Origin of the sequence: Arthrobacter sp. zg-Y238 (assembly GCF_024385525.1) — a bacterium.
GTDB classification, from domain to species: Bacteria; Actinomycetota; Actinomycetes; order Actinomycetales; family Micrococcaceae; genus Arthrobacter_B; species Arthrobacter_B jinronghuae.
In genome coordinates, this window is record NZ_JANFLU010000012.1 from 1 (window position 1) to 56374 (window position 56374).

Annotated in this window: 52 protein-coding genes, 1 tRNA gene and 2 rRNA genes (1 of these 55 cut by a window edge); 24 read left to right on the forward strand and 31 right to left on the reverse strand. The window is 64.1% G+C overall.

What is annotated here, in order from left to right; all coding sequences use genetic code 11:
* Positions 1-266: 266 nt before the first annotated feature.
* From rrf (NNX38_RS14520) to NNX38_RS14535, 4 genes are all read left to right on the forward strand, one after another.
* Positions 267-383, forward strand: a 5S ribosomal RNA gene (gene rrf / locus NNX38_RS14520).
* 278 nt (positions 384-661) lie between these two features.
* Positions 662-778, forward strand: a 5S ribosomal RNA gene (gene rrf / locus NNX38_RS14525).
* Positions 779-892: 114 nt separating this feature from the next.
* Positions 893-1540, forward strand: coding sequence for a TMEM175 family protein (locus NNX38_RS14530; RefSeq protein ID WP_255798669.1), 648 nt, complete (start codon positions 893-895; stop codon positions 1538-1540).
* A gap of 80 nt (positions 1541-1620) precedes the next feature.
* Positions 1621-1708, forward strand: a tRNA-Ser gene (locus tag NNX38_RS14535).
* 54 nt (positions 1709-1762) lie between these two features.
* On the opposite strand, the gene NNX38_RS14540 is transcribed toward NNX38_RS14535, so the two are convergent.
* Together NNX38_RS14540 and NNX38_RS14545 are read right to left on the reverse strand one after the other, a co-directional pair.
* Positions 1763-4237: an FtsX-like permease family protein gene (locus NNX38_RS14540; RefSeq protein ID WP_255798670.1), complete on the reverse strand. Its 2475-nt coding sequence runs from the start codon at positions 4235-4237 to the stop codon at positions 1763-1765.
* A gap of 1 nt (position 4238) precedes the next feature.
* A complete protein-coding gene (locus NNX38_RS14545; protein ID WP_255798671.1) occupies positions 4239-4994 on the reverse strand; it encodes an ABC transporter ATP-binding protein in 756 nt (251 codons plus the stop codon).
* 156 nt (positions 4995-5150) lie between these two features.
* On the opposite strand from NNX38_RS14545, the gene NNX38_RS14550 reads away from it, so the two are divergent.
* The 5 genes from NNX38_RS14550 (at position 5151) to fabF (ending at position 10939) form a co-directional block, all read left to right on the forward strand.
* On the forward strand, positions 5151-6440 hold the full coding sequence (locus tag NNX38_RS14550) for a histidine kinase (protein ID WP_255798672.1): 1290 nt from the start codon (positions 5151-5153) through the stop codon (positions 6438-6440).
* Positions 6428-7072 carry a response regulator transcription factor gene (locus NNX38_RS14555; protein ID WP_255798673.1) on the forward strand — a complete coding sequence of 215 codons (645 nt, stop codon included), beginning with the start codon at positions 6428-6430 and terminating at the stop codon, positions 7070-7072. The genes NNX38_RS14550 and NNX38_RS14555 overlap by 13 nt, the downstream gene beginning before the upstream one ends.
* A 95-nt stretch (positions 7073-7167) precedes the next feature.
* The gene (locus NNX38_RS14560; RefSeq protein ID WP_255798674.1) at positions 7168-8007 is read left to right on the forward strand and encodes an SDR family oxidoreductase; all 840 of its coding nucleotides are present in this window, start codon (positions 7168-7170) and stop codon (positions 8005-8007) included.
* A gap of 19 nt (positions 8008-8026) precedes the next feature.
* A complete protein-coding gene (locus NNX38_RS14565) occupies positions 8027-9706 on the forward strand; it encodes an AMP-binding protein (protein ID WP_255798675.1) in 1680 nt (559 codons plus the stop codon).
* Positions 9707-10939, forward strand: a complete 1233-nt coding sequence (fabF, locus tag NNX38_RS14570; RefSeq protein ID WP_255798676.1) for a beta-ketoacyl-ACP synthase II — start codon at positions 9707-9709, stop codon at positions 10937-10939.
* Here the strand turns inward: fabF and NNX38_RS14575 are convergent.
* The 3 genes from NNX38_RS14575 to NNX38_RS14585 all read right to left on the reverse strand — a co-directional run bounded on the left by NNX38_RS14575 (position 10936) and on the right by NNX38_RS14585 (position 14265).
* Positions 10936-12243, reverse strand: a complete 1308-nt coding sequence (locus tag NNX38_RS14575; protein WP_255798677.1) for a hypothetical protein — start codon at positions 12241-12243, stop codon at positions 10936-10938. The genes fabF and NNX38_RS14575 overlap by 4 nt on opposite strands.
* Before the next feature lie 41 nt (positions 12244-12284).
* Positions 12285-13349 (reverse strand): phosphatase PAP2 family protein, encoded by a 1065-nt coding sequence (locus NNX38_RS14580; RefSeq protein WP_255798678.1) that lies wholly within the window; start codon positions 13347-13349, stop codon positions 12285-12287.
* Positions 13350-13572: 223 nt separating this feature from the next.
* A complete protein-coding gene (locus NNX38_RS14585) occupies positions 13573-14265 on the reverse strand; it encodes a thioredoxin domain-containing protein (protein ID WP_255798679.1) in 693 nt (230 codons plus the stop codon).
* A 200-nt stretch (positions 14266-14465) separates the two neighbouring features.
* Here NNX38_RS14585 and NNX38_RS14590 point away from each other — a divergent pair, with 200 nt between their 5' ends.
* Positions 14466-15359: a LysR family transcriptional regulator gene (locus tag NNX38_RS14590; RefSeq protein ID WP_255798680.1), complete on the forward strand. Its 894-nt coding sequence runs from the start codon at positions 14466-14468 to the stop codon at positions 15357-15359.
* 17 nt (positions 15360-15376) lie between these two features.
* Here NNX38_RS14590 and NNX38_RS14595 read toward each other — a convergent pair whose 3' ends face one another.
* The 11 genes from NNX38_RS14595 to NNX38_RS14645 all read right to left on the reverse strand — a co-directional run bounded on the left by NNX38_RS14595 (position 15377) and on the right by NNX38_RS14645 (position 29976).
* The gene (locus NNX38_RS14595; protein WP_255798681.1) at positions 15377-15976 is read right to left on the reverse strand and encodes a GNAT family N-acetyltransferase; all 600 of its coding nucleotides are present in this window, start codon (positions 15974-15976) and stop codon (positions 15377-15379) included.
* Positions 15973-16680 (reverse strand): VOC family protein, encoded by a 708-nt coding sequence (locus NNX38_RS14600; protein ID WP_255798817.1) that lies wholly within the window; start codon positions 16678-16680, stop codon positions 15973-15975. The genes NNX38_RS14595 and NNX38_RS14600 overlap by 4 nt, the downstream gene beginning before the upstream one ends.
* A 275-nt stretch (positions 16681-16955) precedes the next feature.
* Entirely contained in the window at positions 16956-18728 is a 1773-nt protein-coding gene (locus tag NNX38_RS14605; RefSeq protein WP_255798682.1) for an HNH endonuclease signature motif containing protein, read from the reverse strand.
* A 266-nt stretch (positions 18729-18994) separates the two neighbouring features.
* Positions 18995-19915 (reverse strand): oxygenase MpaB family protein, encoded by a 921-nt coding sequence (locus NNX38_RS14610; protein ID WP_255798683.1) that lies wholly within the window; start codon positions 19913-19915, stop codon positions 18995-18997.
* Positions 19916-20019: 104 nt separating this feature from the next.
* Positions 20020-20214, reverse strand: coding sequence for a hypothetical protein (locus NNX38_RS14615; protein WP_255798684.1), 195 nt, complete (start codon positions 20212-20214; stop codon positions 20020-20022).
* Positions 20215-20235: 21 nt separating this feature from the next.
* Positions 20236-23547, reverse strand: a complete 3312-nt coding sequence (locus NNX38_RS14620; protein WP_255798685.1) for an ATP-binding protein — start codon at positions 23545-23547, stop codon at positions 20236-20238.
* The gene (locus NNX38_RS14625; RefSeq protein ID WP_255798686.1) at positions 23544-24308 is read right to left on the reverse strand and encodes a DUF4194 domain-containing protein; all 765 of its coding nucleotides are present in this window, start codon (positions 24306-24308) and stop codon (positions 23544-23546) included. The genes NNX38_RS14620 and NNX38_RS14625 overlap by 4 nt, the downstream gene beginning before the upstream one ends.
* Positions 24305-25762: a DUF3375 domain-containing protein gene (locus NNX38_RS14630; RefSeq protein WP_255798687.1), complete on the reverse strand. Its 1458-nt coding sequence runs from the start codon at positions 25760-25762 to the stop codon at positions 24305-24307. The genes NNX38_RS14625 and NNX38_RS14630 overlap by 4 nt, the downstream gene beginning before the upstream one ends.
* A 274-nt stretch (positions 25763-26036) precedes the next feature.
* A complete protein-coding gene (locus NNX38_RS14635) occupies positions 26037-27992 on the reverse strand; it encodes an ATP-dependent endonuclease (RefSeq protein ID WP_255798688.1) in 1956 nt (651 codons plus the stop codon).
* A 364-nt stretch (positions 27993-28356) separates the two neighbouring features.
* On the reverse strand, positions 28357-29757 hold the full coding sequence (locus NNX38_RS14640) for a hypothetical protein (protein ID WP_255798689.1): 1401 nt from the start codon (positions 29755-29757) through the stop codon (positions 28357-28359).
* 57 nt (positions 29758-29814) lie between these two features.
* Positions 29815-29976, reverse strand: a complete 162-nt coding sequence (locus NNX38_RS14645; protein ID WP_370646476.1) for a hypothetical protein — start codon at positions 29974-29976, stop codon at positions 29815-29817.
* A gap of 149 nt (positions 29977-30125) precedes the next feature.
* Here NNX38_RS14645 and poxB point away from each other — a divergent pair, with 149 nt between their 5' ends.
* The 3 genes from poxB to NNX38_RS14660 all read left to right on the forward strand — a co-directional run bounded on the left by poxB (position 30126) and on the right by NNX38_RS14660 (position 33484).
* A complete protein-coding gene (poxB, locus tag NNX38_RS14650) occupies positions 30126-31844 on the forward strand; it encodes a ubiquinone-dependent pyruvate dehydrogenase (protein WP_255798690.1) in 1719 nt (572 codons plus the stop codon).
* A 334-nt stretch (positions 31845-32178) separates the two neighbouring features.
* A complete protein-coding gene (locus NNX38_RS14655; RefSeq protein WP_255798691.1) occupies positions 32179-32862 on the forward strand; it encodes a hypothetical protein in 684 nt (227 codons plus the stop codon).
* Between the two features lie 79 nt (positions 32863-32941).
* Entirely contained in the window at positions 32942-33484 is a 543-nt protein-coding gene (locus NNX38_RS14660) for a hypothetical protein (protein WP_255798692.1), read from the forward strand.
* Between the two features lie 100 nt (positions 33485-33584).
* On the opposite strand, the gene NNX38_RS14665 is transcribed toward NNX38_RS14660, so the two are convergent.
* Positions 33585-34859 carry an MFS transporter gene (locus tag NNX38_RS14665; RefSeq protein WP_255798693.1) on the reverse strand — a complete coding sequence of 425 codons (1275 nt, stop codon included), beginning with the start codon at positions 34857-34859 and terminating at the stop codon, positions 33585-33587.
* Between the two features lie 33 nt (positions 34860-34892).
* Complete coding sequence (gene argE / locus NNX38_RS14670; protein ID WP_255798694.1) at positions 34893-36065, reverse strand: acetylornithine deacetylase; 1173 nt, start codon at positions 36063-36065, stop codon at positions 34893-34895.
* A 223-nt stretch (positions 36066-36288) separates the two neighbouring features.
* Here argE and NNX38_RS14675 point away from each other — a divergent pair, with 223 nt between their 5' ends.
* A complete protein-coding gene (locus NNX38_RS14675; protein ID WP_255798695.1) occupies positions 36289-36771 on the forward strand; it encodes an N-acetyltransferase in 483 nt (160 codons plus the stop codon).
* A gap of 84 nt (positions 36772-36855) precedes the next feature.
* Here the strand turns inward: NNX38_RS14675 and NNX38_RS14680 are convergent, their stop codons facing one another.
* On the reverse strand, positions 36856-37215 hold the full coding sequence (locus NNX38_RS14680) for a universal stress protein (protein WP_255798696.1): 360 nt from the start codon (positions 37213-37215) through the stop codon (positions 36856-36858).
* A 263-nt stretch (positions 37216-37478) separates the two neighbouring features.
* Here NNX38_RS14680 and NNX38_RS14685 point away from each other — a divergent pair, with 263 nt between their 5' ends.
* Genes NNX38_RS14685 through NNX38_RS14695 form a run of 3 tightly spaced genes read left to right on the forward strand, consistent with a single transcriptional unit; the run spans position 37479 to position 40517 of the window.
* Positions 37479-38435: a tripartite tricarboxylate transporter substrate binding protein gene (locus tag NNX38_RS14685; protein ID WP_255798818.1), complete on the forward strand. Its 957-nt coding sequence runs from the start codon at positions 37479-37481 to the stop codon at positions 38433-38435.
* Positions 38435-39010 carry a tripartite tricarboxylate transporter TctB family protein gene (locus NNX38_RS14690; protein WP_255798697.1) on the forward strand — a complete coding sequence of 192 codons (576 nt, stop codon included), beginning with the start codon at positions 38435-38437 and terminating at the stop codon, positions 39008-39010. Before NNX38_RS14685 ends, NNX38_RS14690 begins: the two co-directional genes overlap by 1 nt.
* A gap of 1 nt (position 39011) precedes the next feature.
* Positions 39012-40517, forward strand: coding sequence for a tripartite tricarboxylate transporter permease (locus tag NNX38_RS14695; RefSeq protein WP_255798698.1), 1506 nt, complete (start codon positions 39012-39014; stop codon positions 40515-40517).
* A 78-nt stretch (positions 40518-40595) separates the two neighbouring features.
* Here the strand turns inward: NNX38_RS14695 and NNX38_RS14700 are convergent, their stop codons facing one another.
* The 3 genes from NNX38_RS14700 to NNX38_RS14710 are packed head-to-tail and all read right to left on the reverse strand — an operon-like array spanning position 40596 to position 42640.
* Complete coding sequence (locus tag NNX38_RS14700; RefSeq protein WP_255798700.1) at positions 40596-41363, reverse strand: SCO1664 family protein; 768 nt, start codon at positions 41361-41363, stop codon at positions 40596-40598.
* Complete coding sequence (locus NNX38_RS14705) at positions 41363-41923, reverse strand: DUF3090 family protein (protein ID WP_255798701.1); 561 nt, start codon at positions 41921-41923, stop codon at positions 41363-41365. The genes NNX38_RS14700 and NNX38_RS14705 overlap by 1 nt, the downstream gene beginning before the upstream one ends.
* A 15-nt stretch (positions 41924-41938) precedes the next feature.
* On the reverse strand, positions 41939-42640 hold the full coding sequence (locus NNX38_RS14710; protein WP_255798702.1) for a histidine phosphatase family protein: 702 nt from the start codon (positions 42638-42640) through the stop codon (positions 41939-41941).
* Positions 42641-42721: 81 nt separating this feature from the next.
* Here NNX38_RS14710 and NNX38_RS14715 point away from each other — a divergent pair, with 81 nt between their 5' ends.
* Positions 42722-43063, forward strand: coding sequence for a PadR family transcriptional regulator (locus tag NNX38_RS14715; protein WP_255798703.1), 342 nt, complete (start codon positions 42722-42724; stop codon positions 43061-43063).
* Positions 43060-43539, forward strand: a complete 480-nt coding sequence (locus NNX38_RS14720; protein WP_255798704.1) for a hypothetical protein — start codon at positions 43060-43062, stop codon at positions 43537-43539. The genes NNX38_RS14715 and NNX38_RS14720 overlap by 4 nt, the downstream gene beginning before the upstream one ends.
* Before the next feature lie 30 nt (positions 43540-43569).
* Here the strand turns inward: NNX38_RS14720 and NNX38_RS14725 are convergent, their stop codons facing one another.
* Complete coding sequence (locus NNX38_RS14725; RefSeq protein WP_255798705.1) at positions 43570-43878, reverse strand: hypothetical protein; 309 nt, start codon at positions 43876-43878, stop codon at positions 43570-43572.
* Between the two features lie 108 nt (positions 43879-43986).
* The gene (locus tag NNX38_RS14730; protein WP_255798706.1) at positions 43987-44823 is read right to left on the reverse strand and encodes a MerR family transcriptional regulator; all 837 of its coding nucleotides are present in this window, start codon (positions 44821-44823) and stop codon (positions 43987-43989) included.
* 163 nt (positions 44824-44986) lie between these two features.
* Here NNX38_RS14730 and NNX38_RS14735 point away from each other — a divergent pair, with 163 nt between their 5' ends.
* On the forward strand, positions 44987-45409 hold the full coding sequence (locus tag NNX38_RS14735) for a nucleoside 2-deoxyribosyltransferase (RefSeq protein WP_255798707.1): 423 nt from the start codon (positions 44987-44989) through the stop codon (positions 45407-45409).
* A 55-nt stretch (positions 45410-45464) separates the two neighbouring features.
* Here the strand turns inward: NNX38_RS14735 and NNX38_RS14740 are convergent, their stop codons facing one another.
* Positions 45465-45878 carry a VOC family protein gene (locus NNX38_RS14740; protein WP_255798708.1) on the reverse strand — a complete coding sequence of 138 codons (414 nt, stop codon included), beginning with the start codon at positions 45876-45878 and terminating at the stop codon, positions 45465-45467.
* 53 nt (positions 45879-45931) lie between these two features.
* On the reverse strand, positions 45932-46894 hold the full coding sequence (locus NNX38_RS14745) for a DMT family transporter (protein WP_255798709.1): 963 nt from the start codon (positions 46892-46894) through the stop codon (positions 45932-45934).
* Positions 46895-46966: 72 nt separating this feature from the next.
* Here NNX38_RS14745 and NNX38_RS14750 point away from each other — a divergent pair, with 72 nt between their 5' ends.
* Both NNX38_RS14750 and NNX38_RS14755 read left to right on the forward strand, forming a co-directional pair.
* Positions 46967-47863 carry a LysR family transcriptional regulator gene (locus tag NNX38_RS14750; RefSeq protein ID WP_255798710.1) on the forward strand — a complete coding sequence of 299 codons (897 nt, stop codon included), beginning with the start codon at positions 46967-46969 and terminating at the stop codon, positions 47861-47863.
* Between the two features lie 87 nt (positions 47864-47950).
* Positions 47951-49294: an APC family permease gene (locus tag NNX38_RS14755; RefSeq protein ID WP_255798711.1), complete on the forward strand. Its 1344-nt coding sequence runs from the start codon at positions 47951-47953 to the stop codon at positions 49292-49294.
* Here the strand turns inward: NNX38_RS14755 and NNX38_RS14760 are convergent.
* Positions 49291-50568, reverse strand: coding sequence for a DUF3500 domain-containing protein (locus NNX38_RS14760; protein WP_255798712.1), 1278 nt, complete (start codon positions 50566-50568; stop codon positions 49291-49293). The genes NNX38_RS14755 and NNX38_RS14760 overlap by 4 nt on opposite strands.
* 307 nt (positions 50569-50875) lie before the next feature.
* On the opposite strand from NNX38_RS14760, the gene NNX38_RS14765 reads away from it, so the two are divergent.
* Together NNX38_RS14765 and NNX38_RS14770 are read left to right on the forward strand one after the other, a co-directional pair.
* A complete protein-coding gene (locus NNX38_RS14765; protein WP_255798713.1) occupies positions 50876-51976 on the forward strand; it encodes an acyl-CoA desaturase in 1101 nt (366 codons plus the stop codon).
* Between the two features lie 117 nt (positions 51977-52093).
* Positions 52094-52657, forward strand: coding sequence for a GrpB family protein (locus NNX38_RS14770; protein ID WP_255798714.1), 564 nt, complete (start codon positions 52094-52096; stop codon positions 52655-52657).
* Positions 52658-52685: 28 nt separating this feature from the next.
* Here NNX38_RS14770 and NNX38_RS14775 read toward each other — a convergent pair whose 3' ends face one another.
* The 4 genes from NNX38_RS14775 to NNX38_RS14790 all read right to left on the reverse strand — a co-directional run.
* Positions 52686-53273 (reverse strand): DUF3060 domain-containing protein, encoded by a 588-nt coding sequence (locus NNX38_RS14775; protein ID WP_255798715.1) that lies wholly within the window; start codon positions 53271-53273, stop codon positions 52686-52688.
* Positions 53274-53434: 161 nt separating this feature from the next.
* The gene (locus tag NNX38_RS14780; RefSeq protein WP_255798716.1) at positions 53435-54262 is read right to left on the reverse strand and encodes an SDR family oxidoreductase; all 828 of its coding nucleotides are present in this window, start codon (positions 54260-54262) and stop codon (positions 53435-53437) included.
* Between the two features lies 1 nt (position 54263).
* The gene (locus NNX38_RS14785) at positions 54264-55649 is read right to left on the reverse strand and encodes an NAD(P)/FAD-dependent oxidoreductase (protein WP_255798717.1); all 1386 of its coding nucleotides are present in this window, start codon (positions 55647-55649) and stop codon (positions 54264-54266) included.
* A gap of 112 nt (positions 55650-55761) precedes the next feature.
* A protein-coding gene (locus NNX38_RS14790) for a hypothetical protein (protein ID WP_255798718.1) crosses the window boundary here: on the reverse strand, positions 55762-56374 show its 3' portion. The gene runs 164 nt beyond the window's last position; 613 of the gene's 777 nt are visible here — the last part of the coding sequence; its start codon lies off the right edge, out of view; the stop codon is at positions 55762-55764.

The window sequence follows — 56374 nt, forward strand, 5'->3', positions numbered from 1 at the left end:
ACACCAGCACCTGGACGGACACGACTTCAAACGGTCCGTCAAAGTATAAAGGGTGTTGTAGATCATGCTGCTTGCGTCCACTATGTGGTTCCCGGACAACAACCGTTGGTTGCTGTGCCTGGAACACCGAACCATTGCCCCTTGTCCAGGGGGCGGGTTCACATTTTTACCGCACTGCCCGGCACCCCTCATTCGGGGTTGGTTCCGGGGGAGTGTTGTAACCATTGTTTTCCCCTCCCGCCTTTGGCGGGTGCGGGTAGAAGGGTTACGGCGGTCATAGCGTGGGGGAAACGCCCGGTCCCATTCCGAACCCGGAAGCTAAGACCCACAGCGCCGATGGTACTGCATCCGGGAGGATGTGGGAGAGTAGGTCACCGCCGGACAATATTTGAAGAGGTTGAGCCCGTACCAGTGTTGGTACGGGCTCTCCTTGTTTAAGCGCCTGTTCAGCAGCCCCCCACAGAACCTGCTGGCTGCCCACCGGCAACGGCCGCAGTGGGACTAGGTTAGACACTGTGTTTATTCCGACACTTTAGGCCAAGTCCGGTTGGCCCGCGGTGGTCAAAACCGCCTGGAAGTCGCGGTAAGCTTAAAGAGCAGAACCCGAAAGGGCAGTCTGTAACCGAAGATTTCCTGCCGCATTAGCCGGCAGGGCTAGGGTTACGGCGGTCATAGCGTGGGGGAAACGCCCGGTCCCATTCCGAACCCGGAAGCTAAGACCCACAGCGCCGATGGTACTGCATCCGGGAGGATGTGGGAGAGTAGGTCACCGCCGGACATACGTTGAAATAAGGATCCGCACAAGGATGTGCGGATCCTTATTTGCTTAACTGCACCTTCCGCCCCGCTTTCCGGGCTCGACCCCCTGCCGAATGTGCGCAAGCATGGTCCCGTGGCCGGCGAAAACAGCAGCAGCAAGGGCTTTGCCCGAGTAAATTCCGGTCCGGACCTGGACCGCACCATGTTCTTCAGCGACGCCGTCTTCGCTATCGCCATGACGCTGCTGGCCGTGGATATCCGGGTTCCCCAGGTGCCGCCCAGCGAGCTTGGGGCGGCCGTGGCTGCCCAGCTTCCGGAGTTCGGCGCTTACGTCCTGTCCTTTGTGGTGACCGCCGCCTATTGGCTGAGCCATCACCGGCTCTTCCGGCTGCTGAAGGGATTTACCGGCCGGCTGCAGCAGCTGAACCTGGTGCTGCTGATGTTCGTCGCCCTGCTGGGGTACGCCACCGACATGCTGGCGTTCTATGGAGACCAGCAGCTCGGCGTCGTGATTTATGCGGCGGCCCTGGGGCTTATCGGCACCGCCAATACCGTGCTGTGGATCTATTGCAGCCGAGAGGGCCTTTTCCGGGACGACGTCGATCCGCGGCTTCCGGCGTTCGCGCAGGTCCGTGCCCCGGTCACCCCAGCGGTTTTCCTGGCCTCGATTCCCATTGCCATCCTGTGGAGTCCGCAGGCGGCCACCTGGTCTTGGCTGGGAATTATCGTTATCAATGCCTTGCTTCACGGCCTCGGCCGCAGACGGACCAGCCTGGCCTAAGCCACCAGTCACGGAGGGCCGATTCGTTGGTTTGGCCCTGTGTCGGGTAGTCTTATATCTGCTTCTACGGGAGCAAGCTTGGAGGATTCGCCTAGCGGCCTATGGCGCACGCCTGGAACGCGTGTTGGGTTAACGCCCTCGGGGGTTCAAATCCCCCATCCTCCGCCAGGATAAAGAAATACCCCGGTCTTCGGACCGGGGTATTTCTTTTTGCCCAAACAGCTACCGTTCGGCCCGCAGTGCGGCACGTGTGGCTACCGCAATGGAGCCCAGGCCGAGCGCCGCCGTCGCACCGGCGAGGCCGAGGTACACGGCCGGGACGATCGTGGGCAGCGGCAGCCCCGAGACGCTCACGGCGATCCCCATCAGCGGCGGCAGGGCCAGGACGGTGCCGATGACGACGGCGGCCGCGACTATCAGCAGGGACTCGGCCCCCATCATCCGCCTCAGCTGGGTATCCGACGCACCCAGGGTCCGCAGCAGCAGCATCTCCGGCCGGCGCTTGGCCGTCGCCATCACCAGGGTGTTGACCACGGAGACAGCGAGGTATCCAAGCAGAACCAGCATCGCGATCACCGAAACCCACGAGTCGGCATTCCGTTCCGCGGCTCCAGCTGCCCCGAGCTCCTCCTTATCCAGCAGCGTCAGCCCCAGGCCCTCGACGGCGGCGGACAGGTCTCCCGCGTCGGTATCGGCCGCCGTGCTGACCAGCAGGTAGTCGTTCAGCCCCGTGGTGGTGTGGCTTCGCAGCGTCTCGTTCGCCACCGCCACATCCCCGAATCCCAGCCCTCGTTCGTAGGTGGCGACGACGACGGCGGTCGCCTCGGTTCCGTCCCCGTAGTAGAAGTCGAAGTCCTCGCCCACGCCCGTGCCGGATTCCCGGGCCAGGTCCACGCTCAGCGCCACGGTATCGGCGTCCGCCAAGCGGTCCAGGGACCCTTCGTTTACATCCAGGTCCAGGGTTCCGTTCAGGTCCTCAGAGGCCAGGCCCTGAATAGCGTAGGGCTGTACACCGTCTTCCATGCCGGCGAAACCGGCCTTGGCAAGTACTGCGGAACGGGCCACCGGCGAGGTGGACTCCACGCCGGGCAGCTCCGCCACCTGGTCGGCGAGCTCCTCGGACACTCCGGACCCCGGAGCATGAACCAGATACCCGGCAACCACCCCGTCCCGGGACTGCCGCTCGGCTTCCGTTGCCACTGTGGTCGGCATAAAGAACTGCACGGACCCGAGTGCAATGGCCAGGGCGAGTGGAACGATTCCCGAGGCCAGGCGCCGCGGGAAAGCGCTGGCGTTGGCTTCCGCGAGGGCCAGCGACGCGGAGGGGCTGCGGCGGACCAGCGGCTGCACCAGTTTTAAGGCGCCCGTCACCAGCCATGGTCCCAGCAGGCCCGCGCCGATCATCAGGAGCAGGATGCTCGAGGCTGCCGCCGCCAGGCCCGCAGTGCCCGGGACTGCAACCGGTACCAAGGCCGCAACGAGACCGGCAGCCAGCAGCGACAGACCGGTGATGACGCGTCCGCGGCCCAGCCGGGAAGCCTCCGTCGCGGAGTCCCGCAGGGCAGCCGTCGGCGCCGCACGAACCGCGCCCCGCGCCGAGACAAGCGAGGCTCCCACCGCCGCGGCAATGCTGATGGCTACCGCGGCCAGGGCCGGCAGCGGGCTGTAGGCCAGGACGAAGGTTTCGGGAAGCACGCCGCCGGCAACGAACTGGTTGCCCAGGAACCAGGCCAGCAGGAAGCCGGGTGCCGCACCCAGCACTGCGGCAGCACTGGAAATCAGGAGGACTTCACGCATCACGATGCCCAGGGTCTGGTTCGCTCCGGCCCCCACTGCCCGCAGCATCGCGAATTCCCGGCGCCGGGCCATGATGGACAGGGACAGGGTCCCTGCTGTCACAAAGACCGCGGTCATCACGGCCACGCCCGCCAGCGACCCGCTGAGCAGCAGCAGCGTGGAGCGGGCGGCGGACCCGCCGAGATTCTCCACGTCTCCGCGGCGGTCCCCGGTATACCCGACGACGTCGGCCACCCGCGCCTCGATGTCGGCGGAGAGTTGTTCCGGGCGGACGCCGGATTCGGCGATGACGCCTACGGTGGCCACCGTGTCGCCGTGCGGCCACAAGGCCTGAGCCCCGACGGTGCTCAGGAAAGCGGCAGGACCAGTGTCCACTCCCGACTCGGGAGCGGCGACGCCGGACACCGTGTACTCGGTTGGCTCCCCGCCGTGGGTGAGGGTGAGCGAGGTTCCCGGAGCAGCCCCGAAGGATTCATCCACCACCACTTCGGTGGCCCGCTCGGGAGCTTCCCCGGAAGTCAGTGTGTAGGGGGTCAGGGCCGCCGAGTCCCAGGCAGCGGCGGAAACCGCCGTACCGTCGGTGGTGGCCAAAGGAAGCTCGATGCTGCCCACGGCGCGTTCGACGCCGGGGACGGCCGCGATTTCCTCAACAACTTCGGCGGGGAGCAGGACGCGTTCGGCGAAGGGGGCGTCCATGTCCTCGACCACGGGATGTGCCTGCGGCGCACCCACTACGACGTCGGCCCCCTGCAGGCGCTGCGGGGCAATGCCGCCGCGGGTTCCGGATTCAATGAGGACGCCCATCGCGGTGATGAGCGCGGCGCACAGGAACACGGCTACAAAAACCCCGGCGAATCCGCCGCGGTGGTGCCGGATGGAGGCTCTGGCAAGAGAGAACATATTAGCGCTCCCCGAGGTTGGCCATGTGTTCGCTGACGTCGTGGGCGGTGGCGCCGGTCATGCTGCCGTCCAGGCGCCCGTCCGCAAGGAAAATGACGGTGTCTGCGTGCCCGGCCGCCACCGGGTCGTGGGTCACCATGATCACCGTTTGTCCTAGCACGGAAACGGTATGCCGCAGCAGGTCCAGCACCTGGCGTGCAGTGCCGGAGTCCAGAGCGCCGGTGGGTTCGTCCGCAAAGACGGCGTCCGGGCGGGTGATCAGGGCCCGGGCAATGGCCGCCCGCTGCTGCTGGCCGCCGGAGAGCTCCTGCGGCTTCCGCTCACCCAAGCCGGACAGCCCGACGGCTTCCAGCACGTAGTCCAGCCAGACCTTGTCCGTTCCTCGTCCGGCCAGCAGCAGCGGCAGCGTCACGTTCCGCGCGACGGTCAGCTGGGGGAGCAGGTTGTAGGACTGGAACACAAAACCGACGTGGTCCCGGCGGAAGCGGGTCAAGGCCTTGCTGTGGAGCTTCGAGATTTCGGTGGTGCCCAGCAGCACCCGGCCGCTGTCGGGGGCGTCCAGTCCTGCCGCGCACTGCAGCAGCGTGCTTTTGCCGGAACCCGAAGGTCCCATGATGGCGGTGAAGGTGCCGGCCGGAACGGCCAGGGACACATCACGCAGGGCGGGCACGCTGGTGTTGCCGGATCGGTAGCTCTTGGACACGCCCTGCAGCTGCAGGGCTGCGGGGCCGGAGAATTCGGCGGCGTCGGTGAACATGGGGTCATCCTTTTGGTCGAAGGTGCGGGTTTGTGCGGCACTTGCTGACTTCGACGCTACGGATTCCGGAAACGGGATCCGATACAGCCAATAGCCCGGTTTGGGGTATAGCTGGCTATACCGACAGGGGGAAAGGGGTCGGGCATAATTCAACGGGTGAGACTTCCCAGCCGTGCCAAAACCCGTCTCCGGGACGCGGCCTTCCTTGTGCGCGAAGGCTGGTATTGGTTGGCGTCCCTGACCGTGCTGGTAACCGGTATTGCGCTGCTGCCCTTCGTGGCCCTGGGAGTGGGCCTGTACGCGGTCCCTACCCTCCTGGACCTCCTGAACCGGCTGGCCGCGAGGGCGCAGGCCCGTTCGGCGGCGTTCTCCTCCGCTGTCATTCCCTTTGACCGGCGCCACCTCGCCGGCAGGTATTCGTTCACCGAGTTGGCCGCCCTGCTGAGCGCTCCGGAAACGAAGCGGGACCTGTCCTGGCTGCTCTTCCACTGCGCCTTTGCCGTACTGGCAGCGGCGCTGGCCCTCGCGCTTCCTTTCGGTGCCGTGCTCTATGTTGCGGCGGCGCCCCTGTGGCAGCTGTTCCCGCCGGACGCACCGCTGGAACTGACCATCTTCGTCCGCAGCTGGGGTGATGCCCTCCTGATGATGCTGCTGGGACTTCTATACGCCGTCGGCTCGTGGGTGCTGCTGCCCTGGCTGGCACGGCGGTTCAGCGAGGCGACCCTGGGGATCCTTTCCCCGCGCCGGTATGCGGACCTGGCCCGCCGGATCTCCGACCTCTCGGCGGCCCGGGCCAGCGCCCTCGCCGCCCACGCCGCGGAACTGCGCCGGATTGAACGTGAACTGCACGACGGCGCGCAGAACCGGCTGGTCGGCGTCGTGATGATGCTGGGGCTGGCCCAGCGTGCGGCCGAAACCGATCCGGCGGCCGCCGTACCGTTCATCGGACGGGCGCAGGATGCCGCGTCCGAAGCACTCGCCGGGCTGCGCGCCGCGGTGCACGACATTTATCCGCCGGTCCTGGACGAACTCGGCCTGGGCGGTGCGGCCTCGGCCCTGACCAGCCGCTCGCCCATCCCCACTTCCCTGAAGGTGGACGAATTGCTGCGCGCCCCGGCAGCAGTGGAATCGGCGGCGTATTTTGTCCTCGCCGAAGCCCTGACCAATGCTGCGAAACACTCCGGCGCCTCCCGGATCGACGTGGTCCTCCGTACTGAATCAACGGCGCGGGAGGATGTTTTGGTGATCCTGGTGAACGACGACGGCCGGGGCGGCGCGACCGTGTCACCGACCGCCGGCGCGCAGGCTACGGCCGACGCCAACGGCTCCGGCTCCGGCCTGGCCGGAATTGCCCGGCGTGCAGCCGCCTTTGGCGGCAGGCTGGTACTGAACAGCCCCGACGGCGGACCGACAAACCTGAGAGTGGAGCTGCCATGCGCCTTCTAATTGCCGAAGATGATGCCCTGCTGCGGGCCGGACTGGAGCTGCTGCTTCGAGGAGAAGGCTTCGACGTGGTCGGCTCCTGGGACAACGCCGATGACCTGCTCGCCGCCTTCGAACCCGGCAGCGCCGACGGCGCCGTGCTGGACGTCCGGATGCCGCCGACCTTCACCAACGAGGGGCTGCGGGCCGCCCTGGAACTGAGGTCCCGGGTCCCCGACTTCCCGGTGCTCGTCCTCTCCGCCTATGTCGAAGACCGTTACGCCAGCCGCTTGCTGGGCTCCGGCGCCCAGGGCGTGGGCTACCTGCTGAAGGAGCGGGTCGGCAACGTCGGTGAATTCGTGGACGGACTGCGGCGCGTGGCTGCCGGCGGCACCGTCATGGACCCGGAGGTCATCGCCCAGCTCTTCAGCCGGCGCAGCAACCAGGACCCCATCCGGTCGCTGACCCCGCGCGAGTTCGAAGTGCTGGGGCTGGTGGCCGAAGGGCTGGGCAACACCGCCATTGCCTCCACCATTTCCGTCTCCGAAACCGCGGTCAGCAAACACATCGGCAACATTTTCGCGAAGCTCGGGCTGGCCCAGTCGGACAGCGGCCACCGCAGGGTGCTGGCGACTCTCGCGTACCTCCGCTCCTGACCGGCGGGTCCCGCTTGTTTCGTCCCGGGTCTTGTTTCGCGGACGGCACCGGTGACAAGGTGTGATGCACTACAGCCGGGCGCAGGAGGACACACGTGGAACAGGGCGGCGGAAAGGTAGCGCTGGTCACCGGTGCTTCGCGCGGAATCGGCCGGCGTGTGGCGGAGCGGCTCGCGGCGCAGGGGACCGCCGTCGTCGTCAGTTACCGCCGGAATGCCGAACTCGCCAAGGAAGTGGTCACCCGGCTGCAGGAACTGGGCGGCAGCGGCATCGCGGTGCAGGCGGACGTGGAGAACCCCGAAGACATTGTCCGGCTCTTCGACGCCGCGGCGGACGAATACGGCCGGTTGGACTACTTCATCAACAACGCTGCTGCTGCCGCCTTCAAGAACGTGGTGGACCTGAAAACCCATCACCTGGACCGTGCCTACGCGGTGAATGTCCGGCCGTTTGTCCTCGGCGCCCAGGAGGCGGTGAAACTGATGGACGACGGCGGCCGGATAGTCGCGCTCACCAGTTACGGCAGCACCCGGGCCTTCCCGACCTATGCCGCCCTCGGCTCCTACAAGGCTGCGGTGGAGTCCTTTGTCCGGTTCATGGCGGTGGAATTCGGTCCCTACGGCATCAACGTCAACGCCGTGAACGGCGGGCTGATCGATTCCGATTCGCTGGACTACTTCTACTCCATGGACGGCATGGCACCGATGGACAGCGTGATCTCCCGCCTCCCCAAACGCCGGCCCGGCACCGTGGATGAAATGGCCGCCGCGGTGGAGTTCCTGCTCTCCGCGGGCGCCGAGTACATCACCGGCCAGGTCCTCGCGGTCGACGGCGGACTCTCGGTCATTGCCCCGCCGTTCCATTCCGACGCGTCCGGCCCGCCGGTCGCCCTGCCGAACCGGCCCACCCGGCCCACCCGGGGCGGCAGCCGGTAAGAACTGAAAGGAAGCATCAGTGAGCTACGATCCCGCCCGCTACCGGAACTACTTCGAACATTCCCTGACCTACGCGGCCGGCTTCTCGCGCAATGTCGCCCGGTATGCGGACCGCGTTGCCCTCACCGATCCGCCGACGGGCCGGGAATGGACCTACGCCCAGCTGGGCGAGGCCGTGAACTCCGTAGCGTGTGCCCTGGCCGAGCGCGGCGTGGGGCGCGGAGACCGGGTGCTTTACCAGCTCTACAACGGCATCGAGTTCGCGCTGCTGTACCTGGCGACCCAGCGCCTGGGTGCGGTCAGCGTGCCGGTCAATTACCGGCTGGCACCGGCCGAGACCGCGCACATCCTGCGGGACAGCGATCCGGCAGTGTTCGTTGTGGATGCCGAGCATACCGAGACGGCTGCACAGGCGCTGGAGCTGGCCGGGGTATCGCCGGTGGTCCTGGTGGCGGGCGGCAGCGAGGCCGGGCACTGGGGGATGGGATCGGGGCAGCTGGGGCAGGACTTCGACGCCGCCGTCGACGCCGCGTCCGGGGACCTGCCGGACCTCCCCGCGGACTTTTCCACCTTCGAGGAAAGCACCCGCTTCTACACTTCGGGCACCACCGGTATGCCCAAGGGGGTGCCGCTGCCGTCCATCGCCGAGCTGATGAGCGCGCACGACGTCATCATGCACTTTCCGCTCAGTCCGTCCGACCGCACCCTGAACATGACGCCGTGGTTCCACCGCGGCGGTCTGCACTCGGGCGGGCCCAACCCGGTGTTTTACATCGGCGGGTCCGTGGTCCCGCTGCGCAGCTTTAACCCGGCAACGGTGCTGGACTGGGTGGGGGAGCAGGGGCTGACGTATCTGATCGGTGCGCCGACCACGCTGGAGATGATCGCCGTCGAGCAGGAAAAGCACCCGCGGAACCTGGAGACGCTGCGCGGCATCGTCACCATGGGTGCACCGCTGGACCGCGCTGCCGCCATCCGGTACCAGGAACTGCTGACGCCGCGGATCTTCAACGGTTACGGAACCACCGAGGGCTTCTGGAACACGTTCCTGCGGCCCGAGGACCTCCCCGCCCATGCCGGCAGTGCCGGGCGCGCCTGCACGGACGACGACGTCGCCGTCGTCCGCGTGTTTGAAGGCCGCCGCGGGCAGCCGCACGAACTGGCCGCCCGGGACGGCAGCGAAATCGGCGAGGTGATCATGCGCTCGCCGAAATCGGGGTTCAGCTATGCCAACCTGCCGCAGGTCGAGGAGGAGAAGTTCCACGACGGGTGGCTTTATCCCGGGGACATGGCCACCTGGGACGCCGAAGGCTACCTGACCATCATGGGCCGCACTGATGACATGATCATTTCCGGCGGGGAGAACATCCATCCGGTGCAGGTGGAAGCGGCGCTCGCGGACCACCCCGGCGTCCTTGAATCCGTGGTGGTGGGAGTGCCGGATGACCGGTGGGGCCAGCGCGTGGTGGCGTACGTGGTGCGCCGGGACGCGGAGCTCGACGCCGACGGGCTGGATGCGTTCTGCCTGGCGCATCCCGGGCTGGCCGATTTCAAGCGGCCCCGGGGTTACCGCTTTGTTGACGAAGTGCCGATGACCGCCACCGGAAAGAAGATGCATTACAAGGTGGCCGATTCCGCGGCGCAGGACTGGCTGGACGGCCGGATGCACGTGCCGGCGCCGGTCCGGAAGGCGGACTAGATGGACGAGCGCGTGGTCATCACCGGGATGGGGGCGGTGACGCCGCTCGGCGGTTCCTGGGGCGAGACCTGGGCGGGACTGAAGGACGGACGCAGCGGTATCGACAAGATCACCGCCTTCGACGCCTCCGAGTTCCCCACCCGGATTGCCGGGGAAGTGAAGAACTTCGATCCGGCGCAGTACCTGCCGGTCAAGCGGCTGCGCCGGTCCTCGCGGGCTTCCCACCTGGCGGTGGCGGCCTCGCGCGAGGCGGTGGCCGACGCCGGACTGGGAGTCACGCTGGAAGACACCGACGCTGCGGTGATCATCAACAGTGCTGTCTCCGGGTATCCGGAAATCCAGTCCGCCACGGAAATCTTCCACCGTGACGGGCTGCGCCCCATCAGTCCCAGCTTCGTGGCGTCGTCGTTGACGAACATGCCGGCCTGCGAAGTGGCCATCGATTTGGCGGTCCATGGCCCGGTGAACGCCAGCGCCCTGGCGTGTGCCAGCGGCACACAGGCACTGCTCGAAGCACGCCGCACCCTGCTGGCCGGCGATGCTGACGTGGTGGTGGCCGGCGGAACCGACGCGGCCATCACCTCAGTGATGTTTGCCGGGCTCAGCGCCATGCGCGGGTTGTCCCGGAACAATGATTCACCGCAGGAAGCCAGCCGTCCCTTCGATGCGGACCGGGACGGTTTTGTCTTTGCCGAAGGAGCGGTGGTGTGCGTGCTGGAACTGCTCAGCCATGCCCGTGCCCGCGGTGCCGAGGTGTATGCAGAGCTGCTGGGCGGCGCACTGACGTCCGACGCCTTCCACATTGTCGCTCCGGATCCCGGCGGACAGTATGCGGCCCAAGCCATCTGCCGCACCCTGGACCGGTCCCGGCTGAACCCCGAGGACGTTGACCTGATCTGTGCCCACGGAACCTCCACCCAGGCCAATGACCGGACCGAAACCAGAGCCCTGCACACCGCCTTCGGCGAGCATGCGTCGTCGCTCGCGGTCACGGCACCCAAATCCATGACCGGACATCTCATCGGCGCTGCGGGCACTCTCGGATCCCTGCTCTGCGTGATGGCTATCCGAGAGGGCGTCATTCCGCCCACTCTGAATTACAACACTCCCGATCCGGAGTGCGACCTCGACTACGTTCCGGGAACGGCCCGGGAAGCTTCCGTCCGGTATGCCCTAACTAACGCGTTCGGTTTCGGCGGGCAGAACGCTGTGGCGGCTTTCGGTCCTGTCTAAGTGCAGTAGTAGTCGACCCCGGCCGCGTAGGCCTCCGGATAGAACTCCATGGCCAGGTCATAGGTAGCTTCACTCCACTCATTCCCGATGCTCCTGGCCGAGTCCACGTAGTCCGGACTGAAGTCGGGTTCCAGGCGAGAGTTCCAGATATTCCGCTTTATCCGTGACGAATGCAGCCAACCGTCCGCTTCGTCGGTACACGTGGCCTTCCAGTACGCTTCGAGATCTTCATAGACCTTGCCGACAGCCAACCTTCTGCCGTTGTCCCGTGCCGCTTCGTCGAGAACCCACTCGAGGTACTGCTGGGCATGTTCCCGTACGGCAGGATCCTTGATCTGGTCAATATTGTCCTGAATGTACGCTGCCTGATCGCGGTAGTTGCTGACGGCCTCTTCCCCGACCCGGTCCAGATAGCCCTGAACTTCCGGAGAAGACATCACGGGACTGTTCCAGAAGGCCTCATAGTCATCTTCGAGCAGCTGGCCCTCTGAATTGGGGCGCGTCCTGACGGGGTTCAGCAGCAGATTGGCCTCATGGGTAGTTGAATCCAGAAGTTCCATATCGCCCGAATGGCTGCTTTCCGGCGGCCGTGGAAATTTGCAGAAGTGGGGAAGCGCGGCCTCGAAGGCATCCGGGTAGACCTTGCCCACCAGAGCGGTTGCCTCTGCCTCCTGATCCCCGATTGCCTGCAGCGACAGGACCTGGGGGTCAGTGGTAATCCAGTTTCGAATGGGATGCCCGTCGTCCGCGTACATGACGTGAACCAAGTCGCTGCGGTGGCAGGTCTCTCTGGACAGCTGTGCCAGGTCCTCATAAACCACCCGCTTGGCGGCCTGGACCGACCCGTGTGAGAGGAACTCGGACACTTTGTCCACAGCGGCTTCGGCATTGGCCCGTTTGTCCGCGTCACTGATATCGGCCACCCTGCTGTAGGTGTACTCCATGTTCTCCTGGAGGCGCGCCTGCCATCCCTCGTTGATGAGGTCCAGCAGGGCGAGGGTGTCCGGGGTGTTCAAGGCGGGTTCAGCCCAGAAGGCCGCGTAGTCCTCCTCACTGATGTCTGCGGGGAGCGGGTCCGAGACGTCATGCAGGTCAGTGTGGGCCCCAACGACAATGCGGCCTTCCCTCAGGGAATCTTCCGCGGCCTGGGTATACGTCAAGTACTCAACCCACAGATAGGCAGCAACAAGGGCGGCGACCACAAAGAGGCTCACGAGGGTTACGACGATCATCCTCAGCCGCTTGGGCCCGCGCTTCCGGGGAGGAGTGAGATAGTCGGGCAGCACGATTGGATGTTCGGTCATCGTGCTGCCTCTCAGTAGGGGGTGGTTCCCGCGGAGGAAGCCTACCGCACGGCCGAGGCAAGCTCCGGTTCGACGTCGGGCGTTGCTTCCTTCTCTGCCTGTCCGGCCCCCACAGCCTTCGCGGCCAGCCACACGGAGACGGCGCCGAGGGCAAGTCCGGCGACCACGTCCAGGACGTAGTGCCAGCCGAAGTAGACCGTGGCCAGGGTCGTCAGGACCACGTAGATCCACATAATCCATTGCGCCACTTTGGGCAGGCGGGTCAGGTGCGCCACCAGTGCTGCAGTGAAGACGATGGATGTGTGCAGGGACGCAAAGGCTGCAATGCCGTGCACGTTGTCCGTGGCAAACGGATCAGCCAGCACCTCGATCCGGTTTTCATACAGGCTGTCCTGCAGGCCGGAGACTGCGGTTTCCGGCAGGTCGGCAAACGGGGCGGCGTCGTAGTAGACCGGGCCCATGGACGGCAGGGCGTAGTAGCTGACGGTGCCGAGGATCCAGTTGAAGGACAGGGCCGTGGCATACCAGGCGCCGCGCTGCAGGTTGTTGGACCACACCAGCGCCGCGGCGAGGGAGACCGGAACGAAGACCATGAAAAGCATGTAGACGCCGGAGAGCAGATCCGCGCTGAAACCGGTACCCAGCAGGTTATGCAGGACGTCGCCGGGATAGTTTCCGCCGGCCAGCCATTTGTCCGAGTCCTCCAGCATGGGGTCCGTGAGGTGTTCCTGCAGGAAGGGCAGGAAGCTCTTGAGGTTCCGGTAGGACATGTACGCGAGGTAGAAGGTGATCAGTCCCGCCACGGCTACGGCCAGGCGGGGTCCGGACCAGCGCGTCCGCAGCACATGGGACGTGGCGGCTCCCGCGCCGCCCAGTTCGCGGCGTCGAGCGAGTACCCGGGGCACGACGTCGGCGGCGATCATGAGCAGCACAATCAGCGGCAGACGGATGTAGCTGGGTCCCAGGAAGCCGTCAGGATCACGGATGGGAAGGTCGCCCCATACGGCCGTAGCGACCATCAACACGGTGAAGGCTACGGAGATGGTCAGGGGGACGCCGAAGAGGCGGCGCCAGGCAGGGCGGACGGAGCCGGCTTCGATAGTCATGAGATATTTTTATCCCACAATTGTCATAAACCTGTTATCGAGGGACCCCCACCCTCAGTATGCTTTCGATCACGCGGAGGGCCTGTTTCCGCCGTCGTCGTGGCCGGAAGCCTGGCCGGAAGCCTGGCCGGAAGCCGGCGCTGGTAGCTGCCCGGTGGCCTCCGGCGGCAGGCCGGACCGCTACCGCTGGGCGGGCAGTCCGGCCTGGTCCGGGATGCTGTCCTTACTTGTTCAGGGCAGCGTCCAGCTGTTCCTGGATGGCGCCGTAGTCAACGGAGTCCAGCTCCAGCATCTCGTTGTCGAGGATCAGCGAGGGGGTGCCGCGAAGCTGGAGGTCCTGGGCGTCCTCCAAGTCGCGGGCCACCCGGTCCTTAATGGCGTCCGACGTGTAATCGGCTTGGAACTTCTCCGTGTCCAGACCCAGGTCCTCGGCGTAGGAGAGGAAGAGGTCGTCGGCCTCCTCCGTGCTCAGGGCCTTCCAATCCTCCTGATGCTCGAAGACGGACGCAGCCATTTCCTCCAGGGCGCCCTGTTCTGCTGCGGCTTCCACGGCGCGGGCAGCCGGCGCTGCGTTCTGATGCTTGGGCAGCGGGTAGTTCCGCACGAGGATGCGGACTTCATCCCCATAGTCGTTCTTGGCCTGCTGGATCAGCGTGTCCATCTGAGCGCAGTAGGGGCACTGGTAGTCGGTAAACAGCACCAGGGTGGCTTTGGGGTCTGCGGGGTCGGTGATTGCCCTTGCATCCGCAGGAGCCACCTGGTCGATGCGGTCAGCGGGGATGGAGGTTTCCGCCGACGGGCTTGCTTCTGCCGTGGCGGTGTCTCCCGACGATCCGGAATCCGACGCCGCACAGGAGACCAAGGTTCCGACTGCGAGCAGCCAGGCAATCAGCAGGGCGAGGATGCTCTTGCGCATAGTTCCTTCCAGTGAAGTATCAGGGTTCGCGGTTCGGCGCGCTCTGCGGGCCTCCAACGGCGGTGTCCGCCCGTCAGGCGATGGCTGCCACGGGCGATGTCCACCCGTGAGGCCCAGGCTGCGCCCACTATTTTCGATGCTCCCACCGGATCGGACCGTCCGGTAGCCTGCAATCCGGCATGGGTTTATATGCTTTTGATATGGCTCAGGCGTGGCCGAACCTTTCGGTGCTGGAACTGTTCGTTGCCGTGGTGGATGAGGGCAGCGTGGCTTCCGGGGCGCGGAAACTGGGTATGGCCCAGTCCAATGCGAGCCGGTCTATTGCCGAGTTGGAAGCGGATTTGAAGACTCCTCTGCTTGAACGCAGCCCGCGCGGTTCGGCACCTACAGCGATGGGACTCCTGCTGGCGGACTCCGCTCGGGAACTGTTGGAGGCGGCGCGGCGCTTCAACAGCGTGGTGCGTGCCGGCCGAAGCGGCGAGGCCATGGAACTCCGTGTGGGTGCCAGTCTCACCATCGCGGACATGCTGTTGCCGGCCTGGGTTGCCGAGCTGAAGCGCCGGCTGCCGCAGGCCCGCATTGATGTGCGGGTGGAGAACTCGGCACAGGTCATCGAGGAGGTGCAGCGCGGCACCCTGCAGCTGGGGTTTGTCGAGACTCCGAATCTGCCCGTGCGGCTGAATGCCCTGGTGGTCCGTGAGGACGAGCTGGTGGTGGTTGTTGGTCCGGATCACGAATGGGCCAACCGGACCCGGATCGGTTTGCAGGAACTGGCGGAAACCCCACTGGTTGTTCGGGAGCCCGGGTCTGGTACCCGCGAAGCGTTGCAGCAGGTACTTGCCGGGTACGACGTCGTCGAACCGGCCCAGGTGCTCAGCAGCAATGCTGCGGTGCGGGTTGCTGTTGCTGCCGGAGCCGGCCCGGCCGTGTTGAGCGAACTGGTGGTTCGCGACCAGCTTGCCAGCGGGGAGCTGCTGCGGGTTCCTTTCGAAGGTGAGGGAATCAGCCGACCCCTGACTGCCATCTGGTCCGGCCCCCGGCGGTTGAGCGGAGTCGCGGCCGAGCTGGTGGCGGTGGCTGCGGGTCGAACTTAGGTTCAATCCGGCTAGGTTCAATCCGGCGTCAGCCGCAGGGCCGGTTGAACGGTCTTGCGCATCACTGTCTTGTTCTTGCCGATGTGGCGTTCGAACGTGAATCCCGCCTTCTCGAACATGGCCCGTGTGCCGTTGTGAAGGAACGAGGATGATGTTCGCTTGCCCGGGGTGAGTTCGTTGGGGAATGAGACGACCTCGCCTCCGCCTGCCTGTGCGATCAGTTCGAGCGCACCGTCCAGTGCCTCCCGTGCCACGCCGGTACGTCGATGGTCGCGGTCGACGAAGAAGCAGGTGATGCGCCACGGCGCCGGCTTGGTCTCGCCGGCGTCGTACTGCTTGCGGTGGTAGATCCCCGGCAGTTCAAGCGGACTGCCGTACTGGCACCATGCGATTGCGTCGTCGCCGTCGAAAACGAGTGCCGCGTGTGCTGCGCCTTCCGCCACGAGTCGCTGCTTGAAGGTCGGCCCGTCGTACTCGCTTTTGACGGTGCCCTTCGTGTCGCCGTGGAAATACGAGCAATAGCACCCGCCCCAGACCCCGTTGTGCTTCTGTGCGAGTGCAAGCCACGCCGGAAACGTTGCCGGAGTGAGCGGCTGAATTACGTGCGGCATGGTCATGATTCAGCCTGCGTTGCCGGCGTCTCGGCAACGCACAGGACCGCTCTATTGCCGTCTTGGTCGGCGATCACGGTGAGTGACGGTGAACCGCTGTCATCCACGACGGTTCCCCCTGCAGCGACTGCAGCGATGATTCGCTGCTCGGCCGCCTCGGGCGCCACATAGACCTCGATGTGGAACCGTTGATTCACGTGCTCGTTGGCTTCGCCGAACCACAGGTTTGGTATCCGCCCCGTCGCGTCCCGGATCTCGTCGCTGGGCGACCCGTGGCCCTGGGCATCCGCATTGCCTGTCAGCAGGGCTGCCCACACCGGGGCAATCGTTGCTGAGCGGGCCGTGTCGAGGCCGAGTTCGAGGACGCTGACCGAGGCCGGGTCGGCGTCGAGCTGGTGGTCCGCGGCGATCTCGGTGATCAGCCTCGCGAGGTCGACATCCTGCTGGGTCACCCATTCGACGACATGTTCGACGCCTTCACCATCGCGGTAGATGGCGTCAGCGCTGACCAATTTGAGGTCGACGTATCCGGTGCCGATCGCCACGCTCGGGTGGTGTCCGAGGGTGTCGCCCGCCTCACCTACCGCTGTCACGAACCGTGCGCCGGTGCCGAAGTCCTCGACCAGGTAGCGGGCGTGCAGTCCTTGGGCTAACTTGCGCCAATCGGTCAGCTTGGCCTCGGCGATCGCCTCACCCGACAGCATGTCCATGTTCCGACGCCCGATCTGGGATTCAGCTGCAGCGTTTGAGCTCGTCATTTTTGAGTGCCTCCTGTACATGTGCGAACAGTAAATCCGACGTCGAATGCATCTACAAGGAAAATCAGCCTCTGGTTCATTGGGAGAGTTCCAGCCCTCTTACTGCGAAGGTGCCCGCCTTACTGCGAAGGTGCCCGCACGACGACGGAGATCGCGGAGGTGTTCACGCCGCTGGCTCTGCTGTGCACCGAGCTGTTCAACCTGCTCCGGCGCGGACCGGGGCGTGTCTAGAACGGCGGTGCCTGTTCCTGCGGCGCCGATTCCTGTAAAGGTTCCCTCTGCTCATGCTCTGGTCGTAGGTTCGGCGCCGGATCCGGTGGCACCAGGTCCAAGTACGGCTCGGTGCGGTAAGTACGTCCGGTCGGCGAAGTCCACTCGATTACCCCGGGTTCGGGCTGGCACGCTTTCCAGAAGCCCAGGCTCTTGAACCGATGGTGCCGTCGGCAAAGGTGTTCCAGGTTTCCGTGGTCGGTCGGGCCGCCTTTCGCCCAGTCGATGGTGTGATCGATGTCCGCGTTCGCGGTGCTGACCCGGCAGCTGGGGAACCTGCAGGTTCCGTCCCTTGCGCGGAGCCAGCGTCTGAGACCTGCCGGGACTTTTCGACGCCGTCCCACCCCGAGGATTTCACCTGTCTGCGGGTTTTGGGCGAGTCCGGTCCAGCCGACGGCGTTGCGGGCCAGCCGTCGGGCCGCCTCTGCACTGATAGGTCCATAGCCGTGCAGTTCGGCGGGCTGGTTATCGGCGCCGAAGAGGGTTTCGGCGTTGATCAGAACCATGATTTCTGCCCGCGGGACAATCCCTTCGTCTGGTCCAGCCTCGTCTCCGAGGCGCTGGCCGCCGGAAAATCCAACGTCGCTGTCGTTCCCGGTGACTCCTCCTGGGTGTTTGGGCTCGCCGGTTTGTTCGCCGTCGTGTCCACTTTCGCCGTCGTGCCTACCTCCGCGGTTGGTTCCGGTCCCGCGCCGGGTTCCGGTCGCGGCGAAAGTTCTGCCACCCATCAGCAATTGCGCGAGAATGTCTGCGCGCAGTTGGTCCGTGGTCCGGGAATCCCCGGCCGCCTGCTCACCACGTGCCGCGGTACTCAGGGCCGTGTAAATCTGCTGCGCTTCGGCCGCACGCAGGTGGCCGGACAGGCAGGACATTCCGTCCTCCTCCCGGTCCAGAGTGACCTTACGCTGCTCGAAAGCTGACTGGTGTTGTTTGCTGACAGTGTCCGGAAACTTCCTTTCACGCAGCCGCTTGGCCTTGGCCGAGAACTGCGCCCGCGTCTGACTCTCCGCTGCTGCCAGCAAGTCTGCTTCAAACTCAGGAAGCTGGCCGGGAGGAACGTTCTGGCACTGGTCCAGCACCACTTGGGCGTGCTGGTAGGACAGCCGTCCTTCCTCCAGCCCGGCCAAGGTGGCGGTATGGGTGCTGCAAAGTTTGCCTGCTTCGAACATCATGCGCTGAGCGGTGACCTGCGGAATGTTCAGAATGGCTGCACATTCTGACGCTGCCAGGCTGAACGCCATCCCGGGTTCGAGCCGCCCCGAAGCGGCGTGGAAGCTGTCCCGGAAGATCTCCTGCATCCGGACCATCAAACGTGCCTCCAATGCCTGGACCCAGGACATCAAATGCCCCATCCGGGACAGGGCATCGCCCACCATCTGCTCGTCAAAGGCTTCAAGGTTCTGCAGTGCCAGTGTCCCGGTAAAGCCGTCCGGATACACAGGGCTTCCGACAGGAGTGGAACCATCGGCGGCAGGCTCAGCAGGCTCAGCAGGCTCAGCAGGCTCAGCAGGCTCTGCAGGTGCGGCCTCAGCGTCGTTCTCGGGAGTGTCAGCAGAAGTAGAGGTATCCGCGTCAGCGGCGTAGGCAGGCTCAGCGGCAAGTTCCGCCCGGTAAACCGACACGGTGCACGGCGGGCGCGGCGGCTCGGCCCCGCCAGCCTGCCCATCCGGCTGCCGGTTCTCAGTGCCTGGCTCTTCGGTTATCCGTTCGGTGTTTCCGAGCTGATCCATACCTCAGGATTTCATCCGGCACTGACATTTCAGGCCCAAAAACAGGCCGAAAACAGAGCTCGGGGAAACCTCAAATACCCGTCTTTCGAACGCAATTACCTGCTGGCACACCGACGGCCGGTAGGCCTGGAGGCACCCTCCGGCCTGCTGGAGGCGGGTGCAAGTAGCAACATGACGGCGGGTTCTGAACGAGCGCGACCGCGGCAAGGACGACGACGCCGGCCGGCGGACCCCACCGCGCGGCAGCTCGGACTGCCCGCCAGACCCTACTGCGGACCGGAAAGCCGCCCGATCCGCTCGCGGGCAGACCGTTCGCTGGGTCCCTGCGGACCGAGCCCAAGCCGGATAACACCCAAAACAAGTTTCACGGGAAACTTCATTGGCACGGGAACCGGACCCAGGTGCGGAGCCCGCAGCCCCAACATCTCCCTGTGCTTCGGCTCCAGGCTGGCTACAGCCCCGGCAAACAGCACCCGGTACCCGATCCGCTGGTTTCCCGGCAGGGGAGGACGGCGAAGGAACCCCAGCGCCTCCCGCACATAGTCGCTGTTGCGCAGCTGGGTATCGTAGCCGGCCATCTGCTTCCGCAGATCGGCTTCGGAACGCGGCGGATCCGGAATACCCATCAACTCACCCGCCACCGCCCACTCCGCCACATAGGCATCAGCCCCGCCCGGAATGGGACCGCCGTAACGCTGGTGCGAGGAGAGGAACGCGTCGGCGAAGGCCAGATGCACCCAGCGGGCAATCTCGGGATCATTGGCTGAATACGGCCGCACCGCGCCGTCGGCGTCTACATAAGTGCCGTGCACGCGTTCATGCAGCCGCAACACCCAGTCGGAGCCCGCCTTGGCAGCGGCCGTGTCCCCGTAGGTGACGGTGAAGATCCAGCGGATGGTTCCGGCAAGCCGACCCAGCGGATCGTCCTTGTAGTCGGAGAAGTCGTGGACCCCGGCCATCGCCCCGGGATGCAGCGCCTGGAGCAGCAGGGCCCGGATGCCGGCGATGATGGGCGTCATGGACCCGTGCACCGCCCAGACCGCGGACTCGGGACCGAAGTGGCCGACGTCGTCGCCCTCCGCCAGCTCAAGCTCCCACTGCGGGATCTCGGCGGCGTTGTTGCTGAATGTGCCGATCAGCTGGCGGCGCCAGGACGCGATCGCCCGGGGAGGAGAAAAAACGCTCATCTTCCCCAGTGTCCATCCGTCCGGACCGCTTGCCTAGTGCCCCTAGTGCCCCTTGTGACCGCCCGGTGTTCGGTACTGCCGGCCCCGCAGGTTACGGACGCAGGCTACGGCCGCGGGCCGTGGTCCGGCCCTCCCTCACGCTGGTGCCGCTGGAAGGCCAGCACCGGGGCCGCTGCGAAGAACAGCAGCGCAGCGAGCCACAGAATGCCCGCAATGTTCCCCAGCGGCCCCATCGTGGCAAGAAGAATGCAGGCAACGCCGGTTAGCATCACGGCGTTTACCGTGTACTTGTCTTTCATGTCATTACCTTTCATACACGCCTAGCGCAGCAGGATGTCCACCGACCGGGAGTTGCCCATGGCCCGTTCCATCACGCCGGAACGGTTGGTGACGTCGTCGCGCAGGATTTCCGTGACCGAGCCCAGGAACCGGGAGAGGTCCACCTTGTCCTCCGGTGCGGCGAGCAGCAGCTGGAAGCCGAACTCGTGCAGCGCGTTGATGGACGCCTCGGCAAAGGAGAGGGACGACTTTACAAACGCTTCGTCCATCATCACGGTTCCGTACGTGCTGAAGCCCTGGGACACAATGCCCAGTTGGTAGGCCAGCGCCGAGGCCATGATGAACGCGGTGAACCGCTGGCCCTCGCCGCCGGACATCAGCGACGCCTGCAGGTTGGTGTAGGTGTGCCCGCTGGCGAGACGGTGGGTGCAGGTGATGGTCACGTGCGAGCGGACATCGAGCACCTCGGCCCGCCAGCGCTTCTCCTCGGGATCCTTCAGCCGGTCCACCAGGGCCTCGAGCGCGGCGTACCGGGCGTCCATGTCCGCCTTATCCTGCCGCGAGCCCATCATGGGCAGTGCGTTCTTCAGTTCGGTGCGGAACTTGTGCGCGGCGTCGGGAACGGTGGTGGCGACCTCGATCTCCAGGTGGCTGCTGGCAGAGTATTCCACCCGGCGGAGCACGGAGTTCAGCGGCAGCAGGCGCGAGGAGATGCTGCGGCGTTCCTCGTCGAGCAGCTGCAGCAGGTCGCTGAACCGCTCGTAGGTGCGGTTGTTGAAGTACTCGCGGAACTCGGCTTCGCGCTGCGGCAGGCCCTCGGAAATGATGTCCTCGAAGCGGTCCTCGTAGGCGCCGGCGGATTCCACCGACGTGCCGAAATCCGAACCCCACTTATCGCTGAACGTCTCGAACGTGCGTTCCAGCTTCGCGCGGGTTTCCAGCAGGGTCTTCTCCAGCCGGGCCTGCTCGGTGATCAGGGACCGTTCCACCTCGCCGGCGGCCTCCTTCAGGCGGGCCGGGTCGGTCAGTTCCCCGAAGGGATCGAACAGTTCGGCCAGCGCGGAACGGAGTCCCTCGGACAGCGCTTCGGGTGCCTTCGCGGAGAGCGCGGTGCGGCGCTCGACGGCGGCGGCCAGGTCGGCGTCGAGCCTCGCGGCGTCGCCCTTGAGCACGCCGACCTTCTCGGTGGCTGCGGTGAGGTCCAGCTCGGCGGTGTCGAGCTCGAAGCGGATCTGCTCCAGATCGGCGTTGGCATCCCGAGCGGATTCGAGCCGGTCATTGGCGACGGCGACGGCGGCCCGTGCGGCGTCGGCCGACAGTTCCTCCCAGGTCCGCTCATCGGCAGCGATGGCGCGCACGGCGGCGAGCCGGCGGACCAGCTCGTCCTGCTCCTCGGCGTGCTGCCGGGAGAGGTTGTCCGCTTCCTCGAAGACGCTGCGCAGGGCCAGCAGCTCGTTGCCGAGCGCCGCGACGGTGTCCTTGTTGTCAAAGCCCAGGACGTTGTCCGAGGCCTTGGTGTGCCGGTCATCCTTTTCGGTGGTGCTGCGGTTGCGCTTGACCGCACCGCCGAGGCTCACACCCTTGGCGACGTCGGCCAGCCCGGCCGGGTCCTCGACGCAGACGAAGTCGTAGTGCGCGGTGATTTTGTGGCGGACCCACTCGCCCATTTCCGAGTCGTGGGTGAGCAGCTTGGTGATCAGGTCATCGGGGCCCGGCTCGGCGGGGCCGTCCACGGGAACGGAGACGTCGATGCAGCGGACATAGCCGTGCATGTCATTCTCGCTGAGGTACCGGGTGACGGCGGCCATGTGCTCGCCGGGCACCAGCAGGGCGGTGGCGAGAGAACGCAGCGTGCGCTCGGCGGCAGGACGCCACTGCGCGTGCTCGTTGGGCAGGTCGATGAGTTCACCCGCGAACGGCATGTCCGCTTCGTCGATGCCGGTGGCGGCGCAGATCCGGGCCCGCTGATCCAGGGAGTCCTGCCGGATGTTGGAGGTGCGGCGGCGGAATGAGCCGATCTCGTTTTCCAGCTTCGCGATCTGGCCCTTGAGGGACCACGCCTCGCCGTGCGCGTTGCTGCTGCGCTCGCGGGCGGCGTCGAGCTCGGTGCCGAGCGACTTCACCAGCTCGGCGGCGCGGCTGCGGGCGGTGACCAGCCCGGCGGGGGAGAAGTCGACCTCGATCCCCGCCGCGGCGAGCTCGTCCTTGGCGGCGTTCTCCACGGTTTCCCGGGAGCGCAGCTGCGCGGACGCAGCCGCGAGTTCCCGTTCGAGGGTGGCTATGGCTCCGCCGCCCTCTTCGGTGTACCGGGTGCTGAGGGCATCGCGCTGGTCCTTCAGCGTGGCCCGGCGGGTTTCGGCGGCGGAGAGTTCGGAGCGGGCTTCAGTTGCGGCCTGCTCGAGTTTCTCGGCGGTGCGCTCGGCGCCTTCGAGGGCGAGGCGCTGCCGGTAGGCGGGCAGGCCTTCCTTGGCCAGGGCGCGGTTGTGCGCCAGCGCGTCGGCGGCTTCGCGGTAGCGGGTGTGCAGTTCCGGGACGGACTGCAGGTGGTCGCGCTGCTGCCGGGCGCGTTCGAGCTGGCGGCGGATGCTGCGCAGGTGGCTGAAGTCCTCCACGGCCTCTTCGGCGGCGGTGAGGGTGCGCGGGGTGTCCAGCACGTGGTTGCGGAAGAAGTCATTGACCGTGCCGCCCAGACCCTTGCCGGTCTGCAGGATACGCAGCAGGTTGAAGGCCTTCTCGTCCTCCACACCCAGGGCATGCCGGTAGCGTTCGGCGAACATCTTGTGCGAATCGAACACTGCGGCACCGGGCAGCAGGGATTCCAGGCTTCCCTTGGTGAAGCGGCCGCGCATGCCGGCCTGCAGGGCCTTAAGGTCCAGCGGGCGGTTGTGCACCAGGTAGTAGCGGCCCAGGTTGTGCTCGGTGCCGGTGGCGGGGAGGTCCATGACTACAGAGAGGGAGGTGATCTGCCCCAGGCCGTTGTCGAACGTCAGGCAGACCGCGGACCAGGTGGCGCCGGGGCGCTGGTAGGCGGTGCCCGCGCCGTCGTCGGCCCCCTGCGTGCCCAGGCGTCCGCGCATGTAGGAGAACGCGTTGCGCTTTTCCTCGGCGTTGGTGCCGGAGTTGTTCTGCGCGGCCTCGTTCATCCGCGGGCGGGCGTCCATGACCTGGAGCATGGCGTCGAAGATGGTGGATTTGCCCACGCCGGAGTCGCCGGTGAGCAGCGTGCCGGCACGGTCCACCTTGATGGTGTGCGCGCCGTCGAAGGTGCCCCAGTTGACGATCTGCACGGAGGCGAGCCGGTTCTGGCCGGGGTTGATCAGGTCTCCCATGGGGAGGGTGGTTTCGATGCTCATGCCGGCTCCTCGCCGTCGTTCTCTTCAGCGGGGGTTTTGTCGTCGGGGGTGCTGTCCAGGACCAGCGCGGGAGCGTCGTCATCGTCCCCGCCGAGGGTCTGCATAAAGGTGATGATGTCGCCGATCTGGCTGTACGGCAGGGCCAGCGGCAGGGCGTTGGAAATGACCCAGACGTTGTCCAGCTCGGTGGGGAGCAGCAGGCGGCGGTCCTGCACGAGCTTGCGGATGGCGGCGTCGGCCAGGTCCTCCACGGACTTCGCGTCGCGCTGGCCCGGATCCACGTAGCCCTCGAGCACCTCGATGATGTCCTGCCGGGCGATGGTGGCCTCGTTTCCGGTGCCGGTGTGGCGGTCCAGGATCAGCCGCATGCGCAGCAGCAGCAGGGTTTCCTCGCGGGTCATTTCGCGCTGGCGCTGCAGGGCGGAGGTGTGCGGTTCGGCCATTTCCACCGGGCGCAGCAGGGCGACCTTGCGGTCCTCGTCAATGACCAGGGTGAGGAACAGTTCGCTCAGCCGGACGCGCAGCTGCTCCTGGTTGTCCACCACGGTCTCGTACACGTTGTCCGAGGAGTTCGCGTCCAGGTACGGGCCGCGCAGCAGCCGGATGAGGGCCTGCCGCAGCTTCAGCGGCAGGGTGCCGGTGTCGCCGGGGAACAGTTCCGGGCCGTCGACGAGGAGGTCGCGCGGGGCTTCTTGTTCCTGCGCTTCGTCCAGCTCCGGATCGAAGTCCTCCGGGGCTGCTGTTGCGGTGGTCTCGCTCATTTTTCAGGGGCTTTCGCGACGGCGACGGCGGGCAGCAGCGCGGTGCGCTCGCTGCCGTCGATCTGGGTAAAGGTGACGGATTCAAGGTGTTGCTTGGCAGCAGAGTCGGCGGCTGAGCCGCCGGCGAGCAGGGCGCGGATGCTGTTCAGGTGCCGGTGTTCGGGCGGCAGCTGCTCGAAGACCTGGGCCACGGTGGCGCTGGCGCGGGTCGCCGTCGCCCGGGAGACGGCGTCGGCCAGTACCCGCCGGTCCGCGCGCGGGGTGCGGACCGAGCGGTGGATGTCCGCCTCGGTGAACTGCGGCGGTTCGGGCAGGGTGGGCGGGGCGGCATGGTCTTCGGGGTTGTAGACCCGGACCATGCTGAGGGATTCGAAGCCCGAGCCATGCAGCTGCGGTGCGGGTACGACGGCGGCCCGGCGGCGTCCGCGCGGAGCCTTGTGGATGGCGGTTTCGGCGGCGCGGATGAGCTGGCGCAGCTGGACAGATTCGCGGTACTCGTCGCTCTGCACGTAGGTGTGCATGGATTCGGAGAGCCGGCCGTAGATCCGGTGGATTTCGGTGGCCTGGTCGCGCATGTCGCTGATCAACCGGTACAGGCTCTGCCGGTCCTCGGGGCTCATGTCGTCGGCGAAGTCCCGTTCCAGCACCTCCGCGATGGCGGCGCGGAAGCGGGCCTGCTGGTCGGCGTCGTTCAGGAAGGCGGTGAAGCCCTCGTAGGTGCGGCCTTCGGCGGTGCTGCGCAGCTTCTTGTCCGCTTCGAGGATTTCGCCCATGGTCAGGCCCTTGGCGGCGTTTGATTCCACCATTTCCTGGCGTAGGTCATGGAGCATCTTTTCCAGACCGTCGCGCATCCGTTTGAAGTCGGCGGGCAGGGCGGCGGCCAAGTCGAGGATGTCGCGGGCGGCTTCGACGGCGGTGTCGTCCGGCAGGGGCGGGGGAGCCTCGCCGGATTCCAGGGCGCGAATCATTTCCTCGCGGCGGGCGACCTCTTCTTTGAGGACGGCGATGCGGGCGGCCGGGTCCGGGTTGGATTCCTGCGCGAGGTTTTCCACCCGGTCCAGCAGGGTGGCCAGGCGGGAGGAGTTCAGGGACGTTTTGTCGCTGGTGTAGCCGTCCAGGTAGGAGAGGAAGCGGGCGGAGGATTCGGTGAGTTCGTAGACGAACTTCCCGTCGGCGCGGGGCCGGGCCAGGAAGCGGCGGGCCACCCAGTCATCGGCGTAGTTCCGTCCGGTCCAGTCTTCGCGCAGCTGCACGCCGTCCATCCGGAGCCGGTTCAGGAAGGAGTCCGTCATGGCGTGGAAATCGTCCAGCGGAAGGCGTGGCCGGGTGCGCGTGAAGGCCTCCCGGAAGAGCGCCGGCACCCAGGCGTTGGCGTTGGTCAGTTTCCAGCCGGGGGAGGCCTGGAGCCGCTGCAGTTCGGCCCAGCGGGCAACGGCGTTCTCGATGAAGGACATTCTGCGCTTTCCGCCCGTGCGGTGGGGAAAAACGGGCCTCCTCGATTTTAGCCGGGTGGAGCAGCGGGGTGGGGCAGGGGTGTACGAAGGCTAGGAATGAGATGGAGGAAGATGCTCGTCAGTCCAGTCTTAGCTTCGTCCCAGGGCGCCGTCTTCCGTATTTCCGGTATGCCCGTTGTGGCTGCGGTACTGGCGGCATGGGTTTCAAGGCGCCGCGGGTAAAGATTCTACCCGCGTACCGCTATGGGATGGAGGATGGGAACCGATACTGGCATCACGGGCGCCTTGACTGTGCCGATTTTATGTCCAGAGCAGTGATGAGTTCGGTGTGGAGGGCGCGAAGGGAAGTCACCCCTTCTTCGCTGGGTATGGCTTTCCCATGTTCGGCGAGGTAGCTCGCTACGTCGCGTTTGCCTGGGATGCGCAACTCAGGCATGGATCTGGCCCAGCTCTCTAGTTGTTTGGGTCGCGGTACACCATTGTCATCGTCTATTGCAGGCTGCCCCATGATCCTGGCTGCTGGGTTCCACTCCTGCAGTAGACGCCCGTACATCAGCTTATATTCATCGGCGTCTAGAAGGTGCTCGAGCATAAGCGCGCCGAGTTGCACTACCTTGTTTGGTGCGACCCCCGCAGCAACGAGACTCTTTTTCAGTGTCTTTCCGCCATTGTCCCCATCTACAAGGAATGCAACTCGTGCCCCTTCCAAATCGAGCCCGGCGTAGTCCTCTGGCGATATCTCCGAGAGTCCAGGAGCAACTTGGTATGGCAGCTCCCCTAGACCTGTAGCTGCTCGGATGAGGGATGGCAGTAGCAGCATTTCCGTGGCACCTTCGGCAAGGACCACATATCGAGCTGTTGAAAAAGCTGAGGCCCCTGCCCCCATTGCGATCATAAGAGGCGTGAAGCCGCTTGCATTCCGCCAAAAACTGTTCTCAACAGTACTCTCTTGAGAATTTTTCGCCTTTGGAAGCACCGCACGAACACCGGTACCTAGATCGGACGGCAAACACGCCGGGGAATGCGTAGTGTAGACGATCTTTGCGACCTCATGTTGTCGCGAAAAGGATGCAACTAGATCCGCCTGGGCGTCTATGTGGAGGTGTGTTTCCGCTTCGTCGATAAGAATAATTGGTTTGACATCAGTCGTTTGCCTCGCGAGAAACGCTGCAAGGGCAACGTACATTCGAAGTCCTGCGCTGCGTTCATCGATTGGCGTGACCACATCATTGCCTTGAAGTATTTCTAGGTAAATAGTGGAAGTTTCCAGGTTGAACATTACCGACAAGTCGGATTGTCGCCAAGACTCAGCGAACTTGCGGCTAAGGGTATTGTTTGCCTTTCGGATCCGAGTTCCATACGATGCACGATTCCCATCTTCAATGTCCGAATATAATTCCGGCAGGGAAAGATCCGCCATATCCGCAAGGTTCTGGAGGGACTGGGGAATATCATCGAGCGTACGTTCGGTCAGGGTGAAAGCTGAAGGCAACGTGCGGTCGGCCTCCGAGAAGACTAATGCCTTGGGAAGAAATTCAACAAGCCGTTTGCGAACCTCGGGGGCGGGATCATCCTCTTCGATCCAACTCAATAGATCTGCGACGGCTTGAAAAACGTCCTCGGTAATCGGATGGGATTCTGTTGACTCATGCAGGTTCAAGATCTGATCATGAAGTGGAAGGAGGGCCTCCATGAGTCGATCTTGTCCTGCCGCCTCCTCCAGACTTAGAATTAATGCCTTTAGACGTTTACCGAAATCTTCGCGAAGTTCGGCGTCGCTCTCGATTTCTGATTCTTGTGAATCTGACTGTCTCAAAAGCATATTTTCGACCGTTGTATGAAAGCGAGCAACGAGGGCGTTGACTCTACTTTTCGACCTAGTCGGCCGAGGCTCAATATTCAGATATCTAGTTGTATCACCTGCCCTCCTAGATAGTTCCATCTTTCGTGGAAGTTCCTCGAGGTCCATATCAGCGAAAGATTGCATTTCGTGCTCCTCGAGCACATATATGCCCGTGACGACAGTCGAGTCATCGCTAGGTCTAACTGTTCTGGACCGTCGCGCTGGAGGAAGGGTGGAGGAATCGTCACTCAAATAGTGCAGCGCATCGAGGAGCGTCGACTTTCCAGCTTCATTTGGTCCGACAATCGCTATGACGCGAGGTGCCATGTCCATAGATCCCTGGGCGATTCTGCCGAATCCCGTTATAGATACTTTCGATAAACGCAATGAAGGTGCCCCCTGGTGTACTTGAGTGAAAACGCCCAGGTCTCGCGCTTTGCAGCTTGCGAGCGAGAACCACAGTTCGGTCCAACACTAACTCAACGGACTGCAATATGGCGGTAGCATTTTCAGCGCATTTTCAACGGCGGAGAGCCCATCGTGTTGGAGCAGGATCGGCGTCAGCTTGCGAGCCTGATGGCGCCCTCCGTAAGGTCCGGGATCAGGACTGGGAGCGCAGGAGTCAGTTACGACGGCCCGCGACTGGTGATCGGGTTGAAGTCAGATTAGGCCCTCGGGGTCCTTCCCCAATCGACAGCATGCCGGGGAGTAGCGCGCCAAAAGTGTTAAGTTCGGCCGACCTAGGTGAAGCCTATGGAACGAGGAGCGTCCCCACTCTGTACATTTCCGCACGCAGGACATCCGCGCAGATTCGTTCGAAGGCCATCAACCATTCATCTGGGTCGCCTTGTGGGGCAACGGTGGCGAGTGCTTTCCGGTACCAATTTCGCGCCATCTGGTCAGGATCGCCAACCATGAATCTGCCATAGTGTGCGGTGGCGTTCCTCCTGGCGTACCAATGCGTGACGGCCGACGCGAGGTCGGGGGCCGGGTGCACCATGCTCTGCTCGTCTATTGGCATTGTGCTTCGAAACAGGCGTCCAGCGATGAGCTGGTAAACCCTTGGAGCCGCCTTGGACGAATCGAGGTTTCCGGGCCACGGCGTTCCGTCGAGTCTTGTGACAGGACGACCGGCCTCGATTCGACCTATGGCTAACGTTTCAAGTGCGGACCAGAGCCTGAAGTATCTGGCATCAGGGGATGGATCTGCCTGGGCCTCGCGGAAGAGGTCTAGACACAGTTTCAACAGTGGATCATGATTCAGGGCAGTCTGCTGGAGTACCAATTGCGACTGGTTTTCGCCAGCGAGGATGCCACCAATTAGGTTGCCCCTATAGGTAGATTGTTCAAATCGAAACTTTGAAGCAATCGTTTCACCGTCTTGGAGTTGTTCCACGCACGTGACGACGGGACGTCCGCTTGCGCCTCGATTTACCGACAAGATTGATAAGAGGTTGTCTCGGGCTTCCGTGCAAATCTGCATAGCGAGTTCGATCGATTCAGCAAAGACATTCTCGAATGCGAACACCGATACAGGCTGATGACGTCCAAAGGCTTCAGCCCAACCTGGCTGGAGTGGTTGCGCGCTCCAGCCGAGTTGAGCGATGGCGCTATTTACGAGCTGCTCGGCGTCTGCACCTGATGGCCTAGCCTCTATGCCAAACACCCGAATACCGGGAAGCCTCATCTGAGTAGTAAGGAGGAGACCTTGCACGATGCAAGCAATGCGATAGTGCGAGGAGCCCGGAACGGTGGGGTCGCCGAGCGGCACGCCATAGCGTTCGTATTGACTTTTCTGTATGTCGGCATATCGGGCTACAACCTCAGGATCGGAGCGTCCCAATGGTCTAATCGGGTCACATATACAAACGCTGATGTTTGGAAGATCGAGTCTTTCGCTGTCGAGCCAAACACTACTAACAAATAGTGCAGTTTCACGTGTTTGTCGCGGTATTTCTATTTGTGCGTATGCAGATCCGTTACCCACTAGCTCTAATGGGCAGTCCATGCGCCAGGAAGTTTCTAGATTGTCGGTACCAGAGATGACTGCGGCCACTTGCCTTGCTGATGCTGGTAAGTTCTCCACCCGGATGGTCGCCTTTTGCCCGCTATGAACGACTTGTGGCCATAACCTACCCCTGATGTTGCTCATACTCAGATAATAACGGCGAAATCAGTCGAAGGCGTGTGTCTTCGTGAATGAAGGAGACTATCCGTCCGTTTTCGTCTTGGCCCTCGATGACCCCGCCGGATGCGCCACCTGCACCGTGGTCGGATCCCAGCCCGGGCTCATCACAGCGGCATGGAACTGTTCCTCCACCGCCTCGGGATCGTCATTGTTGACCTGTGCGATTGGGGTGCTGGCGGGCACATGGAAAGGGTTGTCCTCGACGAGGCGGTCCTGCCAGCCGCGAGGAAACGGCGCCGTATGTGAGCCAAGCGACCCGCCACCCCTCTGGTACAGCCCGATCCCGCCGCCTAGACTGACGGCCATCCGAGCGCGCCGACCTGAGGAGCAGCATGCCCACGATCGCCGAGACCGTCGTCCACAACCTCGCCGCCAATGGGATCCAGCGAATCTGGGGAGTTCCCGGAGACTCCCTGAACGCGGTGACCGAGGCCATCCGCCGGGAGAAGGGCATCGAGTGGATGCTCACCCGGCATGAGGAGGAGGCCGCGTTCGCTGCCGCCGGGGAGGCGGCGCTGACGGGCGAGCTCGCGGTGTGTGCGGGCAGCTGCGGACCTGGAAACATGCACCTCATCAACGGGCTCTACGACGCGCACCGAAGCCGGGTTCCCGTGCTCGCGATCGCCTCGCACATCCCGAGCGACGAGATCGGCAGCCAGTACTTCCAGGAGACCCGACCCACCGAGCTGTTCCGTGACTGCACGGTCTTCTGCGAGATGGTGCTGAGTCCTGAGCAGATGCCGCGGCTGCTGGAGATCGCCATGCGGACGGCCATCGAGAAGAGGGGCGTGGCGGTGCTCGTGATGGCGGGCGACACCGCGCTGCAGGACGCCGCGGACGAGCGCGTCTTCACGGTCCGCCGCACCGACCCGGTCATCGTGCCCTCCCCGGCGGAGCTGCAGGAAGCCGCCGCCACGCTGAACTCCTGCGGGAACGTGACCATCCTGGCGGGCGCCGGCGTCGAGGGGGCGCGCGAGGAGGTCCTCGCCCTCGCCGACGCACTGGGAGCACCGATCGTGCATGCCCTCCGCGGCAAGGAATTCATCGAACACGACAACCCGTTCGACGTCGGCATGACCGGGCTCCTGGGCTTCGCGTCGGGATACCGGGCGATGGAGGACTGCGACGCGCTGCTGATGCTCGGCACCGACTTCCCATACCAGCAGTTCTACCCGAAGAAGGCGAAGATCCTGCAGGTCGACATCCGGGGCGAGCAGCTCGGCCGCCGCGTGCCGCTCACCCAGGGCATGGTCGGCGGGGTGCGCGAGACGGCGTTGGCGCTGCTGCCGCTGCTCGAGCGCAAGTCCAACCGCACCCACCTCGAGAAGTCCCTAGACCACTACCGCCGCACCCGCGCCCAGCTCGACGACCTTGAGAAACAGGGCCCGGGCACCATCCATCCGCAGCACCTTGCCCACCTGATCGACGAGCTGGCGGCCGACGACGCGGTCTTCCTGCCCGACGTCGGCACTCCGGTCATCTGGGCGTCCCGGCACCTGCACATCGGCGCGCGACGGCGGCTGATCGGCTCCTTCTGGCACGGCACCATGGCGGCGGCGACCCCGCTCGGCATGGGCGCCCAGGCTGTGGACCGGAACCGGCAGGTCGTGGTCCTCGCCGGCGACGGCGGCCTCGCGATGATGCTCGGTGAGCTGCTGACGGTGGTGCAGCATCGGCTGCCGATCAAGATCGTCGTGTTCGACAACGCGGCGCTCAGCTTCGTCGAGGTGGAGATGAAGGCGGCGGGCATCGTCAACTTCGGCACCGGGCTCGAGAACCCGGACTTCGGTGCGGTTGCGCAGGCGGTGGGGATGCACGGTGAGAGCGTGACGCGCCCGGAGGACCTCGAGGCCGCCCTGCGCCGTGCGTTCGCGTACGACGGCCCCGCGCTCGTCTCCGTCGCGGTGGAGCGGCAGGAGCTCTCCATGCCGCCGAAGATCGACGCGAAGCAGGCCACGGGCTTTGCGGTCTACGCGATGCGCACGGTGCTCGCCGGCAACGGCCGCGAGCTCATCGATCTCGCCCGGGCGAACGCGCGTCAGCTGCTTTGAGCCCCGGGCCACGCCATGGAGGGAACGGTGGTCGCGTGACGGACTTTAATGGGATAATGAGAAATCAGGAGGTGGACATTTATTTCAGGTCCCGGTGTCGTGATGACACTCCCAGAGGAGCGTATTTTCTAATGTCCCGGAAGTGTACGGATACTTAAAAGTAGAACAAGAGATTACCAGCCACCATGAAACTGGCGATCGGTTACATATGGCGGGCTATCTGTAGGCAGCTGCAGTATTTCCGCTCTTGCCCAGCATTCCTCCAAGTTGTTCGTTCAAGCACAGCAGGCCCCACGGGGCCTTTTTTTATGCCCAAAATTAGGAAGGAACCAAAATGTCCACTCTCTTTGCCCGTCCCGTCGACAGCCTCTGCCGCAGGTCCATCACGCCATCAAAAGCAGGCATCGGCGTAGATGGCCGGAGTTCGTTCGAGGTGGTCATGGACTCCGCAGTCAGGCTGCTGGCAGATCGGGCCCGGCTGTCCTCGCCGCGTACCATCAACGGACTTTGCGGCCTGATTGCTCGTGCGGAAAGAACCGTCATCACTGCGGATCTCAAGTCCTCACTCATCGCTGTCTGGAAGGCCCTGTTAGCGGTAGTCGAAACGCCCGCCCACAACCAGTCGTTGGAGGTTCGACGCCAACTGCTTGTTGCCCTGGCGAAGATGCTCTGTAGTCCGATAGAGATGCCTCTTCGTGAGCGTCAGCGTTATTGGGAGATGTTGAAGGTTTACCTCCTTGTGTTGGAAAGCACCCCCAGCTACGAGGACGCGCTGGTGCGGATCGACCTGCGTTTCCCCCGATGGATGGACGTCCTCCACTCAGCCGTGCGGAACGGAAGAATCCAGCCGATTACCGCTCCTTCGGAGAACGCGGGCCGTAGAAGGTACCTCAGTACAACCGAAGGTGTAGACCGAGCGCGTTGCTTGTCGGCTGGTACCTTCCACGCCACAAATGACGAAGCCCAATACTTCGGAAACACCTCGGATCACTGGAGGAGGCATACGTCCCACCGGTAATAACTAGCTCCTACCTTTGCCCCGCCTTCGTCAGGGCAAGGGGCTTTCTTGTTTAACGGCCTTCGAAAGGACTACCTGTATGCCTACCTCATCCCTTCCATCGGACCCCTCCCTGTTCCTCTGGGCATCTCACCTCGGCCGCGCCGCCGGCGACATTGATTCCTCCCAGCTGAGTCGCGGGATTGCCACTGTTGGGCCCCTTATTGAGCAGTACATCGACGGTTATCGTCGCGGTAAAGGTCTGCCGGTAATGACCATGCTCAGCATTCTGGAAATCTGCCGCACCGGGCAGGAAACTCCGCCCTTCTGCGATGGACGCACCAAACTACTCAACGTCTGGGCATGCCTGGGCAACTTGAATGGTGTCCGTGGAACCCCGCTGTCCGGTCTTACGGAGCGAGTAGAGCTGATCCTCGCGCTTAATGACCTGCTCATCATTGATGAGACGCCGCCCAACGTGGAAATTTACATCGCCGTCTTGGACGCAGAGTTGGCATCTATGCCGTGGGAGCTTCTGGGCCTGTTGCCTGCGGATTGTGCCCTGCACATCCAACAGATAGATGAAGATTGGCGCGCTTCCGTGATGGACGAACCCACAGAGGAGATGCCGGAGAGCGGGTGAGGGTGACATCCAGGGCGCCGGCGTCGCAAAGGCCCCACTCCGCTGCTAAATGACAGAGAGTGGGGCCTTCGTAGGACTGGAGTCTGCTGACGCTGAGTCCTTACGGCTGCTTGTAACGCGTCCGCGCGAAGAACAGGCCGACCAGGGAAATCACGGCGATGGCCATGTAGTACAAGCCCGGTGCGCTCAGCGACCCGGTGACATCCAGCAGCCAGGTCAGCACCAGCGGCGCAATACCGCCCAGCAGCGTTACCCCCACGTTATAGGTGATGGCCAGTCCGGTTCCTCGAATTGCTGCCGGGAACATCGAGGAGAGCAGGGCCGGAAGCGGTCCAAAGTAGAACGCCATAATGACACCAAGCAAGCCTATGACGAGCACTAGTGTTGGAACCGTTGGGTTGGTGACCATGAGCTGGAACAGCGGCCAGGCAAGGAGCAGCGCACCGAGTGCCGCATAGGTCATAACTTTGGCGGGTCCCACCCGGTCCGCCAGATGACCAACAAACGGCACACCCACGAGGGTGATAAGACCGGCGACCACGCCGCCAAGGAATGCCGCGGTTGCCGGGATTTCCAGGTTCGTCACAGCGAACGTCGGCATGTAGAGAATCATGTAGACGGAGATGGTTGCAACACCAACGGCAGCCGAAGCGGCAAGAAGGCGCCCGTAGTGATTCACGAGCAGTGTCTTAACCGGAGAGGACACCTTTTCACTGTGAATGAAGTCCTCGGTTTCTGAGAGCTTGGCGCGGATGTAGAGTCCTACCGGGCCAATGAGCAGGCCGACGAAAAACGGCACACGCCAGCCCCAGCTGTTCAGTGCCTCTTCGGAGAGTCCCTCGGTCAGCGCGAAGCCAAAGCCTGAGGCGAGCACCATCGCGGCGCCTTGGCTTGCCACCTGCCAAGAGGAATAGAACGCTTTCTTATGTGGTGCCGTCTCAATCAGAAATGCAGTTGCAGTGCCGAATTCGCCACCTGCGGAGAATCCCTGGATGAGGCGCGAGAGCAGGATGATGACCCCGCCCCACATGCCCACCATTGTGTAGGTGGGTGCCACCGCCATGATCAGCGTCCCGACCATCATCAGCAGCAGGGTCAGTGACAGGGCATTCTTGCGTCCCTTGCGGTCCGCGTAACTACCCAGCACCATGCCGCCCAGGGGGCGGACGACGTAGGAAATCGCAAAAGTGGCAAAGGTCAGGATCAGTGCGAACGTCGGGTCCGAATCCGGGTAGAAGTTCTTCGCAATGACGGTTGCGAAGGTTGCGTAGACGATGATGTCGAACCATTCGAGGGCGGCACCAATCGAACTACTAATCACCGCCTTCTTGGCGTCTTGAAATTGCTTCGGCGTTATCGTCGTTGGTGCGCTCATGAGGTGCTCCTGGTGGGCGTAAGTGTTGGCAGGCTAGGCGGTGAGGGCTTTCACAAGGTTGTCGATGAATGATTCGCACTCGGCGATCTGTTCCAGGGCGATGAATTCATCAGGTGCATGCGCCTGGGCAATGTCGCCGGGGCCGCAGACAACCGTGGGAATGCCCGCGTTGAAGAACAACCCCGCCTCGGTGCCGTAGGTTGCCTTATCCGGGCTCGGCGTTCCGCCGAGGTCGGCCGCCAAGGAGACTATCGAGGCCTCGGCGGGGGTATCGAGCCCGGGGGTCTGGGCCAGCACTGTGAATTCGACGCGTGCTTCGGGGTTTAGGGCCTTCATGAGCGCTTCAATGCGCAGTGCTTCGGCACGGAAGCTTTCGATGAGCGCTACCGGGTCATCGGCACCGATGGAGCGGAATTCAAAGTGAAGCGTGCATAGCGCCGGAATGGTGTTTACCGCGATACCGCCCTGGATCTGGTTCACCGTGGTGGTGGTGTAAGGGACGATGTAGGCTTCATCGGCGGCGCCGGTGCTGGCGAATTCCCTGGCTTTGGCATTAACAAATGCCGCAAAGTCGGCGGCCGCGGAAATCGCGTTGACGCCCAGAGTGGTCAGTGAGGAATGTGCCGCAATTCCGTGAAAATCTACCTTGATGACATTGACCGATTTGTGCCCGCGCACCACACGCATGGAGGTGGGCTCCCCAACGATGGCGCCGCGCGGCTTCAGGCCGTCGGCGGTGATAGCCGCTACCAGGTCAACCGCTCCGATGCAGCCGACTTCCTCATCGTAGGAGAAGGCTAGGTGGATAGGTTCACTGAGTTTGGCCTCGACCATTGAGTCGAGTTTGGCCATCACCACGCCGATAAACGATTTCATGTCGCAGGCGCCACGGGCATAAAGCTTGTCGTCGCGTATCTCAGGGGTGAACGGATCGGAGCTCCAATCCTGTCCGTCAACCGGAACAACATCGGTGTGCCCGGAGAGCACAATGCCGCCGGTCCGCGTGCCATCGCCTGCGGGAATGGTTGCCAGCAGATTTGCCTTCTGCCCGGTTGCATCGTGGATGAGCTTTGATTCGATGCCCAGAGTACTGAGGCGTTCACCCACGTAGCCGAGCAGCGGAAGATTGCTGTCCCGGCTGACCGTATCGAAATTAATCAGTTTCGTAATTTCTTCAAGCGTTGCATCGCTCGGTGTAGGTGACATATTTACTCCTGGTATTCATCGAGACAGCCGCCAAGGCATCCGCATTTTCGGCGGACGGCTAGCCGCGAGTCTGTCACTGGGGGCCTTTCTTGTCACACTGTTGCGGCCTCGTGACGTCATACCGTGCCTCAATGTGGCCGGAGTTCGTTTCCGCTGTTAAATGGCAGCACAATCAGTTCCATGGACGCCCCGGAAACGATCGCCTACCCCCTGGAGTGAGCGAATGACAATTGAATTACGTGTGATGCCGGCCGAACGATTCGCCGCGTGGCTCGAGGAATCGCGCCGCGGCTACGAGCAATCACGCATCGAGTCAGGAGAGTCCACCGAAGTGGCGGCGCAGAAAGCGCGGGCGGGGTTCGCGGCGTCGTTCCCGGACGGGCAGATCGCGCCGGGCCAGCTCGTTTACGACGTCGTCGCCCTCGATGGCAACGGAGCGTCCACGGTCGTCGGGTATCTCTGGATCTCGCAAACCGGGGATAGGGCAGACGCGTGGTGGGTTTCGGATATCGAGATCCACGAAGATCACCGGGGCAAGGGCTACGGCCGTGCCGCAATGCAGCTGGCGGAGGGTGCCGCCGCCAAACAGGGTGCTGCGACGCTGGGCCTCAATGTGTTCGGCTACAACACCGTGGCCCATGACCTGTATGAGTCCCTGGGCTATGAGACCGTCTCCACGCAAATGCGTAAGCCGGTAGGGCAATGAAACACCCACCCAGGGCACTGGCCGCCGGCGGACGCTGAGTACGGCGGCTGTCGCCGTGTCCCGGCGTCCCGCCGTCGTCATTCCTTAGGACTGAGGGGTTTTAACCGCAATCACCGGAGCATTGGCCTCCAGCAGGATCTGCTGCGCTGTGCTGCCGAGCAGGAACTTGCCCACCTTGCTGCGGTGCCTCACTCCGATCACCACGGCCGAGGCGCCCACCTCTTCGGCGGCGTCGAGGAAATCCCCCACGGCGTCGCGGTCACGGGCATCCGGCAGCCGGAAGGTGACCGGAACGCCCTGAAGCTCGGGGCCCTCAGGGTCGAGCTGAGTGCCCTCGAGGTTGAAAACCACCAGGTCTTCCTGACGGCGTCGGGCTTCTTCGAGCGAGGCAGCTAGTGCAGCTTCGCCCTCGGGGGTGCTGGTGCGGGCAACAATGACGGTCATAAGTACTCCGAGGTAGGAGGGGATTGTCCTTCAGGTTCTCCACGCCAAGTAGAAAAAGCAAAACCTTCGCAATTTATTAAGCGCGGCGGCCAAGCCGACTCCCTCAATATGACTCAGATCACCTAGGGTCATTAGGTGGTCGGCTCAACGCTGAGTACCGGCCAGCTTTTATGTCTCTACCACCCCCACTAAGGACAGTTGATTTCGTGAGTTCATCACCAGATCGAGCCGGGTCCGGCGCACGTCGCAAGCATCCGGTCTTTATGGCCGTCTATGGCATCGTGGCTGCTGCCACGATCGGCCTGGCCACCTTCGTTTCCATCCAGTCCGCATCCGGCGGTTCGGACATTCGTGCCAATCTCACTCTGATTGCCCCCGCAGGTGCCGGCGGAGGCTGGGACATGTTCATGCGCGAGCAGCAGCAGGCCATGCGCGCCAACGGCCTGGTGAACAACACGCAGGTAGTGAACATCCCCGGGGCAGCCGGCACCATCGGCCTCGGCCAGCTCTCCACCATGTCCGGGCAGGCCAACAACCTGATGGTCACCGGCGCAGGCCTGGTCGCCGGCGTCGCGCAGCTGGACTCGGCGGTTACGCACGACGACGTGCGGCCCATCGCCCGGGTGGTGGAGGAGTACGACGTCGTTGTGGTTCCGGCCAGCTCCCCGTACAAGACACTCGACGACCTGGTGCAGGCTTGGAAGGCCGACCCGGCAGCGATTGCCTGGACCGGCGGCGGCACCTTTGACCAGCTGGTCATGACCGAACTTGCGCTCGCTGCCGGCGTGGATCCCTCCGACACCACGTACATTCCGAAATCCGGCGGCGGCGAGGCGGCCCAGGCACTCATCACGGACACCGCCAAAGCTGCCACGTCCGGTTACAAGGATGTGGAAGACCAGATTGACTCCGGGCGCCTGCGCGCACTCGGACTGGCCGCCCCGCAGCGGCTGGACGGCGTCGATATTCCCACCCTGACCGAGCAGGGCTACGACGTGGACCTGGCCAACTGGCGGGCCATCCTGGCTCCTCCGGGAATCACGGATGAGGAATTCGCGGAGCTTCGGACCCTGGTGGAGGAAACCATCGCGACCCCTGAGTGGCAGGACGCCGTGGAGCGCAACAAATGGGTCGATGTGTACCTCACCGGAGACGAGTTCGATGAGTTCATGATCTCCGAGCAGCAGCGCATCGGCGAACTCGTGAAGGAGATCGGCTGATGAGTAATCCAGTGCCCCCGTCCGCCGGCATGGCGGAGACGCAGCGGCCCGAAACGGCCGGAACATCAGACGCGACGCTAGCCGTCCGGACCTCATGGCGGGATGGCCGCAGCGGGCTGCTTCTCTCGCTGCTCATGGTGCTCTTCAGCACCTATCTGCTGATCGGCATCCTGACGATGGACGTGGGGGAGGGCACGGACTTCCCCGGTCCGAAATTCTTCCCCGGCATCCTGATGGTCGCCGGATACGTCCTGGCCGTTCTGCTGGCGCTGCACTACCTGCGCTCACCGGAACATCCCACGGAGACTTCCGCACGGACGTATCGAACCTTCACGGACTGGTCGGCAGTCCTCTGGTCGGCCGGAGGCTTCCTGCTGTTCGCCCTGACCCTGGAAACACTGGGCTGGATTATCGCCGCAGCCATGCTGTTCTGGTTCGTCGCCAAGGGCTTCGGCAGCCGCCGCCCGCTGTTCGACATCTCTTTCGCCCTGCTGATCAGCAGCGCAATCTACCTGGCATTCTCGGTCGGCCTGGGACTGAACCTCCCCTCCGGCATTCTTGGAGGCGGTTTCTGACATGGATTCACTCAACCTCTTGGCGGAAGGCTTCTCTTCCGCCCTGACCCCAATGAACCTGCTGTGGGTACTTGTCGGCTGCCTGCTGGGCACCGCCGTCGGTGTCCTGCCGGGACTGGGCTCTTCGATGGCAGTGGCCTTGCTGCTGCCCATCACTTTTGCCCTCGATCCGACTGCCGCGTTCATCATGTTCGCCGGCGTGTACTTCGGCGGCATGTTCGGCGACTCCACCATGGCCATCCTCATGAACACTCCGGGGCAGGCTTCGGCCATCGCGTCCACGTTCGAGGGGCACAAAATGGCCAAGGACGGGAGGGCCCCCCAAGCGCTGGCCACCGCGGCCATCGGCGCGTTCATCGGCGGCATGGTCGCATCTGTCCTTGTCGTCTTCCTCGCCCCGGCCCTGGCGGATTTCTCAGCGAACTTCGGCCCCGCCGAGTTCTTCGCGCTGGCTTTATTCGCTTTCGTCGCCACGTCCTCCGTGGTGTCGGACTCAGTGGTGAAGGGCCTCGCGGCGCTGGTGATCGGCCTGGGTATCGCCACGGTGGGCATCGACCCGTTCTCGGGTGCGGAACGCTTCAGCTTCGGTGCGCCCCAGATGTTCGACGGCATCTCCCTGATTACCGTGACCGTAGCCATCCTGGCCCTGGGGGAGGTATTCCATATCGCCTCCCGCATCCGCCGCGATCCGACCGGCCAGCAAATCAGCTCCGCCGGCCGCCCTTTCCTCTCCCGTGCCGAGCTCAAAGAGGCAGCCCCGGCCTGGGCCCGGGGCACCGCCATCGGACTGCCCTTCGGTGTTATCCCGGCCGGCGGGTCCGAGATTCCGACCTTCATCTCCTACGACGTGGAGCGGCGCATTGACCGGCGCCGCAAACAGCCGAAGTTCGGCAAGGGCGCCATCCGCGGCTTGGCCGCTCCGGAGGCCGCCGGCAACGCCACCACAGGCACCGCGATGGGAGCTTTGCTGGCTTTGGGCCTGCCGGTTTCGGCGACCGCCGCGATCATGCTCGCCGCGTTCCAGCAGTACGGGCTGCAGCCGGGACCGCTGCTCTTCGACCGATCGCCTGATTTGGTGTGGGCGCTGCTGGCAAGCTTCTTCATCGCGATGATCGTGCTGCTCATCGTCAACCTGCCCTTCGCCGGGCTGTGGGCCAAGCTGCTGCTGATCCCGGCCCCGTACCTATACGCCGGGATTACCGTCTTCTGCGGTCTGGGCGTTTACGCCACCTCCGGGGCGGTGTTCGATCTGCTGATGCTGCTCGGGCTCGGCCTGGTCGGCTTCCTCATGCGTCGTCACGGGATGCCCCTGGCCCCCTTGATGATCGGTGTTGTGCTGGGCCCGTTGGCGGAAACGAGCATGCGCGATGCCCTGCTCTCATCCAACGGTGACTACTCCGTGTTTGTGACCGGGCCCATCCCGCTGGTGCTCTACGCCCTGCTCCTCATAGTGCTGGCGGTGACCTTGCGGTCCAAGATCGTGAACAGGACCCGGCAGGACGTGTAAGTTCCCGCCTGTTTCAGACCAGCCCGTGAGGGGCCTTGCCGACAGGCGGGGCCCCTCACGGGTTTGTGCAACGGAATGTTAGAACAGCGGCCAAGGCACCGCAGGCATGTCACCGCTCGGAGCGGGAAACATCCCAGCCGAACGAAGCCGGACGCAGCGCGCGGCAAACGCCTCAATCTCTTCAGCAGTGAGCAGCTTCGCCAGCTGCGAGCCCAGCTCACCCTGCAACCCTTCAACAACCCGGTCAACACCCGCAAGTTCCTCGGCGCTCAACTCGTCGCCGATCCAGCCCCACAGCACCGTGCGCAGCTTGTGCTCGCTGTGGAAGGTGAGTCCGTGGTCCACGCCGTATCGGTGCCCGTCCGCCATGGCGAGGACGTGGTCGCCCTTGCGGTCGGCATTGTTGACCAGGACGTCGAACACGGCCATCCGCCGCAGCGCCGGAGTGTCCTCATGAATCAAGGAAACGATCCCCCCGCTTTCGTCCTGGCCCTGGAGGACCTCTTTCCACCCGGTGTCCGGCACGTCCTCCTCCGGCACCAGATCCACGGCGGTCTGCTCGGGATCGGTCTCCTGCCAGAGCTGGACCATCCCTTCACCGAACCGGCCGTCCCGCAGCCAGGTGCGCGGCACGATATTCCAGCCCAGCACCTCCGACACCAGGTAAGCGGCCACCTCGCGGTGCGCCAGGCACCCCTCGGGAAAGTCCCAGAGCGGTTTCTCGCCGGCGATCGGTTTGTAGACCACGACCGCCCCGCCGATGCTACCCAGGAAGGTGGCATTGGACGCCGTCGTGAGGCGGCCGGTGAGCGTCAGCTCCGCGGTGACCAGGTCGGGCGCGGGCATCAGGCCTCGGGGAAGGTGCAGGTGTGCCCGTCGGCGTCGATCGGCTGGCCGCAGATCACGCAGATCGGACGCCCGGCGCCTACCACTTCCCGAGTGCGCTTGGCGAAGGCCCGAGCCGTGCCGACCGGCATCCGCACCCGCAGCACCTCTTCGGCGTCGTCGGTTTCGTCGTCGTCTTCCTCGAGGAAGCCGTCATCGTCCTCATCCACTTCTTCAAGGGGGTAGGCCTCGATGACGACCTGCGCCGTCGTCGGATCCCAGCCCAGGCTCATCACGCCGGCGCGGAACTGTTCCTGCACCGCCTCGAGATCGTCATTGTCCACGAGCTCCAGGGGAGTGCTCGCGGGAACGTGGAAGGGGTTGCCGTCGACGGTCATGAGCTGGTCGAGGATCTCGTCGATCTTCTCGGCGAGCTGGGCCGACTGCAGTTTCTCCAGGGCAATGCTGACAATCTGCTTCCCGGTGCGCACCTGCAGGTAGAACGTGCGCTGGCCCGGAACGCCGACAGTGCCGACGACGACGCGGTCCGGCCAGTCGAAATCGTGAACGGTTGTAGGCATAGAACTACTCTAGGCTCATCGGGCCGGCGGTGCCGCGTGACCTGCACCACCGCCGACCGCGGCGTCGTCCGACGTTGGGCTGGCCGCCAGCCAGGACAGGTCCCCGGCATCGGTGTTGATCGCGAGGACGGTGGGGCGTCCCGAGCCGTAGTGCACGATCGACACGGAGGCGGGGCCCACATTGAGGCGCTGGAACATATCGAGGTGCATGCCGAGCGCGTCGGCGAGGACCGACTTGATGATGTCCCCGTGGCTCACCGCCACCCAGACGGCGCCGGGCCCGTGCTCGGCTTCGAAGGCTGCATCATGGCGCCGGATCGCTGCCACCGAGCGGGCCTGCATTGCGGCCATGGACTCGCCGCCGGGAAAGGCGACGGCGGAGGGCTGCGACTGCACCGTCGCCCAAAGCTTCTCCTTCGCGAGCTCCTCGAGCGTGCGGCCCTGCCAGGAGCCGTAATCGCACTCGGTGAGGTCGATGTCGACCGGCGCATGAGGGTTGCCGGTCTGGCGGTCAAGGATGAACTGCGCGGTCTGCCGGCAGCGCTCGAGGGGACTGGACACTACGCCGACCACGGGCACGACGGCGAGCCGGTCACCGGTCGCGGATGCCTGGTCGCGGCCCACCTGGTCGAGTTCGACGCCGGGGGTCCGGCCAGCCAGCACTCCGGAGGCGTTCGCGGTGGTGCGGCCGTGCCGCACGAGGATTACTGTTGCCATCTCCCCAGAGTAGTCACGTCGGCGACGGCGGCGGGAACAAGGGGGTTGCTTGCATTACAACCTACCGGTAGCCTGCATTGCATGACACCTTCCCCCGAATCGGTTTTGACGCAACTCCGCAAGGGCACCGTGGATTACTGTGTTCTCGCCTGTCTGCGCTCCGGGGCCGCGTACGGACTGGAGATCGCCGAGCGCCTCGGGGAGCGGAAAGTCCTGTTCGCCAGCGGAGGCACGCTGTATCCGCTGCTCTCACGGCTACGACAACAGGGGTGGGTAACCACGACGCTGGAGCCATCCCCGGTCGGACCTCCCCGCCGCTATTACCACCTCACCGATGAGGGTGAGAACGCCCTGAAGGTCTTTACCGAGACCTGGCACCTGTTCGCCGCGGACGTCACGACCATGATCAAGGAGACCCCATGAACACCACCGAACCGATGCCTGCACTTCTGGAGGCTTACTTCGCCGACCTCGACCGCGCCCTGATCGGCGCCGATCCGCGGGAGCGCGCTGAAACGGTCCAAGCGATGCGCGAGGATGCGGCCGAGATGCTCGCTCGGGAAGGTGCTTCGGAGAAGACTGCTGAACGTATCGTCGTCGAATTCGGGCCCGTGGAGCAGGTGGCTGCCGCCGCCACGCCGGCTCCCGCGCCAGGACCCGGTCCGACGCGTTCCTGGGCCGACATCTGGCTGCTCGTTGGCTCCATTGCGGGCTTCGTGTATTGGATGCTCCCGTTCATTGCCATCGCGATGCTCATCTGGGCGGTCTTGCGGATGAGGCGCAATACCGGAAACCGGACTCTGCAGCGGGTGGCTCTGTGGGTGTCCATTGCGGCGGTCGCGTTCTCCGTGGGGCTGTTCATCATGCATTCCGTATCGTCCCTTTTGGGGATGAGCTGACACGAACACCGACCGCCATTCGAGGGTCCTCTAGAGCGGGTCAGATTCCATGGTCGTCGTTGCTTCTTCGCTCGCCTCGGCATGGCGGATAACCAGGGAGGTCGTGATCAGTAGGCCGGAGAGCAACACGCAAAGCACCACCAAGATCAGGTAGACGAACGATATCAGCACGGCTGCAGGTGCTGATTCCCAGAGCACGGGGATCAGACTGACGCTCCGGCTATCTCCGATGCCGAAGTTCCTGTTGATGAATGGACCCAGAACAATTAGAACGACGGCGGCGAGACCGAGCCGGGTTCCGAACCTCATCGTTGATTTGGCCAGCGCTGGACCGGACATCTCGCTCCTAGGGGTTGGCCGGAGGTTCATGCAACAAACTGCATTTGCTTTGAGTATGGGTGCACTCTGCGGCGGTATCAATGCTGCACGCGGGTACCCCTAGGGGGATTATGCGAGGTTGCCTGGGTCAACCGCCAGGACGAGCTCCACGTGGTCCTGCCCGAGGACGTAACGGAATCGGCTGAAATCCGGCACCAGTTCCTGCTCCACAAGGGTTCTCGTCAGGTATTCGACCGCCGCAGCGTAAGCCGCCATCGTGGGCACTGCGGGTAGGGCCACGCTGAACTCCCGGCGGCCGGGGAGGTGCAGGACGGAGGCGTTGCCGGGAAGCGGGTGCAGGGCACCATCTGCGGGAAGGTCCACGGCGATAATCCAGTCCGGCCCCTGAGGCGTCTTCGCTTTCTCCTTATCCTCCTCGGTCTGGAGGGCGTACTGGCACCAGGGCGGCCCGGCGACGTCCACGCCCGCGTCCACGAGTTCGCGCCGCAGTGCCTCCGCTGCCGTACGGACCCGCTTTGGCAGCATCACGCCGTCCGATGCGGCTGTTTCACCCGGCACCTGGCGGATTACCGCCGCAGCCGGGGGCGTGTCCCGGGCATCGGCCCGCGGCCACCCGGTGGCGAGTTGCCAGGCCTGGGCCATGGCGTTGTCCTCCTGGCTTCGTTCACGCGTCAATTCGGTCTGATGCTCGGTGAGGATTTCGGGCAGCAGATCGGGATTGGCCAGTATGGTCCGGATCTCACTGATGCTCACCGCTGCCCGGCGCAGGGCCATGATCAGCAGAGCGCGGTGCGTCTGGTCGAAGGTGTAGCCGCGGTACCCGGTTTCCTCGTCGATCTGGGTTGGTTCCAGAAGGCCCTGACGGTGGTAGTAGCGCAGGGTCTGCGCCGGGAGTCCGGTCATCTGGGCGAAATCGCCGATAGAGAGAAGGGGTCGCTGGGTCATGGAATCAACCATGAGGCCTCTAGTAGGTAGAAGGTCAAACCGGGCGCCGCCCGCCGATGTGTGAGTGGCAACGCTACGTGGCTGCTGCGCACAGATAGGGGCATTTATGAGTGCCGGCTCAGTAAGGAACAATGGCCGCAGTTCCAATCAGGAGGGAGAAGCTTTGAAAAGGTTCTATGTTGCGTCGAGCTTCAGAAATATCGTCAACGTGCGGTACGTCGCGCAAGCCCTGGAAAGCAAGGGCTACGTCAACGCGTACGACTGGACGCAGAACGCGTCAGTGCGCGATGCGGGCACGGCCACCCTCGATGATCTGCGCTCCATCGGGCAGCAGGAGAGAGATGCAGTGATGGGGGCCGACGTCGTCGTTATCCTGCTTCCGGGCGGGAAGGGCACGCATGTTGAGCTTGGCATCGCAATCGCTCAAGGCAGAAGGACAATCCTGCATTCCGCGGACGGGGACATCAATAACCCCGAGACCACCAGCACGTTCTACCACCTACCCGAGGTGGAGAAGTGCCACGGAACGCTGGACGACCTCCTGGCCGTGATCGTCGGCCGGGAAGTGCCCGTTGCCTCGGCCTGACTCGTTTCTGTCGCGGTGAGGGACCCTCCTACGCACAGCGGACGTCATGCTCGCTTCAGGCTACGAAGATGCAGAACGGATGACCGGCCGGATCGGCGTAAACGTACAACGGCTCGTTCAGGTCGTCCGTACGGTCGAAGCGGAGCTCTGCCCCCAACGCCAACGCCCTGGAGTGATGATGCTCGAGTGTCTCCCGGTCAGGGACTGTCAGGTCGAGGTGCATCTGCATCGGCACATCAGGCAGCGGCCATGTTGTCCTCTTCAAATGGTCAACGTGCTGAAAAGCAAGCTTGCGGCCGCCCTGTCCATCAGTGAGAACGAGCCAATCGACGTCGTCAGGCATGCCCTCACCCACGGGCTCATCTCCTGGCCGGTACTGGAGCCCGAGCAGGTGGCGGTAGAACTCAGCCAGTCCTCGCACATCAGTAGTGTCGAGAACCATGTGAAGCACCTGAGGGAATACGCTCATGGGCCGAGACTAACGATCATCAAGGTTCCCTGGCCAGCCTTCGCCACACCACATCAAGCCGCCGGCATCGGTGCTACCCGCTGGCGTGTTTCGGATCGTAGTCCCAGATAGGTGCCGGTAATGATGAGTGCGGCGCCGAGGATGCCCAGAAGCGTGAGGGTTTCCCGGCCGATAGTGGTTCCGATAAGAACGGCCCAGATGGGTTCGGTTCCCATCAGGAGGCTAACCCGGGAGGCGGATGTTTGTTGAATGGCCCAGGTCTGGATGAGGAAAGCGAACACGCTGCACGCCAGCCCAAGGTAGAGCACGCCCATCCATTCGCCCGCATCGAAGCTGTGCACTGCCTGAAGCACACCTTGGTAATCGGCGCAGGTATAGACGACGGCGCAGACCGCGCTTTGGGCCAGGGTCAAATTCAGCGCGCTGTAACCTCGGCCCCGGGTAAGGGCGGAGACCGCGGTGACGTGGATGGACCGTACGACGGCTGCGGCCAGCACGAGCATGTCCCCAAGCGTCGGTGCCGCGAATCCGTCGCCGGAGACAAGAAGGCACACGCCCACGACAGCGACGACGCCCGCGATGAATACCGTGCGCGGCACCCGCACCCGGAAGCCAACGCTTTCAGTGAGTGGGGTGAAAACAACGACGAGACTGATGATCAGCCCGGCGTTCGTCGCGCTGGTGCCGGCGATCCCGTGGGTTTCGAGGATGAGTACCGCGGCCTGGGTGAGACCCAGGACGACGCCGACTATGAGTTCGCGGCGCACGGCCCGGCGGCGTTTCCAGATCAGCCAGATCAAGGCCAGTGCCAGCGTGGTGATGAGAAAACGCAGAGAGAGGATGACGGTGACGCCGACCGTGTCGGTGAGGGTTTTGGCTGCAAGGTAGCTGCTGCCCCACGCGATAGCGACCAAGAGCAGGAACAGGTCCACCCTGCGCGCAGCGACAAGTGAGGAGAGCGGGCGACGTCGTTCGTCGCGTATGGGAGGGGCGGGAGCGGGGCGTGGGGAGGGCACCCCGCAAGTCTTATGGCAATGTACCCGTAAGACGAGAGGGCATTTGATGAACTAATGGTTTAGATTCCCCTTATGGATCTCCACCAGTTGCGGTTGCTTAGGGAGTTGGGCGAGCGGGGAAGCCTTGCCGCCGTCGCCCGCGCGCTCCATGTCTCTCCGTCAGCCGTGTCGCAGCAACTCACGGCGTTGCAGCGTCGAGTCGAGGTTCCTCTGACCGAACGACGGGGACGGAATCTTGTCCTGACCGGTGCCGGTCAGGCCTTGGCCCGAGCTGCTGTCGATATCAGCGTTGCCATGCGCTCCGCTGAGCAGGCCGTCAGCCACTATCTCCAAGACCCCCGCGCGACGGTGAGCCTCTGCGCGTTCAACAGTGCGGGCCTGACCTACTTCGGCCCCCTGCTCCAGGCCCTATCCGGTGAGGGCAGCCCGCGGCTGATCTGCTCCGACCGGGATGTGGGGCAGGAAGAGTTCCCATCCCTGACCGCGGATTACGACCTGGTCATCGCGCACCGCCTCGAGCACAGCACGCCGTGGCCCGAAACCATCACCGTCCTGCCGCTGGTGCGCGAGCCCCTGGACGTCGCCATGTCAGAACAACACCGGCTCGCCAACGCATCAAGCGTCAGCATCGCCGACCTCATCGATGAAGAATGGGTGTCCGTTCAGGACGGATTTCCGCTCATGCCTGCTCTGCAGGCGATTGCCGTTCACGCCGGCCAACCCCTCAACGTCACGCACCGGATCAACGAGTTCTTCATCGGGGCCGCGATCGTCTCCGCCGGACCTGCCATCGCACTGATGCCCCGCCACACCGCCTCCCCGCCGCCTGGCAGCGGAATTGTTCTCAAACCAATCCGCGATCTACCGCTGGCCAGGCGCGTTGATGTCCTCTGCCGTCCAGAAGCCCTCCACAGGACCGCAGTCCAACAGGTCGTCACCGCTCTTCGGCGGACGCGGGCCGGTAAATAGTGCTCGACTACTTGCCTCAACGCTTTTGGTGCAGCGGATTTCGCCAAAGTAGTTGCGCAGGGACGACAAACAGAATCCAATAGCCCCATGACGAAGGAACCCGGCACGGCCACATCAGACACACAGCCCGGGCTGAAGCGGGCAATCGGCGTGCCGCTGCTGTTCGCATTTATCGTGGGCGACACCCTTGGTGCCGGCATCTACACCCTCGTGGGTACCATGGCCGCCGACGTCGGTGGCGCGATCTGGATACCCCTCCTCATCGCACTGGTCGTCGCGCTACTTACTGCCGCGACATACGCGGAACTGATCACCAAGTACCCGCACGCCGGAGGAGCCGCCCGCTACGCCGACCGGGCTTTTGGCATCCCCTACGTGTCATTCCTCGTCGGATTCCTGATGATGGCCTCAGGAATCACCACAGCCGCTGCCCTCGCGAACGCCTTCGCGGGCGATTACCTCACCGCACTCATTGACGTGCCGTCCGCCCCCGCAGCGGTCGCGTTCATCATCTTGCTGACCTTGATCAACCTTCGCGGCGTCCGGGAGTCCCTCGCCGCGAACCTCGTAGCTTCTGTCATCGAGGTATCCGGCCTCGTCCTCGTCATCGTCGTGGCCGCCATCGTCCTCGCCTCCGGCAACGGGGAACCCGCCCGGCTCCTCGAGTTCGCGCCGGACGTACCGCCGTTCCAAGGCGCCTTCGCCGCATCGATCGTCGCGTTTTTCTCTTTCCTGGGCTTCGAGGCGGCAGCAAACATGGCCGAGGAAGTACGTAACCCATCCAAGGCCTACCCTCGCGCACTGTTCGGTGCTATCTGCACCGCTGGGGTCGTCTACCTCCTCATCGCTCTCGGTGCGGTCATTGTCATGCCCCCGGCCGAACTGGCCGATTCCACGGGACCTCTGCTCGACGTCGTCGCCGCCAGCGGCATCGGAATCCCGCCCGGACTATTCAGCATCATCGCCCTGATCGCCATTGCCAACGGAGCACTGCTGTTCATGGTCATGGCCAGCCGTGTCGGCTACGGATTGGCAGAAGCAGAACTGCTCCCTCACGCCTTCGCTCGGGTGCTGCCAGGCCGTCGCACTCCCTGGGTCTCCATTGTTGTGGTTGCCGGACTGACGATCGTCCTTACCCTCCTCGGAAATGTCGCCACATTGGCCGAAACCACCGTGCTGCTCCTACTCCTGGTGTTCCTTTCTGCCAACGTCAGCGTCCTCGTCCTCAAAAAGGACAAAGTGGACCACGACCACTTCTCAGCCCCACGATTTCTGCCGATTCTCGCGATCATTGCGAGCATCGCACTCCTCACACAACAAAGCGGGATTGTCTGGCTCGGCGCCGCCGCCTACGCAGTGGTCGGATCCTTGTTGTTCCTCGCTGCCAGAGCCGGGCGTAAACGCCAGGAACGCGTGAACGCTAGTAGCTAACGAGGCGGGCCGCCGTTGGGCGGGGTGCCGCCGCCGGGTGGTCCGCCGGCGGGACCGCTGCCGCCGCCCATACCGGAGGCCGTTTGCTGCGTCACGCTGTTGGCATAGTCGTTTGTGGGGTCGCGGTAGATGGTGTGGACGTGTCCCCAGCCGGAGGTGGACACTCCGTCGACATCTGCGCCTGCCGAGCCCTGCTGCGCCTGGAAGGCGACATAAACGTTCGGCCCAGAGATCGAGAACGAGATTCCGTCCCCGGAGCTCATGTCGTATGTGGTCTCACCGGACCACGCGATGACGGTGTCATCGAGTGTGGCTTCGATCTTCGCCCGGGAGCCGGCTGTGGTCTGCTCGTCAGCAATGCCGGACCAGTTCGCGATGAGATCGAGGAGCAACTGCTTCTGCGCGTCGGTCAGATCGGCGCCGGTGAGGCCGGCTCCGGCGTCGAAATCACAGGCATCGCCAGGTGCACACATGCTGACGTCGCCCGACGTGAGCGTCGCCTGCTGTTCCCCCGTCAAGCTGTCAAAGAATGCGAACGCATCGGTGTAGATGCCGTCGAACGGCCGCACTTCGTTGCCGTTGGCGTCGGTGTAAACGGCAGGCTGCACACCGAGGTGGGTGGGAGCGAACGTGATCGCGTCCATCGCGCCATCGAGGGTCGCGTTGATGCCGAGGTGGTGGCCGCCGAACTGCACTTCGAAGGCGCCGGTGTCGGACGGGTCACCGAAGAAGGCGATGTAGTACTGGCCGAGGGACTGCTCGGTGCTGCTGCTGTTCTGCTGCAGGTACTCGTCGCCACCCATAATTCCGGACACCGTGTCGTACGCCTCGTCGCTAAGCAGTGCCTGCAGGACCGCCAATGCTGCGGTCTTCTGCTCGTCGGTCAGGTCGGCGAGATTCAGGCCGGCACGCTGGACGAATGTCACGGGAAAGTTTGACCAGGACGTCGTCTTCGTCGCGTCGTCGTAGTCATACAGGACCGTATCGCGCTGCTCGTCGCTGAGCGTCGCCAGGAAGGCCTCAGCGGCAGCTGCCGTCGAGGAAATCGTCCCCTGGGTTGTCGTCGACGACGTCATTTTCGGGTCCGCGGCCGTGCTGCTGCTCGAATCACTCGTAGCAGAGGGGGATGCCGTGCCGGAGGTGGGAGCGACGTCGGCCGCGCAGCCGGTCAGGGCGAGGCCGCCTGCCAGGAGGAGCGAGACGGCCCGCAGGGCGCGCCGTCGTACCAACGACGACGCCGCGGGCAGGGTATCGGTGGTTCTGGATGACCTCATGTGAACACAGTAGAAAAAGCGCCTTGCCGTTCGCTTCCTAGTTGCTGAGAGCCTTCTGAAACCGTGTGTCGAGTATCCGGAAACGGGCCGGCTTACGCGTCAACACGGCTCAGCGTTCCGCCCCCTAATGAAAGGGAGAAGACGTCTTCCATATACGATAAGCAGACTTAGCTTTGACGGCGGCCAGCCGGAAATGCATACAGCAGCGGACCTGCACCCCGGCCAAACGGGGCGGACCCGGTGCAGTTCGTTAATATGACATGGACTACGTCCGCCGATATGAAAGTGAATTATGGAAGACGCCGTTATGACGGGTACCAGTGTGGATTCGAGTGGAGAAGGCAAACACCGGCCAGCTGGCCCGGCCCGCCAGCGGCACCTCAGCGACTTCACGGCTTTGACCCGGCAGATCCAGGAAGCCGGGTATATGCGCCGGAACTACGGCTACTACTGGGCCAAGCTGATCGGGGTAACCCTGATTGGTCTGGTGCTGGCCCTGGCTTTCATCCTGCTGGGGGACACCTGGTGGCAGATGGTGACCGCGGTGGTGCTGGCGTTGCTGATGACGCAGATCGCGTTCCTGGGACACGACGCCGCACACCGGCAGATCTTCGTGTCGCCGAAGTGGAATGAGTGGGTCTCGCTGATCGTGGTTAATCTCTTTGCCGGCATGGGCCTTGGCTGGTGGAATTCAAAACACAGCAAGCATCATGCTGCACCGAACAAGATCGGCACGGACCCGGACATCGCTCCCGGCGTCCTGGCCTTCACTCCCGAGGCGGCCGAAGCGCGCAAGAACCGTTTCACGCGCTGGCTTGCCACCAAACAGGGTTACTTTTTCTTCCCGCTGCTCCTGCTCGAGGGCGTCAACCTGCATGTGCAGGGCATTAAACGGGTGCTGGGACGGGGCCGGATCAAGCGGCGGTGGGTGGAACTTAGCTTCATCACTGTGCGCCTGGTCAGTTACGTGGCGCTGGTCTTCGCCGTGCTTTCACCGGGCAAGGGCGCAGCATTCATCGGCGTCCAGCTCGCCGTCTTCGGGCTGTATATGGGTATTTCCTTCGCCCCGAACCACATCGGCATGCCGATCGCGCCCCGGGAAGCGGGCATCGATTTCCTGCGCCGCCAGGTCTTGATGAGCCGTAACATCACCGGCGGCCGGTGGGTGGATACCTTTATGGGAGGTCTGAACTTCCAGGTGGAGCACCACCTGTTTCCCTCCATGTCCCGCCCGAATCTGCGAAAAGTTGCCCCGCTGGTCCGCCAGTACTGTGACCAGCTGGGGGTGCGGTACACCGAAACCGGGTTTGGCCAGTCCCTGAAGGACGTCACCGCCTATATCAACAGGGTGGGCCGCGGCGGCGTCGATACGTGGGCATGCCCGCTGGCCAGCACGCACCGCGTGTAGTTCGTAAACCCTGCCGCGCCTACGCGCGGGCCGGCGTCGCCTCTGCCTGGGAAACCAGACTCCGTACTGCGACGGCGGCCCGCGGGGCAGCGGACGCCCTGCAAGAATGTTCCGGTGATGAAAAGCCGAAAACCGCGACGACCGGACGTGACGACGCTGGAGCTGATCGGGGGGCCCGAGCGACTCGAACTTCACCTCCACAGCTACGACGACCGGTGGCCGGCAATTTATCTCACTCACCGTCACCGCATTGAGGGTGCCATCGGGACAGCGAACGCCGGGATCGAGCACATCGGCTCGACGTCGGTTCCAGGACTGGCAGCGAAGCCGATCATCGACATCGTGGTTGCGGTAGAGGACATCACCGCCGAAGAGGACTACCTCGATCCGCTCATCGCCGCCGGATACGAACTGCGGGTACGCGAACCGGGACATCGCCTCGTACGCACACCGGCCCGTGACGTGCACGTGCACCTGTACGGGCGAGACGATCCTGCCGTGGACGAATACCTCATCCTGCGCGACCACCTGCGGGCAAATGCGGATGACCGCGCCCTCTATGAGAGCACTAAGAGAGCGCTGCTCAGCAGGCAGTGGGACGATATGAACGACTACGCCGACGCCAAGACCGACGTCATCCTGGCGATCAAGGCACGGGCAAGAGCAGCTCGCGGAGGCTAATCAGATAAACAGGTGGCCATGCTCGTGTTCATCCGGCCGAGACGGAGTTCGTACCCTCGGTTTCGATCAAGGGGTCCCCTGAGGTGTAGGTGACGGTGTTGTTCTCTCCTTCGACGTCGATGTCACCGGTCTCCTCGACGCCGACAGAGTTCGCAGTTCCGTCCACATCGATGTCGGGCACATTGCTGAGGGTGGCTGAATTATTGTTGCCCTCAATGTCGAGGCTTTCGGCGTCCTCGCCGCTGACTGAGTTGTTATTGCCCCGGATGTCGATGTCTTCACATTGACCAGTGGTCCGCACCGTGGAGCCATTTGTCTCGACGTCGATGTCCCCGCCGCCGGAGCAGGTAATGCTGACGCTGGTGTTCGCTTCAGTGATTTTATGTTCCTGCCCCCGGCTGAGGGTGATCGTCGCACCGGAGCCGCCGGATGTCGTTGATGCGCTTGGGTCCGTCGCGGAGGCCGTGGCCGTGCTCTCCGGTGTTCCGACGCTGGTTGATGATGGGGTTCCGGTTTCCTCGGGTGTCGGCGCCGGGTCGGCAGAGCATCCGGCGATGAGTGCCAGGCCCGCAACGGCGGTGATCACGGGGGCGGTGATGCGGGAGCTTCGGTACATGCGGGTCTCCTCAGCTAGGCGGGGCTGGATGTTGTATCGGCCTGCCCGGAGAGAAAGCTGCAGCTGCCCGAGCAATTCCTCAATTGGGGCTCTTCCGTTTGCCTGTTAATCATCCAGCATCTTGCACCGGATGGCCACGCAACTCCGCAGAACGCTGGGGGTCAGGCAGCTGGCCGCCGGGTGAGACGCTCGGTGATGAGCCGGTTGGCCCAGTTCGGAGTCATCTGGGAGAGCATGACTAGGAAGCGTGCCTGCGGTCCGACGGCGTGGTGGACGTTGCGGGGCCACTTCCGATTGAGGCGGGACCTGATGCTGCGTTCCACGGCGGCGACGGCAGCTGCGGCAACGTCGGTTTCGTTCAGCCGCACGCCGAGCGACTGGATTGCTCCGATACTGACGCCCTTAACCATCCCGGTGTTGACGAACAGCGGCCACAGATCGAGCACGGCAATGCCATGCTCCGCCCATTCCAGTTCCAGTGCCTCGGTCAGGCCGCGGACCGCGAACTTCGTGGCGCCGTAGGTGGCAAGATCGGGCTGCCCGTAAATGGCTGAGGCGGATCCCAGGTTGAGCAGCACCGGCCTGTCAGCGTTCTTCAGGTACGGGAACGCGGTATGCGCACCGTTGATGGTGCCGAGAACGTTGACGTCCACGAGCGCCCGGTGCCGTTCAAGGTCTGTATCAACGAACGGCCCGGCAGCCAGCAGCCCGGCGTTGTTGACCAGAAGGTCCAAATGGTCCTCGCCAACGGAGGCCAGGGCGTCGCGCCACTGCTGGGCGTCCCGGACATCGAGTGTTCCCGTGACCACCGTGGTGCCATGCTCGGCAGCGATGTCCTTAAGTTCGGCGAGGCCCTGGCTTTCGATGTCGAAGGCGCCGACTTTCCATCCATTGCGCAACAGCCGGGCCGCGGTGGCGTGCCCGATACCGCGGGCGGCGCCGGTGACGACGGCGACGCGGCGCGAGTGCTGCTCAGTGTTCCCGGCCATGTCAGGCCCCCACACTGTCGGTTGCGGCCTGCGCAGCGGTTCTGCGCCGCGCTCCGGCATCGCGCTCCCTGCGCAGGGCACGCATGTAATCGACGAAATCCACCTGGATGGTGTGCCGCTTGCTGGCGACGTACCTTTTGGTGATCGCCTTGCGGTGGCGGTCGATCTCGGCGTCCATCGTGGCCCGCTCGGGCAGAACGTAACGGCCCTGGAGATGGTCGGCGGCGAGCTCGGACTGCCGCTCGGCGATCGGCATTACCGCACCGAGCGGTTGAACCAGTCCGATGAAGTACAGCCCCGGCACCGTCGGGTGGAACATCCGCTGGTAGAGCCGGATCTCGTTATCTCCGGAGGGGTCGAGGAAGCCGGCGTCAAAGAACGGGAACGAGATCTTGTAGCCGGTGCAGTAGATCACCAGGTCGGCCGCGACGCGGGTGCCGTCGGTGAAGACTACGCTGTCACCGTCGAAACGCTGGATGTTGGGCTTCGGGACCACGTCACCGTGGGCCAGCCTGTCGAGTATCCGGCTGGAGACGGTCGGGTGGGCCTGGGCGAACTTGTGGTCGGGTTCCTGAAGGCCGTAACGCGACATTGGGCCGGTGGCGGCGCGCATGACCACGCGGGCGACGCCCCAGCGGACCCGGGACGGGATCTTCTCGTGCGCTCCGATCTCGTCGAAGGGCTTGCCGAAGACGTACTTGGGAATGATGTGCACGCCCCGACGGTGGGAGAGGTAGGTCTCGGCCGCGTGGTAGCTGGCATCTGTACAGATATCCATGGCCGAGTTGCCCATGCCGAGCACCACGATCCGCTTGCCGGTGAGCTGTTGCTCGTCCGTGTAGTCGTGGGAGTGCATCTGCTCACCGGTGAAACCTTCGGCGCCGGGGAAGGGTGGCTCCGGCATGCGGGGGTCCCAGTGGTGGCCGTTGGCCACTATGACCGAGCCGTAGCGCCGGGTCTCGGCGGTGCTCAGCCGAACCTCGAAGCCGCCGCCGGGCAGGGGGCGCACGTGCTCCACACCGGTGTTGAAGGTGATCTTGTCCCGGAACCCGAAGTGGTCGACGTAGGCGTCGAAGTACGCCGCGACCTGGTCGTGGCGTGCGAAATTGGGCAGGTTCGCGGGCATGGGAAAGTCGCTGAATTCCATCCGGCTGCGCGAGGTGTTGATGTGCAGGGACTTGTAGGCCGCGGACACCCCGTTGCTGTTGCCCCATACCCAGTTGCCGCCGACCCGGTCCGAGAGTTCAAAGCAATCGAAGGCAAGTCCCCGTTCGTGGAGAACTTTGGCCGCAGTGATTCCGGAGCAGCCCGCGCCGATGACGCATACGCGCTCGCGCTCGCTGCTGCCGAGCTCGTCGGCGGGTGCTGTGCTGTGGACTGTCGTCATTGGCGCTCCAAGCAGGTGGATGTAGGCCGGGCAATACTGTGACCTACGTCACTGTAGACTTACCCGGCCGCGCCAAGCGTTAGCAACACCCCGGCAGGCGGCGTCGTGCTGGCTACTTAATCCCGAAGTCGAAGCCGCCCTGACGGTGCCCGAACCGCTCCCGAAGGAAGTTGCCCGTGTTGGTCAGCTCCGCAGAGGTGCGGCGGTGACGGCTGGCGTGCAGCGTCTCGGCCTGTCCGGCAAGGAGCTGCAACTGCTCGGCCAGTTCCTCGTTGGGGGTCCTTCCGCTCGCCTGTTTGGTCTCCAGCATCTTGGGCGGAATGGCCACGTAACTCTGAAGAACGCTCGGCAGGTAGTCACGCACAGTGGCGGACAGTTCGTACTCAAATTGGGGATCGCCCAGCGGCTGGCGCGTTTCGGCGTCGATCACCGCGTCCAGCGTCTGGCAGGTTTCCAGAATGCTGACGTAGGCCTCGGACGGAAGGCGGCTCCTGTTTCGTTTGGCGAGGGCGGCAGACCAGGCCAAAGCGGAGGACAGGTCCTCCGGCGGCGTTGTCGCTGTCCCGGGCTGGGCCGGGGCGCCGGCCTGCTGGGGCATAACCTGCGGTCCCCGGGTCCTGGGGTGCAGCCACAGGTCCCGGAGCATGTAGGACCGCATACCCGCTACGGCTATGAGCCCGAGAACCACGAAGAACGAGAGGATGAACTGCGCTGCGTTCCCGGGC

Coding starts and splice junctions, on each gene's coding strand:
- NNX38_RS14540 (WP_255798670.1), bottom strand. CDS start 4,237: ATGTTCTCTCTTGCCAGAGCCTCCATCCGGCACCACCGCGGCGGATTC.
- NNX38_RS14545 (WP_255798671.1), bottom strand. CDS start 4,994: ATGTTCACCGACGCCGCCGAATTCTCCGGCCCCGCAGCCCTGCAGCTG.
- NNX38_RS14555 (WP_255798673.1), top strand. CDS start 6,428: ATGCGCCTTCTAATTGCCGAAGATGATGCCCTGCTGCGGGCCGGACTG.
- fabF (WP_255798676.1), top strand. CDS start 9,707: ATGGACGAGCGCGTGGTCATCACCGGGATGGGGGCGGTGACGCCGCTC.
- NNX38_RS14575 (WP_255798677.1), bottom strand. CDS start 12,243: ATGACCGAACATCCAATCGTGCTGCCCGACTATCTCACTCCTCCCCGG.
- NNX38_RS14580 (WP_255798678.1), bottom strand. CDS start 13,349: ATGACTATCGAAGCCGGCTCCGTCCGCCCTGCCTGGCGCCGCCTCTTC.
- NNX38_RS14585 (WP_255798679.1), bottom strand. CDS start 14,265: ATGCGCAAGAGCATCCTCGCCCTGCTGATTGCCTGGCTGCTCGCAGTC.
- NNX38_RS14590 (WP_255798680.1), top strand. CDS start 14,466: ATGGCTCAGGCGTGGCCGAACCTTTCGGTGCTGGAACTGTTCGTTGCC.
- NNX38_RS14595 (WP_255798681.1), bottom strand. CDS start 15,976: ATGACCATGCCGCACGTAATTCAGCCGCTCACTCCGGCAACGTTTCCG.
- NNX38_RS14600 (WP_255798817.1), bottom strand. CDS start 16,680: ATGGACATGCTGTCGGGTGAGGCGATCGCCGAGGCCAAGCTGACCGAT.
- NNX38_RS14605 (WP_255798682.1), bottom strand. CDS start 18,728: ATGGATCAGCTCGGAAACACCGAACGGATAACCGAAGAGCCAGGCACT.
- NNX38_RS14610 (WP_255798683.1), bottom strand. CDS start 19,915: ATGAGCGTTTTTTCTCCTCCCCGGGCGATCGCGTCCTGGCGCCGCCAG.
- NNX38_RS14615 (WP_255798684.1), bottom strand. CDS start 20,214: ATGAAAGACAAGTACACGGTAAACGCCGTGATGCTAACCGGCGTTGCC.
- NNX38_RS14620 (WP_255798685.1), bottom strand. CDS start 23,547: ATGAGCATCGAAACCACCCTCCCCATGGGAGACCTGATCAACCCCGGC.
- NNX38_RS14625 (WP_255798686.1), bottom strand. CDS start 24,308: ATGAGCGAGACCACCGCAACAGCAGCCCCGGAGGACTTCGATCCGGAG.
- NNX38_RS14630 (WP_255798687.1), bottom strand. CDS start 25,762: ATGTCCTTCATCGAGAACGCCGTTGCCCGCTGGGCCGAACTGCAGCGG.
- NNX38_RS14640 (WP_255798689.1), bottom strand. CDS start 29,757: ATGAGCAACATCAGGGGTAGGTTATGGCCACAAGTCGTTCATAGCGGG.
- poxB (WP_255798690.1), top strand. CDS start 30,126: ATGCCCACGATCGCCGAGACCGTCGTCCACAACCTCGCCGCCAATGGG.
- NNX38_RS14655 (WP_255798691.1), top strand. CDS start 32,179: ATGTCCACTCTCTTTGCCCGTCCCGTCGACAGCCTCTGCCGCAGGTCC.
- NNX38_RS14660 (WP_255798692.1), top strand. CDS start 32,942: ATGCCTACCTCATCCCTTCCATCGGACCCCTCCCTGTTCCTCTGGGCA.
- NNX38_RS14665 (WP_255798693.1), bottom strand. CDS start 34,859: ATGAGCGCACCAACGACGATAACGCCGAAGCAATTTCAAGACGCCAAG.
- argE (WP_255798694.1), bottom strand. CDS start 36,065: ATGTCACCTACACCGAGCGATGCAACGCTTGAAGAAATTACGAAACTG.
- NNX38_RS14675 (WP_255798695.1), top strand. CDS start 36,289: ATGACAATTGAATTACGTGTGATGCCGGCCGAACGATTCGCCGCGTGG.
- NNX38_RS14680 (WP_255798696.1), bottom strand. CDS start 37,215: ATGACCGTCATTGTTGCCCGCACCAGCACCCCCGAGGGCGAAGCTGCA.
- NNX38_RS14685 (WP_255798818.1), top strand. CDS start 37,479: ATGGCCGTCTATGGCATCGTGGCTGCTGCCACGATCGGCCTGGCCACC.
- NNX38_RS14690 (WP_255798697.1), top strand. CDS start 38,435: ATGAGTAATCCAGTGCCCCCGTCCGCCGGCATGGCGGAGACGCAGCGG.
- NNX38_RS14695 (WP_255798698.1), top strand. CDS start 39,012: ATGGATTCACTCAACCTCTTGGCGGAAGGCTTCTCTTCCGCCCTGACC.
- NNX38_RS14700 (WP_255798700.1), bottom strand. CDS start 41,363: ATGCCCGCGCCCGACCTGGTCACCGCGGAGCTGACGCTCACCGGCCGC.
- NNX38_RS14705 (WP_255798701.1), bottom strand. CDS start 41,923: ATGCCTACAACCGTTCACGATTTCGACTGGCCGGACCGCGTCGTCGTC.
- NNX38_RS14710 (WP_255798702.1), bottom strand. CDS start 42,640: ATGGCAACAGTAATCCTCGTGCGGCACGGCCGCACCACCGCGAACGCC.
- NNX38_RS14715 (WP_255798703.1), top strand. CDS start 42,722: ATGACACCTTCCCCCGAATCGGTTTTGACGCAACTCCGCAAGGGCACC.
- NNX38_RS14720 (WP_255798704.1), top strand. CDS start 43,060: ATGAACACCACCGAACCGATGCCTGCACTTCTGGAGGCTTACTTCGCC.
- NNX38_RS14725 (WP_255798705.1), bottom strand. CDS start 43,878: ATGTCCGGTCCAGCGCTGGCCAAATCAACGATGAGGTTCGGAACCCGG.
- NNX38_RS14730 (WP_255798706.1), bottom strand. CDS start 44,823: ATGACCCAGCGACCCCTTCTCTCTATCGGCGATTTCGCCCAGATGACC.
- NNX38_RS14740 (WP_255798708.1), bottom strand. CDS start 45,878: ATGAGCGTATTCCCTCAGGTGCTTCACATGGTTCTCGACACTACTGAT.
- NNX38_RS14750 (WP_255798710.1), top strand. CDS start 46,967: ATGGATCTCCACCAGTTGCGGTTGCTTAGGGAGTTGGGCGAGCGGGGA.
- NNX38_RS14755 (WP_255798711.1), top strand. CDS start 47,951: ATGACGAAGGAACCCGGCACGGCCACATCAGACACACAGCCCGGGCTG.
- NNX38_RS14760 (WP_255798712.1), bottom strand. CDS start 50,568: ATGAGGTCATCCAGAACCACCGATACCCTGCCCGCGGCGTCGTCGTTG.
- NNX38_RS14765 (WP_255798713.1), top strand. CDS start 50,876: ATGACGGGTACCAGTGTGGATTCGAGTGGAGAAGGCAAACACCGGCCA.
- NNX38_RS14770 (WP_255798714.1), top strand. CDS start 52,094: ATGAAAAGCCGAAAACCGCGACGACCGGACGTGACGACGCTGGAGCTG.
- NNX38_RS14775 (WP_255798715.1), bottom strand. CDS start 53,273: ATGTACCGAAGCTCCCGCATCACCGCCCCCGTGATCACCGCCGTTGCG.
- NNX38_RS14780 (WP_255798716.1), bottom strand. CDS start 54,262: ATGGCCGGGAACACTGAGCAGCACTCGCGCCGCGTCGCCGTCGTCACC.
- NNX38_RS14785 (WP_255798717.1), bottom strand. CDS start 55,649: ATGACGACAGTCCACAGCACAGCACCCGCCGACGAGCTCGGCAGCAGC.